54 protein-coding genes (2 of these 54 cut by a window edge) are annotated in these 57671 nt (G+C 50.8%); 24 read left to right on the top strand and 30 right to left on the bottom strand.

Features of this window, described 5'->3' with window-relative positions:
• The 4 genes from H9Q13_RS06745 to H9Q13_RS06760 form a co-directional block, all read right to left on the bottom strand.
• Positions 1-8 carry the start of an MgtC/SapB family protein gene (locus H9Q13_RS06745; RefSeq protein ID WP_191182999.1) on the bottom strand. It extends 1258 nt beyond the left edge of the window, so 8 of the gene's 1266 nt are visible here — the first part of the coding sequence; its start codon is at positions 6-8; the stop codon falls past the left edge of the window.
• A gap of 114 nt (positions 9-122) precedes the next feature.
• Complete coding sequence (locus H9Q13_RS06750; protein WP_191183000.1) at positions 123-1469, bottom strand: TolC family protein; 1347 nt, start codon at positions 1467-1469, stop codon at positions 123-125.
• A gap of 53 nt (positions 1470-1522) precedes the next feature.
• Positions 1523-4627, bottom strand: a complete 3105-nt coding sequence (locus tag H9Q13_RS06755) for an efflux RND transporter permease subunit (protein WP_191183001.1) — start codon at positions 4625-4627, stop codon at positions 1523-1525.
• Between the two features lie 68 nt (positions 4628-4695).
• The gene (locus H9Q13_RS06760; RefSeq protein WP_191183002.1) at positions 4696-5787 is read right to left on the bottom strand and encodes an efflux RND transporter periplasmic adaptor subunit; all 1092 of its coding nucleotides are present in this window, start codon (positions 5785-5787) and stop codon (positions 4696-4698) included.
• A gap of 217 nt (positions 5788-6004) precedes the next feature.
• On the opposite strand from H9Q13_RS06760, the gene H9Q13_RS06765 reads away from it, so the two are divergent.
• Positions 6005-6340 carry an MGMT family protein gene (locus H9Q13_RS06765; RefSeq protein WP_191183003.1) on the top strand — a complete coding sequence of 112 codons (336 nt, stop codon included), beginning with the start codon at positions 6005-6007 and terminating at the stop codon, positions 6338-6340.
• Between the two features lie 123 nt (positions 6341-6463).
• On the opposite strand, the gene H9Q13_RS06770 is transcribed toward H9Q13_RS06765, so the two are convergent.
• The 3 genes from H9Q13_RS06770 to H9Q13_RS06780 form a co-directional block, all read right to left on the bottom strand.
• Positions 6464-6871, bottom strand: coding sequence for a hypothetical protein (locus H9Q13_RS06770; protein WP_224744127.1), 408 nt, complete (start codon positions 6869-6871; stop codon positions 6464-6466).
• 68 nt (positions 6872-6939) lie between these two features.
• Complete coding sequence (locus H9Q13_RS06775; RefSeq protein ID WP_191183004.1) at positions 6940-7941, bottom strand: S41 family peptidase; 1002 nt, start codon at positions 7939-7941, stop codon at positions 6940-6942.
• A gap of 126 nt (positions 7942-8067) precedes the next feature.
• On the bottom strand, positions 8068-8643 hold the full coding sequence (locus H9Q13_RS06780) for an SUKH-4 family immunity protein (RefSeq protein WP_191183005.1): 576 nt from the start codon (positions 8641-8643) through the stop codon (positions 8068-8070).
• Positions 8644-9365: 722 nt separating this feature from the next.
• On the opposite strand from H9Q13_RS06780, the gene H9Q13_RS06785 reads away from it, so the two are divergent.
• The 3 genes from H9Q13_RS06785 to H9Q13_RS06795 all read left to right on the top strand — a co-directional run bounded on the left by H9Q13_RS06785 (position 9366) and on the right by H9Q13_RS06795 (position 12461).
• Positions 9366-10475, top strand: a complete 1110-nt coding sequence (locus tag H9Q13_RS06785; RefSeq protein ID WP_191183006.1) for a sensor histidine kinase — start codon at positions 9366-9368, stop codon at positions 10473-10475.
• Positions 10476-10519: 44 nt separating this feature from the next.
• Positions 10520-11257, top strand: coding sequence for a LytR/AlgR family response regulator transcription factor (locus tag H9Q13_RS06790; RefSeq protein WP_191183007.1), 738 nt, complete (start codon positions 10520-10522; stop codon positions 11255-11257).
• Between the two features lie 169 nt (positions 11258-11426).
• Positions 11427-12461 (top strand): hypothetical protein, encoded by a 1035-nt coding sequence (locus H9Q13_RS06795; protein ID WP_191183008.1) that lies wholly within the window; start codon positions 11427-11429, stop codon positions 12459-12461.
• 15 nt (positions 12462-12476) lie between these two features.
• On the opposite strand, the gene H9Q13_RS06800 is transcribed toward H9Q13_RS06795, so the two are convergent.
• Positions 12477-12851 (bottom strand): cupin domain-containing protein, encoded by a 375-nt coding sequence (locus tag H9Q13_RS06800; protein WP_191183009.1) that lies wholly within the window; start codon positions 12849-12851, stop codon positions 12477-12479.
• Between the two features lie 106 nt (positions 12852-12957).
• Between H9Q13_RS06800 and H9Q13_RS06805 the strand changes: the two genes are divergently transcribed.
• Both H9Q13_RS06805 and H9Q13_RS06810 read left to right on the top strand, forming a co-directional pair.
• On the top strand, positions 12958-13341 hold the full coding sequence (locus H9Q13_RS06805) for a hypothetical protein (RefSeq protein WP_191183010.1): 384 nt from the start codon (positions 12958-12960) through the stop codon (positions 13339-13341).
• A gap of 184 nt (positions 13342-13525) precedes the next feature.
• A complete protein-coding gene (locus tag H9Q13_RS06810; RefSeq protein ID WP_191183011.1) occupies positions 13526-14062 on the top strand; it encodes a ferritin in 537 nt (178 codons plus the stop codon).
• Between the two features lie 50 nt (positions 14063-14112).
• Here the strand turns inward: H9Q13_RS06810 and H9Q13_RS06815 are convergent, their stop codons facing one another.
• Positions 14113-14397: a (2Fe-2S) ferredoxin domain-containing protein gene (locus H9Q13_RS06815; protein WP_191183012.1), complete on the bottom strand. Its 285-nt coding sequence runs from the start codon at positions 14395-14397 to the stop codon at positions 14113-14115.
• A gap of 78 nt (positions 14398-14475) precedes the next feature.
• A complete protein-coding gene (locus H9Q13_RS06820) occupies positions 14476-14898 on the bottom strand; it encodes a hypothetical protein (protein ID WP_191183013.1) in 423 nt (140 codons plus the stop codon).
• Between the two features lie 193 nt (positions 14899-15091).
• On the opposite strand from H9Q13_RS06820, the gene H9Q13_RS06825 reads away from it, so the two are divergent.
• Entirely contained in the window at positions 15092-17575 is a 2484-nt protein-coding gene (locus H9Q13_RS06825) for a S9 family peptidase (protein WP_191183014.1), read from the top strand.
• A 166-nt stretch (positions 17576-17741) separates the two neighbouring features.
• Here H9Q13_RS06825 and H9Q13_RS06830 read toward each other — a convergent pair whose 3' ends face one another.
• Positions 17742-18509 carry a peptidylprolyl isomerase gene (locus tag H9Q13_RS06830; protein WP_191183015.1) on the bottom strand — a complete coding sequence of 256 codons (768 nt, stop codon included), beginning with the start codon at positions 18507-18509 and terminating at the stop codon, positions 17742-17744.
• 475 nt (positions 18510-18984) lie between these two features.
• Between H9Q13_RS06830 and H9Q13_RS06835 the strand changes: the two genes are divergently transcribed.
• Positions 18985-20148, top strand: a complete 1164-nt coding sequence (locus tag H9Q13_RS06835) for a S8 family serine peptidase (RefSeq protein ID WP_224744128.1) — start codon at positions 18985-18987, stop codon at positions 20146-20148.
• Between the two features lie 51 nt (positions 20149-20199).
• Here H9Q13_RS06835 and H9Q13_RS06840 read toward each other — a convergent pair whose 3' ends face one another.
• The gene (locus H9Q13_RS06840; RefSeq protein ID WP_191183017.1) at positions 20200-20700 is read right to left on the bottom strand and encodes a GNAT family N-acetyltransferase; all 501 of its coding nucleotides are present in this window, start codon (positions 20698-20700) and stop codon (positions 20200-20202) included.
• Between the two features lie 136 nt (positions 20701-20836).
• Here H9Q13_RS06840 and H9Q13_RS06845 point away from each other — a divergent pair, with 136 nt between their 5' ends.
• Positions 20837-21838, top strand: coding sequence for a zinc-binding dehydrogenase (locus tag H9Q13_RS06845; protein ID WP_191183018.1), 1002 nt, complete (start codon positions 20837-20839; stop codon positions 21836-21838).
• Positions 21839-22021: 183 nt separating this feature from the next.
• On the opposite strand, the gene H9Q13_RS06850 is transcribed toward H9Q13_RS06845, so the two are convergent.
• On the bottom strand, positions 22022-24208 hold the full coding sequence (locus H9Q13_RS06850; protein ID WP_191183019.1) for a S9 family peptidase: 2187 nt from the start codon (positions 24206-24208) through the stop codon (positions 22022-22024).
• Between the two features lie 161 nt (positions 24209-24369).
• Here H9Q13_RS06850 and H9Q13_RS06855 point away from each other — a divergent pair, with 161 nt between their 5' ends.
• The 3 genes from H9Q13_RS06855 (at position 24370) to H9Q13_RS06865 (ending at position 29159) form a co-directional block, all read left to right on the top strand.
• Complete coding sequence (locus tag H9Q13_RS06855) at positions 24370-24624, top strand: acyl-CoA-binding protein (protein WP_191183020.1); 255 nt, start codon at positions 24370-24372, stop codon at positions 24622-24624.
• A gap of 232 nt (positions 24625-24856) precedes the next feature.
• Positions 24857-27823, top strand: coding sequence for a SusC/RagA family TonB-linked outer membrane protein (locus H9Q13_RS06860; RefSeq protein WP_191183021.1), 2967 nt, complete (start codon positions 24857-24859; stop codon positions 27821-27823).
• A gap of 19 nt (positions 27824-27842) precedes the next feature.
• The gene (locus tag H9Q13_RS06865; protein ID WP_191183022.1) at positions 27843-29159 is read left to right on the top strand and encodes a RagB/SusD family nutrient uptake outer membrane protein; all 1317 of its coding nucleotides are present in this window, start codon (positions 27843-27845) and stop codon (positions 29157-29159) included.
• Positions 29160-29212: 53 nt separating this feature from the next.
• Here H9Q13_RS06865 and H9Q13_RS06870 read toward each other — a convergent pair whose 3' ends face one another.
• From H9Q13_RS06870 to H9Q13_RS06885, 4 genes are all read right to left on the bottom strand, one after another.
• Positions 29213-29635, bottom strand: coding sequence for a putative signal transducing protein (locus H9Q13_RS06870; RefSeq protein WP_191183023.1), 423 nt, complete (start codon positions 29633-29635; stop codon positions 29213-29215).
• Positions 29636-29665: 30 nt separating this feature from the next.
• Complete coding sequence (locus H9Q13_RS06875; RefSeq protein WP_191183024.1) at positions 29666-29890, bottom strand: CDGSH iron-sulfur domain-containing protein; 225 nt, start codon at positions 29888-29890, stop codon at positions 29666-29668.
• A 143-nt stretch (positions 29891-30033) separates the two neighbouring features.
• Positions 30034-30828, bottom strand: coding sequence for a hypothetical protein (locus tag H9Q13_RS06880; protein ID WP_191183025.1), 795 nt, complete (start codon positions 30826-30828; stop codon positions 30034-30036).
• A gap of 239 nt (positions 30829-31067) precedes the next feature.
• Entirely contained in the window at positions 31068-33506 is a 2439-nt protein-coding gene (locus H9Q13_RS06885; protein ID WP_191183026.1) for a GAF domain-containing protein, read from the bottom strand.
• 237 nt (positions 33507-33743) lie between these two features.
• Between H9Q13_RS06885 and H9Q13_RS06890 the strand changes: the two genes are divergently transcribed.
• Positions 33744-34376, top strand: a complete 633-nt coding sequence (locus tag H9Q13_RS06890) for a hypothetical protein (RefSeq protein ID WP_191183027.1) — start codon at positions 33744-33746, stop codon at positions 34374-34376.
• Positions 34377-34446: 70 nt separating this feature from the next.
• Here H9Q13_RS06890 and H9Q13_RS06895 read toward each other — a convergent pair whose 3' ends face one another.
• On the bottom strand, positions 34447-34953 hold the full coding sequence (locus H9Q13_RS06895) for a hypothetical protein (protein WP_191183028.1): 507 nt from the start codon (positions 34951-34953) through the stop codon (positions 34447-34449).
• Between the two features lie 268 nt (positions 34954-35221).
• On the opposite strand from H9Q13_RS06895, the gene H9Q13_RS06900 reads away from it, so the two are divergent.
• The 7 genes from H9Q13_RS06900 (at position 35222) to H9Q13_RS06930 (ending at position 43293) form a co-directional block, all read left to right on the top strand.
• Positions 35222-35836, top strand: a complete 615-nt coding sequence (locus H9Q13_RS06900; protein ID WP_191183029.1) for a deoxynucleoside kinase — start codon at positions 35222-35224, stop codon at positions 35834-35836.
• Between the two features lie 397 nt (positions 35837-36233).
• Entirely contained in the window at positions 36234-38198 is a 1965-nt protein-coding gene (locus H9Q13_RS06905; protein WP_191183030.1) for a DNA methyltransferase, read from the top strand.
• Positions 38164-38601, top strand: a complete 438-nt coding sequence (locus tag H9Q13_RS06910) for a hypothetical protein (protein ID WP_191183031.1) — start codon at positions 38164-38166, stop codon at positions 38599-38601. Before H9Q13_RS06905 ends, H9Q13_RS06910 begins: the two co-directional genes overlap by 35 nt.
• Positions 38598-40634 carry a DEAD/DEAH box helicase family protein gene (locus H9Q13_RS06915; RefSeq protein ID WP_191183032.1) on the top strand — a complete coding sequence of 679 codons (2037 nt, stop codon included), beginning with the start codon at positions 38598-38600 and terminating at the stop codon, positions 40632-40634. The genes H9Q13_RS06910 and H9Q13_RS06915 overlap by 4 nt, the downstream gene beginning before the upstream one ends.
• Before the next feature lie 59 nt (positions 40635-40693).
• Positions 40694-42361: a dipeptidyl-peptidase 3 family protein gene (locus tag H9Q13_RS06920; RefSeq protein WP_191183033.1), complete on the top strand. Its 1668-nt coding sequence runs from the start codon at positions 40694-40696 to the stop codon at positions 42359-42361.
• A 5-nt stretch (positions 42362-42366) separates the two neighbouring features.
• A complete protein-coding gene (locus tag H9Q13_RS06925; RefSeq protein WP_191183034.1) occupies positions 42367-42879 on the top strand; it encodes a hypothetical protein in 513 nt (170 codons plus the stop codon).
• 192 nt (positions 42880-43071) lie between these two features.
• A complete protein-coding gene (locus H9Q13_RS06930) occupies positions 43072-43293 on the top strand; it encodes a hypothetical protein (protein WP_191183035.1) in 222 nt (73 codons plus the stop codon).
• Positions 43294-43411: 118 nt separating this feature from the next.
• On the opposite strand, the gene H9Q13_RS06935 is transcribed toward H9Q13_RS06930, so the two are convergent.
• The 4 genes from H9Q13_RS06935 to H9Q13_RS06950 are packed head-to-tail and all read right to left on the bottom strand — an operon-like array spanning position 43412 to position 46970.
• The gene (locus H9Q13_RS06935) at positions 43412-44551 is read right to left on the bottom strand and encodes an NAD(P)/FAD-dependent oxidoreductase (RefSeq protein WP_191183036.1); all 1140 of its coding nucleotides are present in this window, start codon (positions 44549-44551) and stop codon (positions 43412-43414) included.
• A gap of 2 nt (positions 44552-44553) precedes the next feature.
• Positions 44554-44808 carry a hypothetical protein gene (locus H9Q13_RS06940; protein WP_191183037.1) on the bottom strand — a complete coding sequence of 85 codons (255 nt, stop codon included), beginning with the start codon at positions 44806-44808 and terminating at the stop codon, positions 44554-44556.
• Positions 44805-45458 carry an alpha/beta hydrolase gene (locus tag H9Q13_RS06945; RefSeq protein WP_191183038.1) on the bottom strand — a complete coding sequence of 218 codons (654 nt, stop codon included), beginning with the start codon at positions 45456-45458 and terminating at the stop codon, positions 44805-44807. The genes H9Q13_RS06940 and H9Q13_RS06945 overlap by 4 nt, the downstream gene beginning before the upstream one ends.
• 24 nt (positions 45459-45482) lie before the next feature.
• Entirely contained in the window at positions 45483-46970 is a 1488-nt protein-coding gene (locus H9Q13_RS06950; protein ID WP_191183039.1) for an APC family permease, read from the bottom strand.
• A gap of 368 nt (positions 46971-47338) precedes the next feature.
• Here H9Q13_RS06950 and H9Q13_RS06955 point away from each other — a divergent pair, with 368 nt between their 5' ends.
• Positions 47339-47536, top strand: coding sequence for a hypothetical protein (locus H9Q13_RS06955; protein WP_191183040.1), 198 nt, complete (start codon positions 47339-47341; stop codon positions 47534-47536).
• A 2-nt stretch (positions 47537-47538) separates the two neighbouring features.
• On the opposite strand, the gene H9Q13_RS06960 is transcribed toward H9Q13_RS06955, so the two are convergent.
• The 4 genes from H9Q13_RS06960 to H9Q13_RS06975 form a co-directional block, all read right to left on the bottom strand.
• Complete coding sequence (locus H9Q13_RS06960) at positions 47539-48003, bottom strand: hypothetical protein (RefSeq protein ID WP_224744129.1); 465 nt, start codon at positions 48001-48003, stop codon at positions 47539-47541.
• Between the two features lie 123 nt (positions 48004-48126).
• The gene (locus H9Q13_RS06965) at positions 48127-48486 is read right to left on the bottom strand and encodes a Rieske (2Fe-2S) protein (RefSeq protein WP_191183041.1); all 360 of its coding nucleotides are present in this window, start codon (positions 48484-48486) and stop codon (positions 48127-48129) included.
• Positions 48487-48491: 5 nt separating this feature from the next.
• A complete protein-coding gene (locus H9Q13_RS06970; protein ID WP_191183042.1) occupies positions 48492-48863 on the bottom strand; it encodes a DUF3221 domain-containing protein in 372 nt (123 codons plus the stop codon).
• Between the two features lie 76 nt (positions 48864-48939).
• Entirely contained in the window at positions 48940-49632 is a 693-nt protein-coding gene (locus tag H9Q13_RS06975; protein ID WP_191183043.1) for a hypothetical protein, read from the bottom strand.
• A gap of 445 nt (positions 49633-50077) precedes the next feature.
• On the opposite strand from H9Q13_RS06975, the gene H9Q13_RS06980 reads away from it, so the two are divergent.
• The 3 genes from H9Q13_RS06980 (at position 50078) to H9Q13_RS06990 (ending at position 54561) form a co-directional block, all read left to right on the top strand.
• Positions 50078-52615, top strand: a complete 2538-nt coding sequence (locus H9Q13_RS06980) for a PIG-L family deacetylase (RefSeq protein ID WP_191183044.1) — start codon at positions 50078-50080, stop codon at positions 52613-52615.
• Between the two features lie 99 nt (positions 52616-52714).
• A complete protein-coding gene (locus tag H9Q13_RS06985) occupies positions 52715-52858 on the top strand; it encodes a hypothetical protein (protein ID WP_191183045.1) in 144 nt (47 codons plus the stop codon).
• A complete protein-coding gene (locus tag H9Q13_RS06990) occupies positions 52855-54561 on the top strand; it encodes a sodium:solute symporter (RefSeq protein WP_191183046.1) in 1707 nt (568 codons plus the stop codon). The genes H9Q13_RS06985 and H9Q13_RS06990 overlap by 4 nt, the downstream gene beginning before the upstream one ends.
• Positions 54562-54573: 12 nt before the next feature.
• Here the strand turns inward: H9Q13_RS06990 and H9Q13_RS06995 are convergent, their stop codons facing one another.
• The 4 genes from H9Q13_RS06995 to H9Q13_RS07010 all read right to left on the bottom strand — a co-directional run.
• Positions 54574-55512 carry a class I SAM-dependent methyltransferase gene (locus H9Q13_RS06995; protein WP_224744130.1) on the bottom strand — a complete coding sequence of 313 codons (939 nt, stop codon included), beginning with the start codon at positions 55510-55512 and terminating at the stop codon, positions 54574-54576.
• 205 nt (positions 55513-55717) lie between these two features.
• The gene (locus H9Q13_RS07000) at positions 55718-56599 is read right to left on the bottom strand and encodes a DUF2911 domain-containing protein (RefSeq protein ID WP_191183047.1); all 882 of its coding nucleotides are present in this window, start codon (positions 56597-56599) and stop codon (positions 55718-55720) included.
• A gap of 101 nt (positions 56600-56700) precedes the next feature.
• Positions 56701-57228 carry a hypothetical protein gene (locus H9Q13_RS07005; RefSeq protein WP_191183048.1) on the bottom strand — a complete coding sequence of 176 codons (528 nt, stop codon included), beginning with the start codon at positions 57226-57228 and terminating at the stop codon, positions 56701-56703.
• A gap of 204 nt (positions 57229-57432) precedes the next feature.
• A protein-coding gene (locus H9Q13_RS07010; RefSeq protein ID WP_191183049.1) for an ABC transporter ATP-binding protein crosses the window boundary here: on the bottom strand, positions 57433-57671 show its 3' end. The gene runs 1564 nt beyond the window's last position; 239 of the gene's 1803 nt are visible here — the last part of the coding sequence; its start codon lies beyond the right edge, outside the window — the gene reads right to left on this strand; it ends in the stop codon at positions 57433-57435.

Raw genomic sequence — 57671 nt, forward strand, 5'->3', positions numbered from 1 at the left:
TGTTCCATAAAGGTGTTTGGAGCATCCTTGTTTGTGTGCTAAGATATTGCCCTAAACGATAAAAGTATAGCCATGGCTATACTTTTATAAAGCAATACAAGTCTGGATCAAGCCAAAGCGTTCTATTCAGCGTTTTCCTGCAGCAGGGTGCTGCTTAGTCGCTTGAGTTCCGTTTCTGCGGCCTTTGCCTCGTATTGTATGTCGATCAGGCGGTTTTCGGCCACCAGCTGGTTGCGCTGTGCCTCACGCAATTCGATGGCTGTCAGCAAGCCCAGGCGGTAGCGCTCCATCGCAATGTCTGCGTTCTGTTTAGCCAGCAAAACATTCGATTCTTCCAGTTCCAGCAGTTGTATGCGGTTGACATAGCGGGCATAGGTGCGCGCCAGTTCCGACTGCAACCTGTTCTGCTCCTGGCTATAGGCCAGCGTAGTCGATTCCAGGGCAATGCGGGAGTTCTGTATCTGGCGGTTGATGTCCATGCCATTGAAGATCGGTAAGGTCAGGGCCACACCATAGTTAAAGCCTATACGCTGGCTTTCGTTGGTACCCACCGTATTGCCGAATATTACCGGGTCTTGCAAAGCACGATTATAACCGTAGCTACCGGTTAGGCCAATAGAAGGCAGACGCAGCGATCGGGCACTGCGCAGGTTATAAAGGGCCAGGTCACGGTTTACCTGTATGCGCTGCAGGTTAGGGTTGCCGGCCATCATGTTGCTGCCCACATTCCCAGGCTCAAGTCCTGTGTTGACCATGATGGTATCTGTTGTAACGAAATCTATGTTTGGGTCGCGGCCGAGCAGTTGGTTCAGGCTGATTTTGGCATTCTGAAGCAACTCCTGCTGGCGCAGCAACTCGGAGCGGTCCGCGTTGAAATCCACCCGTGCTCTTAGTATTTCTACCTTAGCGCTCACGCCCACCTCATACTGTTCCTGTGTAATATCCACGCGCTGCTGTGAGATAGCAATCGCATCTTCGATTGAGCTGATCTTACGGGACTGCCGCACCACTTCAAAGTAAGCGTCCAAAATGTCCGCCAGGGAGTTCTCTATAGTGGCTTTGGTCAATAACTGGCCCGAGCGGTCGAGCGACTTGAGGCGATTGTAGTTGATGAACATGCGCCCGCCATCGAAAAGGGTCCAATTTAGGAGCACGCTAGCGTTGGTTATGTTATTGGTGGAGTTATCAACCACCCTTGGCTCGTTGTTCTCGAATTGGTTTCGGATGTCATTCCTAGAAAAATCCTTGGCGACGCGACCATCAATCGTAGGCAATAGGGCCAGGTTGCGATAGCCCAGGTTGTTTTTCGCAATTTCCTGCTCTGTGGAAGCTATCCGGATATCATAATTGTTTTCCAGACCTATCTTGATGGCTTGCTCTAGAGTTAGTCGCTCTTGCGCCGAGAGTCTGCCGGGCAATAGCAACACCGCTCCCAGGAAGAGCAGCGCCATGGCTTTAAATGGGGACATTACTTTATAATGCAAAGGTTTAAATCTTAGCTTCAAGAATTGAATTTTAACTGTTACTTAATGAAAGCTGGCTCTCTTTCCTGTTTATGTGCTGCTTCGTGCTCCTCGTCCTTATCTGGCATCAGAGCCACGTTGGCCTCTGCCGAGGAGAAGAAGGAATAGACAGCAGGTATAATGTACAGGGTAAGGCCTGTGGCAAATATAAGACCGCCCACCACGGCTATACCCATAGAGGTACGGCTCTCCGATCCGGCTCCCAGGGCCAAAGCAATGGGCAGCGTACCGAGTATGGTAGACAAACTTGTCATCAGGATAGGGCGGAAGCGAGACACCGCGGCTTCTTTGGCAGCCTCCAGTTTGCTTAGCCCCTGTTCTTTTTTCTGGTTGGCAAATTCTACCAGCAGGATACCGTTCTTGGTTACGAGACCCACCAGCATGATCATACCGATCTGGCTAAAAATGTTAAGCGTCTGATCGAAATACCACAAACTTAAAAGAGCGCCTGCCAGCGCAAGCGGCACCGTGAACATGATGATGATCGGGTCGCGGAAACTTTCGAACTGAGCTGCCAGGGCCAGGTATATGAGTCCGAGGGCCAGCAGGAAAGCAAACATCAAGCTACCGGAGCTTTCCTGGAAATCTCGGGACTGGCCGGTCAGGGAAGTCTGGAATGTCTCATCGAGTACATCCTTGGCAATGGCATCCATGGCTTCTATACCGTCTCCGATGGTGTTGCCTTTGGTAAGGGTGGCACTGAAGGTAGCGGCGGCAAATCGGTTGAAGCGGTAGATTTGAGGCGATGAGCTTTCTTCTTTCAGTTCAATCAGGTTGTCGAGCTGTATCAGTTCGCCGCTGTTGTTTTTAACATAAAGACTTCGCAAATCCAAAGGCTCGCTACGGTTTTCACGTGCCACCTGGCCCAGTATCTGATACTGCTTGCCACCTCGCACAAAATAGCCGAAGCGCTGCCCGCTCAACCCCAACTGCATGGTCTGGGCCACGTCACGCACGCTCACACCCATCGAAATGGCTTTTTCACGATCAATCTCAACGCGCAGCTCCGGTTTGTTGAACTTCAGGTTGACGTCCACGAAATTGAAAGTAGGGTCCTGACGGGCTGCCTCCAGAAACGGAGGGATAATTTCACGCAGTTTGGCCATGCTTTGTGCCTGCACTACATACTGCACCGGCTGTCCGGCACCACGACCGCCACCCAGGCCCTTGTCACCTGATGCAAACGCCCTGGCGCCAGGTATCTGGTTCAGCAGACGCGGCATCTCATCCACGATCTCCTGCTGCGACTTGTCGCGTTTGTCTTTCTCGACCAGGCGAAGGCGAATAAAACCGGAGTTGGAGTTTCGGGTCATGGTGGTCATGCTGTTGATGCCACTAACCGAATCGTTGATCACGGCGGAAAGCTCGCTCATGTAGCGGTCCATAAACTCAAAGGACGCACCTTCCGGGCCTGATGTTTGGATACGGAGACCGCCTCTGTCTTCATCCGGGGTCAACTCAGACTGCAACGTGGAGAATTGCCACCAGATAACACCGGCAGAAAAGATCACGAGAATGAACGCCACCCAACGGAAAGCCATAAAGCTTTCCAAACTGCTCCTATACCCTTTTGTAAGCGAGGTGAAGAATGGCTCTGTTTTCCGGTAAAACCAGTTTGGCCTGTCCCGGTGCTTGAGCATGCGCGAGGCCATCATCGGGGTAAGCGTCAGCGACACGAAGGATGAAATGATCACAGCGCCAGCCACCACGATACCGAATTCACGGAAAAGCCGACCGGTGGTGTCTTCCAGGAAAGCAACCGGCATGAATACCGCTGCCAGGGCGATAGTCGTGGAAATAATGGCAAAATAGATTTCGGAAGCTCCTTTCTTGGCAGCTTTCATTGGCTCCTGGCCATCTTCTATGCGGGCGTAAATATTCTCCAGCATTACAATGGCATCATCCACCACCAGGCCAATTGCGAGCACGATACCAAGCAGGGTCAGTACGTTGATCGAGAAATCCATCAGGTACATGATAAAGAAGGCTCCTATGAGCGAAACAGGTATAGCAACCACCGGAATAATAGTGGAACGCCAGTCGCGCAGGAATAGGAAGATGATAACGACCACCAGGCCAAAGGCCACAAAAATGGTTTCCTTCACTTCGGCGATGGAGGCACGAACGTACTGGGAGTTGTCAAAACCGATAGTGAGTTGCAGGTCCTCCGGAATGTCTTTTTTGATGTGCTCCAGGCGGGCGTAAAACTCATCGGCGATCTCCACCTGGTTGGTGCCCGGCTGCGGGATAATCACTACCCCCACCATCGGGATACCATTGTAGCGAAGCACCGTTTTTTCGTTCTCGGGTGCCAGCTGCGCATAACCGATATCGCGGAAGCGGATCAACCTGTTGGCGTCTTCCCTTACCACCAGGTTATTGAACTCTTCGGGAGTGGAAATACGACCCATGGTTCTTACAGAAAGCTCTGTCGTAGCACCCTCAATGCTGCCCGAAGGAAGCTCCACGTTTTGTCTGGCCAGCGCATCACGCACTTCCAGGGGAGTAACCCGCAGGGCAGACAGCCTGTCCGGGTCCATCCAGAGGCGCATGGAGTAACGTTTGTCTCCCCAGATCTGGATTGAGCTGACACCAGGTATCGTCTGCAGCTGCTCCTTGAATACATTGGCCCCGATATCAGAAAGGTCCAGCAGGGAGCGGGTTTCGCTGCGTATACCCAGGAAAATGATGGGGTTTGCGTCCGCGTCCGCTTTCGATACGGTTGGCGGTTCGGCGTCTTCCGGGAGCCTGCGCTGGGCACGGGCCACGCGGTCGCGCACGTCGTTGGCGGCAGCTTCAAGGTCAACGCCCAGGTTAAACTCCACGGTGATGTTACTGTTGCCTTCGCTGCTCGATGAGGTGAGCGTGCGTATACCTGCTATGCCGTTGATGGACTCCTCGAGCGGCTCGGTGATCTCAGATTCGATCGTTTCGGCATTGGCCCCGGAATAACTCGTGGACACGTTTACTATCGGCGGGTCCACGCTCGGGTATTCGCGCACACCCAGGTATGTAATGCCTATAATCCCGAATACGATGATCGTGATGCTCATCACGATGGCAAGCACCGGGCGTTTTATACTGATGTTTGATAAACTAGCCATAATAATCTTCTACTAAAGACGCCGATAGAAGGAAGGATTGATGATACTTCCTCTCTACATGTTTGGCGCTACTGTACCTTTCCTCCAGATGTTGTCACTCTTCTGATACTTAAATCAGAGCCGGGGCGTGCCTGCAAAATGCCTGAGCTGATAATGGTATCGCCAGGTTCTACTCCTTCAATAATCTGAATCATGGTTTCGGAGCGTTGTCCGATCTTCACCATTTTGGGTTGTGCCTTGCCGCTCTTCGCCAGGAAGATCTTATGGCCTGTAGCCTCCGGAATAATGGACTCCGTTGGGATCAGGATGGCCTCATCCGAATTCTCCAGGCTGAGCTCTACTTTTACGAAAGCACCTGGTTTTATCTCCTGGTTCTTGTTCGGGAAGAGGGCTCGAAGTTGAAGCGTACGGGTTGCGGGGTCTATATTCGGTTGAATGGCGTAGATGGCTGCCTCATACCTTTCTGCGGTGCCTTCTGAGGTGAATGTGATCTTGTCTCCTACCTTCACAGACTGGCTGTATCGGCCCGGTATGGTGAAGTCGATCTTGACAGGGGAAATGTCTACAATGCGGGCAACAAGGGTAGTGGGGGTTACATAGCTGCCGACACTTACCTGGCGCAAACCGATAATGCCATTAAAAGGCGCGCGCACATAGGCCTTGTCTAAGGTCGCCCGGAGCGCCTGAATGTCTGCCGTGGCCGTGGCCAGTTGGTTACTCACCTGGTCGTACTCCTGGCGGCTGATGTACTCTTTTTCAAGCAATGTGCGCTGGCGCGCTTCCATGTCGCGGTATAGCTTTTGGTTGGACTGGAGTTTGGCGAGTTGGGCCCGCAGGTCGGCATCGTTCACTGTCAGCAGCAACTGTCCTTTTTTCACCTGGCTGCCCTCCTTGAAATTAAGCGCCGTTACCCGGCCCGAGATCTCACTGCGCAGCTCCACGTCCTCGTTTGGTATAACAGAGCCTGTTGACGTAATCTTGTTCTGGAAAGCAGTAGGAGACACAACAAAGACGTCTACCGCCACTTTCTGGGCCATTGGCCCGCCTGAAGGACCTGCCGCTTTGGTCTCGGCTTCTCCCGTGAAGATTTTATTGTACAACAGGTAGCCGACAGCAGCGGCAACCACCAGGAGGAGGATTGTTTTAACAGTTTTGTTCATTTATGCTTAAACTTCAATAGATGTAATCGGGTCTTTAGGGCGCGAAATGCTAATATTGTCTCTGTCGTCTATACAACAACGTTAAAGGCGTATAAATTTACATGCTTGAACCGGCAAAAGGAAAAGCATGGGTCCTGTACTCTACCAACAGGCACTTCTGTATGACAAACGACAGCTTTATAGGTTTAAAAGCGAACAGAATTTAATTAGTAAAGCAATGAGCGACAGCAAAAAGAACTTCTTTGAAGATGTATATGAAGTGGTGAAACTAATCCCGGAGGGGCGGGTAACCTCCTATGGGGCCATTGCCAGCTACCTGGGTTCCAAAGGCTCGGCCCGCATGGTGGGATGGGCTCTGATTGCCTCGCAACCCTTTGCCGCCATACCGGCGCACCGGGTGGTCAACCGGATAGGTATGCTCACCGGCAAGCAGCACTTCGAAGCGTCCAACGCCATGCAGGAGCGCCTGGAGCAGGAAGGAGTGAAGGTAGCGCATGACCAGGTAGTGGAGTTCGAGAAACTGTTCTGGGACCCGGCGAAGGAGCTTTTGTGAGTTTGTGAGTTTAGGAGTTTGGGAGTTAGAGAGTTTGGGAGTTAGGATTTCGTAGGGACAGGTCGCGACCTGTCCGTGTTGGCGGTTTGTTAATTGCTTTGATTACGCAGCTATACCTATACCTTACCTTCTCAAATTTATCACCCGGATGTCTGCAGGTAAGATCTGGTTGTTTACCGAAATCTGTTCTAATGCAGAGGTGCTCAGGCAGCACTCCGATGAGCTGGTGCGGGAGATGGCCAGCTTGATGGAATCGGTCTGGTCTAGTGCCGTAACATAGTACGCAGTGATTTCCGGGTCCACAGCCACCAATGCATAGTCAGCCTCGAACCGAACAAAAGCAGGTTGCTTTGTTCCGTTTTGCATGTAGTATACCTCTATGTCTTCCGCACCTAGCGATGCATTATCGCCAAACAGCAGGTCTTCCCTGGTTTCACTTGAAGTGATGGTAAATGCAACAGACTCTACTGACAGACAGTCTATACCTTCGCAATTGTTATTGCAGGCGTACAGGAAGGGAAGTAGCAGCAAAAGCAGCAGATAGTTTAGTTATTTCATATGAGGTGAAGATAAATTTAGCGATGCTACCACAGCACGTTTTACTTACCCTTTTCTATATACGCTTTAGCTTTTTCCATATAAACCTTATCCTTTTCAGACTTGTCCTTCGGTAGATTTTCCAGCCTGATGTCTGGCGCAATCCCTTCACCTGGCTTGTCATAGACTTTGCTGTTTCTGTCGATGTAGTTGCCTTCGGTTAAAACCAAGTAAGCCCCGTCTGATAGCTCGTGCTCACTGTTGGAAGATGTTAGACCATTTGTATTAGTGCCAATCAGCACGGTGTTGCGTCTGCCGACAAAAGTGGTGGCTACAATCTCCCCAGAACTGGCAGTCTCATTGGCGATGAGGACCGCTACCGGTTTCCTGTTGCTTTTAATTTTGTATGGTGTTGCATTCATATTAAAGACGAGTTGATCATTTTGAAAAACCTGTCCTTTTTTATAGATCCAGTATGTATCGTTCCCGTCGGCATCTCGCCATCCGACACACTTTTCGCTTTCTACAAAAGGGCCGATTCCAGCCGACATAGGTATGGACATCCCGCCGTCGTTCTGGCGCAGGTCAATAATCCAGCCCTTCGGCTTTTGGCGGTCCAGTTGTCTGATGGCTGCCTGAATGGATGCGGCATATTCCCATTGCTCATCGAGGTTAATTACCGCAAAAGGAGGGATCTGAATGTAAGCATATTTGTTATCCAACATTCTGAAATCGGGGGTGGGAAATTTCATGCCTAGTGCCCTGTAACCCTGCTTATAGGCTTCTATCATTTCCGGCAGATAAAAGCCAGAGTGATGGTCTTTAAGCTGTTCTAATGCGTCAGCGATGATAGGGTACGTGCTTCTGATATTACTTGCAGTGTCTGTCTTTGTCAAAGCACTGGCATACAAGCTTTCCCAGTCAACTTTGCTTTTGTTAACGGAGCGAGCCTTCATAATATCCAGTGCTTCGGTAACGTAAGTTTTAGGTGAGTCTGCCTGAGAATATGCCTGGAAGAATGATGTAGAAATGAGGGTAAAAAGTAATAGTAAAGGTGTTTTCATTGTGTGTTAAGTTTGTTTTTAATTCGTGTATTGTTGCGGCTTTTACAATTTTATTAACGGCTTGTACAGACTGTGAACGAGGCGAAGCCGAGTATAGAGCCTGTGCCTTGTTAGCACCTGTAATTCTTATTTTTGATTCTGGTAGTATTCCCTATTCCCTAATAATTGAGCAAGCTCCTGCACCCAAAAGGTATTAGTTCTAAGCGCTTTATTGTCTGCTGCTTCCATAGCCTTGTTCAATTCTTCGTACTGGCTATCTGTGAAGTCTGCGTCAAGAAAGGCGTCTTCGCCATTTACTCTAATGACTTCTTCAACAAATCTTTTGTATAGAGTTAGAAACTGAAATAACTCTTTAACTGAAGAGTTCATGAATGTTGGCTCGAAGTCTTCTTCATGGTTCAAAGTCACGACTTGGCATTCATTCTGAAGGTCTATGCAAACAGGGTCACCAACACCGTCAGAGCCTATACTTAGATAGTATTTATGACTATCTTCTCCCGTCTCAAAGGTGTCAAAGATGCTACTTAATTCCTTTTCTGAGTCACCAGCAAATGATAAGAATGGTGCAGCAGATGTTGGTAGTCCGACACTTGATAGAAAGTCTGCTGTTTCTTCATTCAACCCTTTGCCAGATAGGTCATGTATACTAAATTTAAATAGCTTTTCAGACTCCCAATCTTTTATCAGCTCTTTATAATCCATTGCTTAGTGGTTAAGGGAAAGCACTACTTCTACGTTGCTACAAACTTTCTATGATAAGGTATATACCCGCCAAAATGAAAATTATGGAGCTTGAAAGGATTTTAATGTTACCTCCAAACCCAGCCCCTTTAGATTGTAAATCTGTAATTGCTTTATATAATACAACAACACCAATCAGGAGCAAGGCTGAACCAATTAGAATTTTTACTGTCCCGTTCATTTATAATATTTGTTGGTGCTAACTACCTGGTAGCAGGAATTCCTACTCCCACTATCTGCACTATATATTGATCGAAAAGTCTTTACAGTTTACCATTCACCAGCTACATCGCTATACCAATATATAGAAAAATTTGTAAATTAAGGTATAGCCAATAAAAAAAGCGCTGCCCTGACCGGCAACGCTTCCCTTTCAAACAAACCATCGGCGGCCGACCCGGAGGTCGGCCCACCAACAGCAGCTATTCTCATAGCTTACAGAATACATAATATGCAGCACTAACAGGGCTCTGTTTCCCCGATAGTGATGCAAGTATAAGACACTGAAATTTTGGGAATGCGGATATTAGACAGGCGGCAGTTTCTTATACCTCAACAGCAGGTATAGCACCCCGCAGGCTATAAGTAGGACTGGCTTTGCCGTTAGGGTGGCAGGTATAGCCGATCGTCTAAAAGCGGCTGCTGGCTAGGGACTTAAAACCCAGAAACAGTACCTTTGTAAAATGGAAGTGAAATTGAATGCGGAGCAGGCATTGGAGGTAAAAGCTTGGAGCCTGCCCGACATCCGGAATATAACCCAGAACCGATTGCTGCTGCACCTGCTCTTCTGGGCGGGCTATGTCTGCTTTTTCGGGCTGCTCTACGGAAGTTACATCGACGATTACTACAACGCCTTCATGATCGAGCTCATTGAGCTGCCTTTCAAGATGACGCTGGTGTATTTCAACATGCATTTCCTGATGCCGCAGTACCTATTGCAGAAGCGCTACCTGGAGTTTGCTGTATACCTGCTTCTGATGATGATGGCCATCGGCACGCTCATGCAGTTTGTGCTCATGCCGCTGCTCATCCACCCGCTCATTTGCCCCACTACCTGCACCGAAGACAACCTGACGCTCTACCGCTTCGTGAAAAACGTGGTCAACCTAGGTTACCTGGTGTCGATCTCGGCGGCTATATACCTGCTCAAAAACTGGTACCGGCATCAGCAGTCGGCCCAAACGCTGGCGCAGGACAAGCTGGAGGCGGAGCTCAAGTTCCTGAAAGGGCAGATCCACCCACATTTTCTTTTCAACACGCTCAACAGCCTGTATTCGCTCACGCTCCGGAAATCGGAGAATGCGCCGGAAGTGGTGCTCAAGCTTTCGGGTCTGATGGACTACATGCTCTACGACGCCGCTGCTGCCAAAGTGCCGCTCGAAAAGGAACTGAACTACATCCAGAACTACATCGCCCTGGAGCGCATTCGCTACGGCAACCGGGTGGATATCAGCTATACCGAGTCTGGAGGTATAGCCGGCAAGCAGATCGCCCCCATGATGATGTTGCCTTTTGTGGAGAATGCCTTTAAGCACGGGGTGAGCACCGAAACCCAAAATGCCTGGATCAGGGTGGATGTGAAGGTGCAGGACGACAAACTGGTGGTGCTGGTAGAGAACTGCAAATGCTGCGAAGCAGCCAGCAGCAGTCACCGTGATTTTGCCTCCGGTATAGGCCTTAAGAATGTGCGCCGCCGCCTGGAGCTGCTTTACGAAAATAGGTATAGCCTGGATGTGGAAGACGAAACGGAAAGCTACGCCGTGCGCCTTGAACTGGAACTAGGGGAGGAGTAAAATACCAAGTGCCGTTTATACCTGATGCCATACCTTAAGAGAACATGAAGCTACGCTGTATAATTGTGGATGATGAGCCCCTGGCGCTGGATGTGCTGGAGACCTTTGTGGAGCGCCTCGACAACCTCGAGTTGGTGTGCCGCTGCAGCAATGCGGTAGAAGCCTACAACTGCCTACAGGCCGAGCATGTCGACCTGATCTTTCTGGATATCCAGATGCCCAAGCTGACAGGTATAGACTTTCTCAAATCCTTATCAAATCCGCCCAAGGTCATCTTCACCACCGCCTACCGCGACTATGCCCTGGATAGTTACGAACTCAACGCCGTGGATTATCTGCTCAAGCCCATCGCTTTCGACCGTTTCCTGAAAGCAGTAGCCAAGGTAACGCCGGCGGAGCCCAAAGGGATGGCGGCTATACCTGCGGCACCGGTACAGGCTGAGCCAGATTACAAAGAGGCTTTCATCTACCTCAAAGCCGACAAGAAAATGGTGAAGGTGATGCTCTCCGATATCCTCTACATCGAAAGCCTGAAAGACTACATCCGGGTGAAGACAGAAACGAAGGAGATCATCTCCTATCAAAAGATCAGTTTCCTGGAAGAGAAGCTGCCAACCGACAAGTTCCTGCGCATACACCGCTCTTTCATCATCGCCCTCGACAAGATCCAGGCTTTTTCCGCCACCGCCGTCGACATCGGCAAAACCGAAATCCCGATCGGCCGCTTCTACAAAAACGACGTGCTGCAAGTGCTCGGCCAGAACAATCTGTTGGAGAGTTGAAAAAGTTAGAAAGTTGGGAAGTTAGAAAGTTAGAAAGTTTAGGGGGCGACTATACCTGTGAGGGTTGAGACTGGTTGTGCCGTGAAGTGCAGCAGTATTTCAAAATTTCCGTATGCAGGGATAATTTCATAACTTCTAAACTTTCTAACTTCCCAACTTCCCAAACTCCTTGAACACTATCTCCAAAAAGAAGCAGTTTTACCCGATTGCTGATTGCCTGCGGGCCTACCTGCATGGGTACGACCGCGAAACCAAGCTGCCGGTGCTCTATGAGGACCTGATCCACTATACCGATGCCTTCCCTTACTACGACAAAAAAGGGCACGATACGCTCTGGGAAACAGTGATGTTTGACCAGCAGGCACAGGAGGAGCTGAACAAAGGCCTGACGCAGATTTACGCCTTGCTCAAAACAGATGGGGATATGTCGGTGATGGAGCACCTGTACGTGTCGCGGGTAGACTACTGCACTTTTGGAAACTCCAACCCCTTCCGGGTGCAGATCATGAACCAGCTCAACGACAACTACGACTACTTTTATGTGAAGCGTGCCGATGCCTCGCGCATTTATGGACTAGAACTGGAGTATGTGCTGTCGCCCAACCGCATTAACTACCTCGTCGATGGTGACACGCTTATCGAGGAGCACATTGCCGGTATTCCGGGCGATATTTTCATCAAAGACTATCTCGAACGGCCCGGCACCAACAAGGTGCGTATAGCCAAAGAATTTGTGAAATTTAATGAGCGCTGCTTTGTGCGTCTGCTCGGCGACATGCGCTCCTATAACTATGTGGTGGATATCACCCCGGATTTTGAGGACGAGCAGTACCGGGTGCGCCCCATCGACTTCGACCAGCAGTCCTATGAGGGCCGGAAGTCGATGTACCTGCCGCAGTATTTCAAAGATAATAATGTGATTGTGGAACTGGTGCTCAAGCTGCTAAAGCCCGAAACCGTGAAGCAGTACCAGAACGAGGAGCGCACCCTGATCTTCCGGCGCCTGCGCACGGCCCGCTACCGCCTCAAAGACCTGATCGACTGCATGCGCAACGATACCATCTCCTCGCCCGAAAAAATAGAACGGCTGAAGCAGGAGCTGGCCAAACACCATCAGTCAGACGATTTCCTGAAATGCAAAGGGATGGGTGACCTCGTGCGCCTGAACCTCAAAACGATCATGAAAAAAGCGAAGATCAAGTAGCGCCTATACCTGCGTTTATAATCGCTCCAGGTGCCGGCGGGTGCGGTCGCTGTCGGTCAGGTTGCCGGTATTTACCGTGGTGGCTGGCTCAAACAGTAGTACTTCCGCCTCTTCGTTTGCTACTGGCCGGTGCTCTACGCCACGCGGCACGATCAAAAACTCCCCTGGGTGCACTGTTACTGTCTTATCCCGGAACTCCATGTCGAATTTGCCCTTCACGACCAGGAAAAGCTCGTCCTCGTGGTCATGGTGGTGCCACTCGAAAGGTCCGCTGAACTTGGCCAGCTTCACCTGCTGTCCGTTTAGCTCGCCCACTATGCGCGGGTTCCAGTGGTCAGGTATCTGGGCGAACTTCTCCGCCAGGTTTACTTTTTCTATGTTGGGTGCCATAAGGTGTAGTTTTAAGGAGTTACAAATATCAGTTAAATTTATTTGGACTGATTCTAAATAGAGCTTACCTTTGTGCTGTCAGAATTACAAACCCATAGCCAGCAGCATGATAGCAGTTACAGCAAAGCCAGGAGATAACACGCCAGCAATCGCAGAATTGGTCGAAATATATGCTAACCAGGCAGGGGTTGTGTACCAGTGCGACCGCAAGCGCCGCCTGCTGGTAAACTTTACCGGTACGCTCTCTGTACTCAAAGTAGACGCTTTTTTACGACTGAAGCAAGCCGTCGACAGCATCGACCTGGAGCAGATGGCCGCTAATCCTTCCCGCTCGTCCGATTACGAAATTGTTTCGGTGTGTGGCTGTGACCGTTGTTTTATCCTGAGCCTGACGGAACTCTATACCTTGCGTGACCTGCTGGCCGGAGCCAAGTTCATGATGGAGCTCAACCGCATGCTGCACGAGTGCCTGACTCCCCTGGAAGCCTAGTTCTGTAACAACCGCTATACCTGTCAGCACAGCCCACCAGCTGTGCTTTTTTATTTAGACTTCTTCCATATTTCTGGCGGCCTGTCCTTTTTCAGAACATTATACCTATCTTGATGGTAAGAATAAAAGACGTGCTTCCTGCAATAGCACCTCATCAGTTTGAACGAAAATAATACCCATACACATGAAGGATCTACTAAGACTAAGAACCTCACTTACCGAAGAAATAGAGAAAGTACTGAACGACCAGATTAAAATGGAGGCCGAGGCGTCGGCTATGTACCTGGCCATGTCGTCGTGGTGCGACCGCAACGGCTTCGATTTCAGCGCCGGCTACTTCAAAAAGCAGTCAGACGAGGAGCGGGAACACATGCTGCGCCTTTTCAAGTTCGTGTCTGATATGGGTGGCCGGGCGGTTTCACCGGACATTTCAGGTATACAGATCGAGTTCGAAACGTTTAAAAGCGTGTTCGAACAGGCGCTTCAACAGGAGATTGCCGTCACGCAGTCTTTCAACCGCATGGCCGACAAGTGCATGAAGGCCAAAGATTTTGTGACGTTTACGTTCCTGCAGTGGTTCCTGAAAGAGCAGATCGAGGAAGAATATGTGGCCCGCCGTGCGCTCGAGCTTTTCGAGATAATCGGGGAAGAAGGTACCGGCCAGTACGAGATCGACAAGCGTGTACCCAAGATCAAGTACGAGGATACGTACGAAGATTAATAAACCCTGTAATAAAGAGAAAGCCTGTGGAATTGCTCCAAAGGCTTTTTTTATACCTGTTTGTCAGACTGTATAATGTGTTCCTGAAAGGTTTTTTGGGCCTGCTGCTCGGTGGTGTGGTGCAGCCATACATTGTTAGGTTGAAAACTCATGACCGGGGCGAAGTCGCAGCGGTCGGTACACTCGGTTTTTACCACTTCCACTTTTCCTTTCAATCCCATTTCCTTGATCATGTTGCGGATAGTTTTGCCGATGTCCTTGCTGCCTTTTTTCTTGCATTTACTGCCGGTGCAGACATAAATAACCTTGTCCGGCACGTTGAATCCTTTGCTCATGTAATCTTATAAAGGTGCTCCTCCTTAAAGTAGAAAAGTAGTGAAATAGTTTCAGAGAAGAGCCGGTATAGTGCCTTATTATTTGTTTTTTGCCTGGCATTCCAGTAGCCATTGTTGAGCACTTTCTATATCCTGGAAAATATGCATGTGAAATCTTCCCTGGACTCTGCTTAGCATGTCTGCTGAGGAAGCTGCCGCAAATGAGTCTTCGTTTACCACATGGGCATAATAGCGAAGCCCAGCAGCGGCGGCGCGGGGTGTCCATACCTGCTCTATCCAATCCACGGAGTGATCCCACCGGCCCACCAGGAGGCGATTGTCGTTCAGGCCATAGGAAACCTGATACTTTTCAATCATCTCCAGCACTGCCAGGCTGCCCTGAACCACATTCTCTGGCGTAACATAGCCTAACCAGTTGTTATAAACCCAATTGTTACGCTCATCAACATGGGTGGTGAGGAATATTTTACCAGTTGCGGATTTGAGTTCCCGTAGTTTCACTAGGAAATATTAAGTTATTTAATTCAAATAAAACTGCTGACTACTAAATTGGTTATTGGCCCACCTTTTAAAGGTGGTATTTGTGCGCTAATTTAAGCATAATTTAACTTAGGCTTTGGGGTATGGCCGCTTAAACCTTGTATATTGTCTACGGTCTAATCCCACAACTAACCCAATCTAAACCTTAAAAGAAATGCACTTGAAATCTGTCTACTCTTCGAAGCGGCTGACCGCTTCGCTGCTGGGACTGTTGCTCTTGGTCGGTTCGCCGGCTCCCGTAGCAATTGCCCAGGCTAATAAAGAGGCCTCAAACGGCTATCAGCGGCCACCTGAAACCATGGCTTCCATTATCGATGCGCCTTCCACACCGGGCGTGAGCATCAACTCCAAAGGCGACTGGATGCTGCTGCTCGAGCGAGCAGGCTACCCCAGCATAGAGGAGCTGGCGCAACCGGAAAGCCGCCTGGCTGGCCTCCGCATAAACCCTGCTACAAACGGGCAAAGCCGCGCCTCCTTCATCAATAATATAAAAGTGAAGCAGGTGAACGGCGGTCAGGAATTCCCGATCAGCGGCCTTCCCCAGAATGCCCAGATCTCGTATGTGACCTGGTCGCCGGATGAGAAGCAGATTGCCTTTACCGTGACCAATGCCCAAGGTATAGAACTGTGGGCGGCAGGTATAGCCGACAGACAAGCGAAGAAACTGACTACAGCCACCCTAAACGATGCCTACAGTGGCCGTCCGTTTTCCTGGATGCCAGATAGTAAAGCTTTAATGGTGAAGTTTGTGGATGAGAAGCGTGGGGATATGCCAAAGGCGAGCCTGGTGCCTGCCGGGCCGAACATCCAGCAGAACATCGGCAAAGCCAACCCGTCGCGCACTTACCAGGATCTGCTCAAAAACCAGAACGATGTGCAGCTGTTCGACTACTTCATGCAGACACAGTTGAAATTGGTTTCACTGGACGGGAAACAGCAGAATATCGGGCAGGCCGGTATCATCAAGAGCGCGGATGTATCGCCGGACGGGCAGTACCTGTTGGTCGAGACCATTCAGAAGCCCTACTCATACCTGGTGCCGCATTACTACTTCCCTTATCACGTAGAGGTGTGGAGCCGCGATGGCAAAGTGGTAAAGCAACTGGCGCAACTGCCGCTGGCCGAGGATATTCCGATCGGTTTTGACAACGTAGCGAAGGGGCCACGCAGTTACGACTGGCGCCCTGACAAACCTGCCACTTTATACTGGGCAGAGGCGCAGGACGGCGGCGATGCCAGCAAAGAGGTGAAGGAGCGCGATGTCGTGTTTATGCTCGAAGCGCCATTCTCCGGAAAACCAGCCAAACTTGCCGGCACCAAATACCGCTACCGTGGGGTGCAATGGGGTAACAATAACCTGGCTCTGGTGAACGAGCGACTCTGGAAAACCCGAACCGAGCGTGTCGTGCTGGTGCATCCTGACAAGCCTGCGCAGACTGGCACCGTGCTGATCGAGCGCTCTTACGAAGATGGCTACAACGACCCGGGCAGCCCCGTGTATACCAAAAACCAGTATGGCCGCAGCGTGCTGATGACCGACAAAAAAGGTGACAACATCTACATGATCAGCGAGGGCGGCTCACCGGAGGGCAACCGTCCTTTCCTGAGCGAGTTCAACCTGAAGTCGAAGAAGGCAAAAATCCTGTTCCGCTCCGAAGCGCCTTACTATGAGCGTCCCGTAGATATCATCGACCTCAGCAACAAACGCATTATTACCAGGAGAGAATCTGAAAAGGATGTACCGAACTATTTTGTGCGCGACCTTGGCAAAAAGAAAATAACGCAGGTAACAAGTTTCCCGCACCCGTACCCGCAATTAGAAGGTGTGCAGAAGGAGTTGCTGCAGTATGAGCGCAACGACGGTGTGAAGTTGACGGCTGTGCTATACCTGCCGAAGGACTACAAGAAAGGCGATGCGGTGCTTCCAATGCTGATGTGGGCTTATCCGCGTGAGTTCAAGAACGCTGCCGCAGCCGGACAGGTGAAGAGCTCACCTTATGAGTTTACACGCATCAGCTCTGGCTCGCCGCTGTTCTGGGTCACGCGGGGCTATGCCGTGCTTGATCGCACCGACTTCCCGATTGTAGGGGAAGGCGAGGCGCAGCCGAACGATACTTACGTAGAGCAACTGGTAGCCAGCGCAGAGGCCGCTATTAACAAAGTGGTGGAGATGGGCGTGGCTGACCGCAACCGAATTGCGGTAGGCGGACACTCCTATGGTGCGTTCATGACCGGCAATCTGCTGGCGCACTCTAACCTGTTTGCTGCAGGTATAGCCCGAAGCGGTGCCTACAACCGCACACTTACCCCATTTGGTTTCCAGCAGGAGGAGCGTACCTACTGGGAGGCGCCTGAGGTATACAACCGTATGTCCCCGTTCTCTGCCGCTCACAAAGTGAAAACGCCGATCCTGCTCATCCATGGTGAGGCCGATAACAACTCCGGAACCTTCCCGATTCAAAGTGAGCGATTCTACAACGCCCTGAAGGGGCACGGTGCCACCACTCGTTTGGTATTCCTGCCACACGAAAGCCATGGCTACGCTGCCCGCGAGTCAATCCTACACATGCTCTGGGAAATGGATAACTGGCTGGAAACCTATGTGAAAAAACGCGAAACAGCGAGCAGTAAACAGTAAGCAGGTAACAGTTATCAGTAAGCAGGTAGCAGGAAATCAGGTATAACCTTTAACCAAACTGCTGCCTTATACACAGAGCGCCCCGTCCAAGATTGGACGGGGCGCTCTGTTTTAATATAGTATTAATTGTTTACTGTTAACTGCTCACTGTTAACTGTAAAAACTGTTAATTGTTTAATGTTTTGATTTTGTGGGGAACGATCGTGATTGGCCATTTCTGCCCGTCCACTGGCTCATCAGAAATTTTATCTACTACATCCATCCCTTCTATGACTTCACCGAACACAGTGTATTCCTGGTCCAGGGCAGGCTCACCGCCGATAGTGGTATAGAGTTCGATTTGGGCGGGAGTGTACTGCATATTGTGTTTGGCTTCATAGGCTCTCAGTTCCTGTAGCGTGCGTGGCTCTCCCTGCACGATATAAAAGTTGTGCGAAGAAGATTCTTTGTCTGGATTGCGCTCATCGCCGTAGCGGGCCATGGCCAGGGCTCCTCGTTTGTGAATATACTTTGGGTTGAACTCCTGCGGTATTTTATATGGCCCCTGCTTCATGGTGCGGTTGTCGGAGTCACCACCCTGCACGGCAAAACCCTTGACCACTCGGTAAAACTCCCCCTGATCGTAAAAGCCTGCCTTCGTCAGACGTACGAAGTTGGCGCGGTGCAAAGGCGTTTCCTTGTAAAGGCGCAGTTTGATGTCGCCGTGACGGGTGCTGATGAGTATGAGACTGTCTGGGTTTTCTTTCTCAAAAGTGGTGAGCACCTCTACGACCGTCTCCGAAGTAAGCGGCTCCAGCGTTGACTTGTTTGCCTCCCCATTCTTTTCAGCGGTGGCTTGTTCCTCTGTCTTTGGCTGGCATGAGGCCATAAACAACAAACAGATGATCAGATGGATAAAAAGATTCGAAGAAAATGCGGACATCATGTTTTTCATAAGTGTGTGAAAGGTTCTTGCAGTTTAATATATGAAAGTGCTGTTTAATATGCTAGTATCAGAAGAGGTTATAATAGGAAGTGATTGATTGTAATTGTAATATTTTTATATAACATAAAATATGGAATACTTATTTTATATGCTCCCGTATAAAACACCCCATACCTTTAGTGCTATTTAGACAATTAGGTTACAATTGAAAAAAGAAGGGTAGATGGTGTTTGAACACTGGTTGTAATCTTTGAATTTTACATGTTGTAACATAGTGCGTATGTCCTTTAAGTAAATGCACATTTGCTTAAAACTTTGAAATTAAATTATATTTTTATTTGCATATATAAAATGGAATCAGTAGCTTGGATTTGATTAACCTTAATAATTACCTTAAATCTTAAACTAACCTAACATCTCACCGAGTATGAAAAACACATTACGCTTAAACAACGTCCTTCGTTCTGTACTGTTTGGAGTAGCTATGTCTACAGTCACATTTGGTTTTACTTCTTGCGACAGCGAATCGGTTGAAGCTTCGAATCCAACTGAAACGCTGCAGGCTTCGGATCAAAATGGTGCAATTATCAAAGGACAGTATATAATTGTATTTAAGAAAGATGGTAACCAGCGTCTTGATGGTACTGCCACTTATGCTGAGCGTGTAGGTATGGTACGTGAAATGGGTCAGGAGTTGCTGGCAGCTAACGGCATCCAAAATGCTACTATCGAGCAAGCCTATGGCAAAGCGATCGTAGGTATGGCTGCTAAGCTGACTGATGAGCAAGTGGAAACCCTTCGTCGTGATAACCGCGTGGCTTACATCGAGCCTGACAGAGTAGTGATGCTGGCCAAGCCAGGCAGCGGCGGCGGCGGTAGTGCTGCACAGGAAGTTCCTTACGGCATCGCCCGTGTAGGGTATGCCAGTGGCTCCGGTAAAACTGCCTGGGTAATCGACTCTGGTATCGACCTGACGCACGAAGACCTGAACGTGGACGTAGCCAGAAGCAGAACGTTCTTTACAAGCGGCAGAGATGCAAGTGATGCCAATGATAATAACGGCCACGGAACGCACGTAGCCGGTACAATTGCCGCTAAAAATAACTCAGTTGGTGTGATAGGTGTAGCCTACGACGCAGCGGTGGTTGCTGTAAAAGTACTCGATGCGCGTGGCAGCGGTTCTTACTCCGGTGTAATCGCCGGTGTGGACTACGTGGCTACTGCCGGTAAAGCGGGTGATGTGGCCAACATGAGCCTTGGCGGTCCTACTTCACAGGCGCTGGATGATGCGGTTGTAGCTGCTGCAAGCAGTGGTATCAAGTTTGCACTTGCTGCAGGCAATGAGTCAGCGCATGCCAACAGCTCGTCGCCAGGTCGCGCCAACCATGCAAACATCTATACTGTGTCTGCCATGAACTCTTCTGACTCATGGGCTAGCTTCTCTAACTATGGCAACCCGCCGGTAGACTACTGTGCACCAGGCGTGAGCATCAAGTCTACCTGGAAAGGTGGTGGCTACAACACAATCAGCGGTACGTCAATGGCATCTCCACACGTTGCTGGTCTGTTGCTGCACGGCACTATCAAAACTGATGGTTTCGTGAAGAACGACCCAGATGGCAACGCAGATCCGATTGCACACTTATAGTATTAATTAAGGTGAATAAGAAGCGGGTGGCTGTGAGGCTGCCCGCTTTTTTTATGCCAATTGCTTTCGCATCACGTAGTCATTCATCCAATAAGGGCCAATGGGAATATCCTCCTGCAAATGCACCTGATAGCCGCAGCGCTCGTAAAACGTTTTCGCTTTGTTAAACCGGTTTACGTTCAGGTCCAGGAAGCCGGCCCCCAGCTTGCTCACTTTTGCTTCAACCGCCTCCAGCAGCAGTTTGCCCAATCCCGTTCCCTGTCGGGTTGGCAGCAGGTATATTTTATTGAGTTTGTATACCTTCTCCAGCTCATCCTTTAAAGAATAAGAAGCAAAACCCACGTATTCATTGTCATCCAGCAGGAGCAGAAACGTCTGTCCCTCCTGCATTTGCTGTTGCAGAGCCGGCAAGGTATAGATCATCTCGAACATGTAGTCGATCTGCTCTTCAGAAAGAATTGGACGGTAAGTAGGACCCCAAATAGCTGTTGCCAGTCGGTTGATGGTGGGTATGTCTGCTGTGGTCGCTTCTCGGATGGTTATGTTGCGCATGCTGCCTACGGATTACGGTGGTTACGAAGATAGTCGCTGCCGCATAAAAAGCCAATGTATAGCAGCCGCAGCTTTTGACTTTCCGCAGAAATTATACCTTTGCAGGTATAGCCTTATACCTTAAACCGAAAACAGAATGAAAGCCATTTACCTTGAAGCAGTCAACAGCCCCTTTGTGCTGATTGAGAAAGACAAACCAACAGCAGGACCCGGCGAGGCCATCGTGCAGGTGAAAGCGGCCGCGCTCAATCACCGGGATGTCTGGATACAGTATGGCCGCTATTTTACCAAGGATTACCCGGCTATTCTGGGTTCGGATGGGGCTGGTGTCGTAACGGAGGTAGGTGAGGGTGTTGATCAGAGCTGGCTGGAGCAGGAAGTGGTAATCGACCCATCTACGGACTGGGGTGACAACCCGCATGCGCACAGCAATGCATATAAAGTGCTGGGGATGCCACAGGATGGCACTTTCGCAGAATACGTGAAAGTGTTGGCCTCCAACCTGCACCGCAAGCCCGCGCACCTTAGTTTTGAGGAAGCCGCCGCATTGCCACTTGCCGGCGTGACAGCCTATCGGACTATGTTTACAAAGTGTGGTTTGAAAGCCGGAGAGCGGGTGCTCATCACGGGTGCAGGCGGCGGCGTGGCGTTGTTTGCGGTTCAGTTTGCCGTGGCCGCCGGGGCTGAGGTATGGGTAACATCCGGCTCTGACGATAAAATCGAAAAGGCGAAAGCCTTGGGAGCTACCGGAGGCATAAATTACAAGCAGGAGAACTGGGGCAAAACGCTGAAAGCACTAGTGGGCGGTTTTGATGTCAGCATTGACGGTGCCGCAGGCGAAGGCTTTGTGCAGCTGGTGAAACTGGCCAAGCCAGGTGGGCGCATCGGTATTTATGGTGGCACAACAGGCATGATCGGGCAGATCAACCCTGCAGAGCTATTCTGGAAACAACTGGCGATACATGGCAGTACCATGGGGACCAATCAGGATTTTGCCGATATGATGGCCTTTGTGGAAAAGACTCAGGTAAAGCCGGTCGTAGATATTGTGTTCCCGCTGGCAGAAATCGAGCAAGCCATGCGCTACATGGAAGCCGGCAAGCAGTTCGGCAAGATTGTAGTGAAAGTAAGCCAATAGCCTATACCTTTCGTCCTGAATATTCTCACCGCAGACTCGGTCTTAGAGAAGAAAAGATTGAAGGTTGCGCCATAGGCTCTAAAGTAAAATGGCTCTAGTGAAATGCACAGAAAGCCAAAAACCCCGCTACTCTTAAATGGTAGCGGGGTTTTTAGATTTTGATTTCAGGGACTTAGATTTACATTACTCCTTTATGCCCGCCAGCTTCAGGAAGAAGGCATATTGCAGCGCAGTTTCCCGGTATGGCTTGAAACGGCCGGAAGCGCCTCCATGGCCTGCCTCCATGTTGGTATCCAGCAAGAGCAGGTTGTCATCCGTTTTCATCTCGCGCAGCTTGGCCACCCACTTGGCGGGCTCAAAGTACTGTACCTGCGAGTCGTGCAGACCCGTGGTGACGAGCATGTTCGGATACTCTTTCGCTTCCACGTTGTCGTAGGGCGAGTAGGAGAGCATATAGTCGTAAGCGGCCTTTTCGGCAGGGTTGCCCCATTCGTCAAACTCGCCGGTTGTTAGCGGTATGCTGGTGTCGAGCATGGTGGTAACCACATCCACAAACGGTACGGCCGCATGCACACCTTTGTACAGGTCCGGGCGCATGTTCACCACGGCTCCCATCAGTAGGCCTCCTGCGCTACCGCCCTGGGCAAATAGCTTTTCCGGATTGGTATACTTCTGCTCAATCAGGTACTCCGATACGTCCACAAAGTCGGTGAAGGTGTTTTTCTTCTTCATCATCTTGCCGTCCTCATACCATTGGCGCCCCATCTCCTGGCCACCGCGTATGTGGGCGATGGCGTATACGAAGCCACGATCAAGCAGGCTGAGGCGAACGGAGCTAAAGCCTGGGTTCATGCTGATGCCATAAGAACCGTAGGCATATTGCAGGGTAGGGTTGTTGCCATCAAGCTTCAGGCCCTTGCGGTACACCAGCGAAACCGGTATTTTGGTGCCGTCCTTAGCCGTTGCGTAGATGCGCTTTGCCTCGTAGTTGTTCTTGTCGAAATCTCCTACCACTTCCTGTTCCTTCAGCAGGGTCTTCTGCTTCGTCGCCATGTTGTAATCGAAGGTGGAGCTTGGGGTGGTCAGGGAACTGTATACATAGCGCAGTACCTTGCTGTCGAAGTCCGGGTTGACGCTGATGCCGGCGGTATAGGCCTCTTCGCCGAAATCCACGTAGTAATCGGTTTTCGGATCGTTCCAATTTTTGATGCGCAGCTGTGTCAGACCATTTTTGCGCTCCTGCAACACCAGGTAATCCTTGAAAATCTCAGTGCCCTCCAGGAAAGTGTCAGCCCGGTGCGGGATCACCTCTTTCCAGTTTTCCTTTGTGGTTTTGCCTACCGGGGTCTTCATCAGTTTAAAGTTAGTAGCCCCGTCCTTGTTGGTGCGGATATAAAAGCTGTCGCCGAAGTGGTCTACGCCATACTCCAGGCCACGCTCACGGGGTTGAATCACCTTGAGGGCGGCAGTTGGGTTGGTGGCGTCAATAAAGCGGTACTCCTGCGAAACGGTGCTGCTGGAGCCGATGATGATGTACTTATCTGACTTGGTTTTGTAAACAAAGGTGCTGAAGGTTTCGTCCGCCTCGTGGTATACCTCTTTGTCCTGCGAGGTAGGGGTGCCCAAGGTATGGCGGAAGATCTTGAAAGAGCGCAGGGACGGGTCTTTCATGGTATAGAATACCGTCTTGTTGTCGTTGGCCCAAACGGCACCACCGGTCGTGTTAGGTATACGGTCGGGCAGTATTTCGCCTGTCTGCAGGTTTTTGAAGCGGATGGTGTACTGGCGGCGGCTCACGGTGTCCTCGCCAAAGGCCAGCAACTGGTTGTTGGGGCTCACGTTCATGCCCGCCGCATTGTAATAGCTCAGGCCTTCGGCACGCTGGTTGGCGTTTACCATAACCTCCTCTTTTGCCTCCAGACTTCCTTTCTTGCGGGCAAAAATAGGGTACTCCTTACCCGCCTCGAAGCGGGTGTAGTAGAAATAGCCATTCTTTTTATAGGGCACTGATTCATCGGTTTGCTTGATGCGACCCACGATCTCGTTGAAGAGTTTTTCCTGCAGTTCTTCTGTGTCGGCCATGACCTGTTTGGTGTACGCATTCTCAGCATTGAGATAGGCAATCACGTCAGGGTTTTCGCGCTCGTTCAGCCAATAGTAGTTGTCGGTGCGGGTATGGCCGTGCGCCACCAGTTCCTTTGGTACCTTCGGAGCCGCAGGGGGCTGTGGTTGCGTGGTAGTAGCCGGTGCTGTTTGCTCCACCGTGGCTGTGGTGGTGGAGTCGATGGTTTTGCTGCTGCTGCACCCGGTGCCCGCAACCAGGCAGGCCGTTAGCAGCAAGGCAGGGGCAGTGGAGTTTAGTTTCGTCATAGTTCTTTTTGCTTGATACATTTATCCCAACAGGTGTAGGCCATGTGGCGAATGTCTAAAAATAAGCAAAAAAAAGCTAAAATAAACTTAAATAAAGTGATGCATGCAGCGTATATTTTTTATACCTTGTTTACATTACCAAACCATCACCTCAAAAAACTATGGCAACACAAGAAGAATTTGAAAGTGCAGTAGCGCGATCCAAAACATTGACTGAGCGCCCGTCTAACGATGTGCTGCTGCAGCTGTACGGTCTTTACAAGCAGGGCTCGGAAGGCGACGTGAACACAGACCGCCCTGGTGGCTTCGATTTTAAAGCCATTGCCAAATGGGACGCCTGGAAAAAGCAGGAAGGGAAGCCCCAGGAAGAGGCAAGGGAAGAATATGTGCAATTAGTAAACAAGCTGGCCAATTAGGGAAATATATTCAATTGGCTTAAATAGCTTTTGTTGGGTCCTGTATCATGAAATTACGTCACATGATAAAGGACCCTTTTTCTTATACCTGACTGAAAGTTATAACATTCTTGTTTTTGCAGTAAAATAAGTTAATATTATACTTTGTGTATAATATTTCGTATAGATGTCTTAATGTATAGCACCATATGGTGGGGTAACATCCTTATCATTAAACCATTAAGTTATTTGTATGAAAAAACTTTACACTATGAAGGTAATCATCCTGTTTCTATGGATGCTGCCTTTCGCCTTGTTTGGGCAAACAACTATCAGCGGGACTGTGACTGACTTCGGATCTGGCATTGCACTACCTGGTGTAAGCGTGGTAGTTGTCGGGACTACGGTTGGCACCACAACCGATGCAAGCGGTAGCTATAAGCTTCAGTTACCCACCACATCAGGCAAAGTGCAGTTCTCCTTTCTGGGCTACGTGGCGCAGACTTTTAATGTAAATGCCTCCACGGAGACGCTGAATGTGCAGCTGCAGGAGAAAACGACCAGTCTGCAGGAAGTGGTGGTGACCGGTTTGGCAACAACGGTAAAAAGAACCAATCTGGCCAATGCCGTCTCCACGATCAGTACCAAAGAAATTACCGGAATCACGTCTCCGCAAACCATGGATGCCGCTATTAGTGGTAAGTTGGTTGGTGCCAACATTGTTTCTAATTCTGGTGCACCGGGCGGAGGTATAGCGATAAAGCTGCGGGGTATCACTTCTGTGTTTGGCAACGCGCAGCCCCTGTATGTGGTGGATGGCGTGATTATAGACAACTCCTCTATTTCAGCCGGCCTCAACGCCGTGACGGCAGCTGCCTCTGGCGGCTCTTCCTCTAACCAGGACAACCCCTCTAACCGTATTGCGGACCTTAACCCCGATGACATTGAAAGCATAGAAGTGCTGAAAGGGGCCTCGGCAGCGGCAATCTATGGTTCGCTGGCCTCTGCAGGTGTTGTGATCATCACAACCAAAAGAGGAGCAATGGGCAAAACGCTGGTGGACTTTTCGCAGGATATAGGCTGGACCGAAGTAACAAAATTGTTGGGTATGCGGGAGTTGAATGAAGAACGCGTACGTGATTCATGGGGAGACGAGGCAGTGCCTTTATTCCTGGAGGCCCGCAACGCCGGACGTTTGATCGACTATGAGGAAGAGTTGTATGGCAACAAAGGCCTGCTGCTTAGTTCCAAACTAAATGTGAGCGGAGGTACGGAGAAGACCAGATTTTTTGTGGGCGGATTGATACAGGATGAGGAGGGGATCGTCAAAACGACGGGCTATGAGAAAAAGTCGATCCGTTTCAACCTGGACCATGTGCTTTCCAAGCGATTTGACTTCAGCCTGAGCACCAACTACATCAATTCCTCTGCGGACCGGGGCCTAACGAACAATGATAATGCGGGCGTTTCATTCGGTGTAGCGCTATCTTCAACGCCAAGCTTTGTAAATCTCTTTCCTGATGCAGAAGGGAACTATCCCGAAAACCCTTTTGCTGCCTCTAATTTCCTGCAGACCCGCGATTTGATGACAAACAATGAGGAAACGAACCGTTTTCTAGGTGGCTTTACGCTAAACACCATGCTTTACGAAACGCTCAGAAGCTCCACCAAGCTGGTGATTCGATCAGGGCTTGATTTCTACAACCTCAAGACAACGGCTATATTCCCGCGCCAACTGCAGTTTCAGTCAGATGGTCGGGGTACAAACGGTGCTTCTATCCAGGGCAACACCAATAACCTGAACACAAACTATGCTGCTTTCCTGGTAAACAATACCAACTTGGGCGAGGATGTGTTCAGTTTCACGACCACACTGGGAGCCACACGCGAGAATTTCAATCAGGACAATATCCTCAACGTAGCAACGCAACTTATCAAAACACAGACTAACCTGGACCAGTCTGGCGCTGTGCAAGTTTCGCAGGACCAGCTGAAGGTTCGAAATAAAGGGCTTTTCTTTCAGGAGGAGGTCAACTTCAGAGACCGCATCATTGCCACTGCCGGCCTACGCCTGGACAAATCTTCCAACAATGCGGACGTAAACAAGTTTCAGGCATTCCCTAAGGCATCGCTGGCCCTCAACGTGGCTAATTTCGACTTCTGGACGATGGAGCGGGTAGCCATGCTGAAGCTGCGGGTAGCCTATGGTGAGTCAGGCGGTTTTCCGCCATTCGGCTCTAAGTATACCTCCTTTGTGGCCTCCAACACAGGTGGTTTGCCTGGTCTGCTCGTGGCGGTGCAGCGCGGTAACGAAAACATTAAGCAGGAGCGACAGAAAGAACTGGAAGCTGGCGTGGACATAGGCTTGCTGGGAGACAAAGTGATCCTGGAAGCAACCGTCTACAACAAAACGGTCTCTGACCTGATCATTAACCAGAACCTGAAACCATCCACAGGTTTTACAAGAGGGTATGTGAACGCAGGAGAACTGCGCAACAGAGGTATAGAACTGGCGCTAAGCGCGACGCCCTTTGAAACAGCCGGCCTCAAATGGGATTCCCGCACCAGTTTTTGGCTCAACCGTTCCAAAATAACGGAACTGACCATCCCTCCCTTTACCATCGGTGGTTTTGGTAACACCCTGGGTACCTTCTTTATCGAGGAAGGAAAGTCCGCTACCCAAATAACAGGTATAAAAGGCAATGAAGGTGTGCAGGTTTTAGGCGACTCGCAGCCTGACTTCCAGATGAATTTCCACAATTTTTTCACCATCAAACAGAATTTCACTTTCTCCTTCCTGTTCCATTGGAAGAATGGCGGTGATAACATTAACCTGACAGAACTTCTGACCGATTTGGGTGGTACCTCCCCTGACTATGATGACGATGATAACGGGGACGGTGTTCCCAATGCAGAGGAACGGGTTAGGGCACTGGGAGTGAGCGCCGAGCCTTTTGTGCAGGATGCATCTTACCTGCGCCTGCGCGAAATAGGCCTGTACTATACCTTGCCAAACACACTGCTGGATGGTGCCTTCGGAGGTTTCGTGCGTACCCTTAAAGTTGGCGCATCCGCCAACAATCTGTTTATAATTACCGATTACAAAAGCTACGATCCGGAAGTGTCGAATTTCGGAGGCAATGGCCTGTCAACAGGGGTAGAGGTAATGCCATTCCCTAACTCCAGGAGAATTTTCTTCCATTTTGCAATCGGGTTTTAACCATTAAATAAGCAAGCTCATGAACAGCTATATAAGCATACCTCGCATTTTAAAAGCAGCAAGCCTGATGTTGCTGACAATTACCCTCACTTCCTGTGAAATAGATGATTTCCCGGACCCTAACAATCCTATCATAGAGCCGAATGCCAGCGTTACAGAGCTGAACTATTTGGTGGTAGGTACAGAGTCGGGCATGCGCAACTTTCTGGGTACCTATTACGACAACGTAGGCGTGATTGGGCGGGAGCATTACCGTTTCTCCGGCGCAGATCCGCGCTTCACCACCGACTTGCTGGGCTTCAGCACTTCCGTGCTCGATGACAACACGTTCTACACCACGAATCCATGGGGTGCCCGCTACAGGGTCGTGAAAAACGCAAACATCCTCATCGAAAGGGCCGAAAACTCGACACTCATCACAGAGGAGCAAAGGCAGGGCTACATAGGTTTTGCCAAAACCATCAAGGCGCACCAGCTTTTGATGAACCTGACGATGACCAACGAAAACGGCATCAGGATAGAGGTAGAGGATGTGGACAATCCGGGTCCTATTGTGAAGGGAGACGATGCCTATGCCGCATTGGCAAACCTGCTTAACGAAGCCGCTACCCATTTGGGTAGTGCCGGTACTACATTTGCTTTCCCGCTTTCAGCAGGGTTTGCCGGATTTGATACACCCGCTACTTTTCTGGAGTTTAACAGAGGTTTGGCTGCCCGTATCGCCGTTTACAGAGGTCGTTATAGTGAAGCGCTTACTTTGCTGGAGGCCTCCTTTCTGGACCTGACCGGCAATTTTGACCGTGGTGTTTACTATACCTTCAGCACAGCGCCAGGCGACCAGCTGAACCCGCTCTTCTTTGCCCCAAATGCGACGGGGGAGGTGCGTATAGCGCATCCGAGCTTTGTAGCGGATGCCACTCCAGGCGATGCCCGGCTTTCCAAGGTTTCTCTGAGAACAGCATCGGCCACCCAGAATTTTCTGACAGGGCAATACGATGTGGCAGTCTACTCCTCCTTGCTTGACCCTGTGCCGATCATCCGGAACGAAGAGTTGATCTTGATCTATGCGGAAGCCAAGATTCAGACAAACCAGCTCGGGGATGCGGTAACAGCCCTGAACAGAATACGGACGGCCAATAATATTGGGGTTTACACAGGGCCACAAACCCAGCAAGCGTTGATTACTGAAATGCTGCGACAACGCCGCTACTCCCTTTACTTCGAGGGGCATCGCTGGGTAGATATGCGCCGCTACAACAGGCTAAGTGAATTGCCAATCGACCGAGCAGGGGATGATGTTTGGGTGAGTTTCCCGATACCTTTTGCGGAAAGCTGATACCTATACCTTAAAAACGGATCAAACTAAAAAAGAGCCTTTCGGGCTCTTTTTTAGTTTTGCTTCCAGGTATAGCCGCAGCCATGGCAATGAAACTTGCGGCTGACAAAGGGTACTGTGATCCCTAATATGCCACCGAAAAACCCTTTTTCTGTAATGCTGGCAGAATCGCAGATAGGGCAGATGATTTCCGGATCATAATCCTGGGCAGATTGATCGAGTTTCATGCCGTCGTCCAGAATATACTCACTGGTACCGCGCATGATACGGCCGATCATTTCGCGTGCTTCTTGTTCATCGCCTTCGGTTACTTGCAGCTTTACGCCGCCCACCGCCACCGAGTAGAGGGGTTGCGCCGCTATTATATGCTCGTCTCCCAGAAAACAAGGGATGCCCTCGGCTTCCAGTCGGCCCTTGAGAATATATGCTTCAGTGGGTTGGCTGAAGGTGGCAACAGTTACTAAGCGCTCTGACATGGCTGTGTTCGTTTTGCTAGGGCTGTCAGGCTACTGTTTTTTAGGAGGCAGGTCGAATGCCTGTGCGTCATGCTCAAAGTGACCTTTGTGAGCACCATCACAGAAAGGCTTGTTTTTGGAAAGTCCGCATCGGCAAATAGATACAAGCTCGCGCCCGCCCAGGCCGTACACGTTTCCTTCTTTGTCTACTATTTCAAAGTCGCCCTCTACTCTTAGCGACCCGTTGCTGTTTACTGTTAATTTAGTCTTTGACACGGTTATCTGTTTAGTTTAAAATCAAATATACTCTTTTTGTGGCATATTTTCTCGGTCTTTAAAGCAGAAAAAACATCCCTGAAACCAAAACAGCCTCCGGACAAACAAATGTCCGGAGGCTGTTCTATGCTTGCTATACCTGCTTACTTGCTGTACATATAAGTGAAAGTCTGTGTCTTGCCGTTTGGCAGTGTCATCGTCTGGCTGATAGGGTAGCCGCTTTCGTCGTACTTGTAGGTATAGGACTTTGTCAGGGTCTTGTTACCGTTGTGGATCACAGTGGAAGAACGCACCAGGTTATTCGGGCTGCTGGCAATGCCAGGCTCTGCAAACACATGGAATGGATTCGGGTTGGAATCGTAGGAGTGTGTGGTCGTGGAGTAAAGCTTGGCCGCTCCGGTTCTGTCTACTACAAACTGCTTTTCCTGGCCATAGTTGCCATTCGGCAATGCCTCATAGGTTGTGAATGACTTTAGGGCGCCCTTTTGCTCCGTACCTTCGTAAGCTGATTTTTTGCTCAGCTTCTTTGCCGCGTCGTAGTCGTAAGTGGTGTACGACTGATACTCTGGCTTTCCTCCTAAAAAGTAAGTGGAAATTGATTTGCTCAACTCGCCCCGGTCGTTGTAGGTATGCGCCTCTTCCGACAGTACCTGCTTGCTGTTGCCGGCAAAGGTGCTTGCTTTTACAAGACGGCCTTTGTTGTCGCGCTCGTACTTTTCAAAGCTCTCGATCTCGCCGGTTTCCTTGTTATAATGGTTAATCTGGATGAGTTGCTTGCCCGCAAAGTTAAAGGAAGTTACCTCTGCTGAGTCCATCAGCACATGCGAAAGCGTACCCTGATCAAAAGATGGCTGGGCGGCTTCCTTTTCGCTTCTTTCGCAGGAAGAAAGTGCTACCACGCCAAAAACGAGCATGGCGGGTAAAAATCTGCTTTTCAATTTCATTTGGCTAAAAGTTGAAAAAGTTAAAAATAAAACTGACCAGAGCATTTCTCCGGCAGTCTCAGTTAGAACGCACCTTTTCAAATAATAATTGCACTGCCGTAAATAAAATCAATTAATTTGTTGTGTCACAGGGAATTTTGCAATAGTCTGTTGTTTGTAAGTTGTTGTTTTTCAGTGTTTTTATGAATGAAAAGGCCTGATAAAAAAGTTGCAAATTTTTGTAAAGTGCAATTTTAGTTAAGTGCGGCCGTCCGGGCAATGTTGAGTAGCTCGTCTCCCGCGTCGATGTCGTGCCGCAGCTGCTCCTGGAAATTGATGGTGATCCGGAGTGCCCGCAGCCCCTGTACCCCCTGCATTTCTTCCAGTTCCAGGTCTTCCACTTCTCTCTCGACGTACCCTTCAGCTTGCAGAAAATCGATGTAGCGCATATACTCCTGTGCCTCACGCGGCTGTGTATACACAATGGCAATTTTACCCGGCTGGGTTAACCGCTCATCGGAGCCACGCAGCACGGCCTTGTCTATACGCTTTTTAATGATCTCATAGCGGATGTTATCGGCACCCTCCACGTCAAATTTCTTCTCGTCCAGTCTGAATCGGATGGAGATCGGGCTGCTGTGCACCAAAATGAGCTGGGTGATTTCTAGCGGCAGTTTAAGATTGGCGCGCAGCTTCTGGATGCGGCGGGCGATCTCGCAGGTGAGCATGAGCTGCCATAGGCGCATGTTCTTGAGGTAAATCTGCTCAAAATGCCCGTTGTTCAGCAAGGAAGCCCCAATGTAAATGTTGTATTCCAGCCCATCGGTCTTATACTTCTCAAAATAGTGCGGGAATATCTGTTGCGCCTTCTCCTCCTCCCGGTCCAGAAAGTTTGAGATGGTGTCGTTGATCAGGTAGAGGCTCTCCTCATAAGCCCGACGCTTGTTATACACCACCCTGTTCGGGTTGTTGATCGCCTTGCGGTAAGCCTCTATAGCCGTTTTGGTGGAAGGATACTTGAGCTCGAAGTGGTTGAAGAGTGGCTCTATCTCGGTGCGTAGAAACTCCAATATAGAGACTTCGTCGCCGGATGCCAGCTCGTGCACAATGCTCTGCGAGTACTTGTCGATCTTGTAAACCAGTTCGTCCAGAATAGAAAGCGGAAGATTGTCCTTGGCCGCCAGGATGACCTCCTTTGCATACACCAGTTGGTCGAGCAGGTCGCCTTGAATGGCCTTGTTGCGCTCGGCAGCCGAACTCCTGATGTCCGACACCCCATAGAGCGGGTAAATGTCACGGAACACAATTGGCTCGATCTCGGAACTGACATTGCGCTCCATTTTGTCGAGCAGGTTGATGGCCGCCTGTGTGAAGCGCCACTCCACAATGGGGTGTATGGCCGTGTACTTCTCCTTAATAATGTTTTGGATGCTGCTTCGCAACTCCTCCAGCATGCGGTTGAGGGCCAGTGCGAACAGCGGCAATATCTCCTTGAGCTTGATGGTGGAGAGTGCATTAAGCTCACCAGGTATAGGCGAGGCCAGCTCAAGCATGCCAATGGTCTGCCCCTCGTAATACAGCGGTGCGATGATCAGGTTGCGCACGCCAGCCTCTATCAGTTGCTTCTCAATTCGGGTCGGTTCCTCTAAAAGTTCCAGGTCATCAACTACGATAGTGTTCCCACGCGACATAACAGGCCCATAGATGGATTCGTTGAAGTCGTCCAGCTTAATGTCGCAGGTATCGGTAAGCACCAGGCCGTTCCAGGTTTTGCGGGCATAATTGGTGTCGAACTCCTGTAGGGCTGGGCAGGAAGCCAGCCCCAACCGCAATCCCGGCAAGCCAAATAACACCCGGAGCTTCTGCTGCAGGCTCTCAAATCCTTCCTGCGAAGTAACAGAGTGCTGGTCGAGCAGGTCGTAACGCAACGAAGAGATCGTCTCCTCATTGGTCACATCTGTGAAATCGTAGATGGCAAAGCCGCTGAATTCAAAGTCCTCGGGTGGCAGCTTCTGCATCCAGAGGTCCAGGTTGTTGTAGCGGTTTATCAGGAAGTTGATTTCCTGCGTCGTCAGTTTTTTGAGTTCACCTTTGGTCTTTACCTTCATAAACTTCAGGTCGATGCTGAGTTTATAGTGCCGGTCCAGGTTGGTGAATTTATCCTTGATGGTGAAGATAAAGGGCTCGTCCACCACGAAGTTGGCGTTGTAGAACTTTTCCAGGATCAGTGTATAAGCAGAGAGTGTAAGCCGGAAAAGCAGCATGTCGAGGTTCAGGTCGAGCTTTTCGGTATAGTTGCCACCTCCAAGCAGGTTGAGCTCCTCGAGGCGCGGCGTCGCATAAAAACTCTCGAAGTGAAAAGGCAGTACCGTGGCACGCAAATCGTTTTCCCAGAGGGCACTCGGAAAGATGTCCTCCATGAGTATGTCCACCGTATCGATGTACTTTTCTATAATAGAAACATCCTCAATGGGTTCCAGCAGCTCAGGGTTTTTCCGCAACAGACCGGCCAGCTCGTTTACGCGGCTGACGTTGCAGTTCGGATCGTTCTGGATCTTATTTTCCCAGTAAGAGATAAGCGGCGACAGGCTCAGCGTCGCCTTGAACGGAAACTGTTCGGTGCTCAGTATAATTTCGTCCCGGTTAGGTATAGAAACAACGGTTTCGTGGAAGTTGCCTCTGTTTTTGCGCATATATTGTTTTGGTTTGGATGTGGGAAAAACGTGTGTGGCACATATCCCAGGTGTGGTTCAGGTAAACTTAGATCACCTTAAAGCTTATAAACGTAAGCCGCAGCAAAAGGATAGGCACGGTATAGGCCCTTTAGTGCGGTTATCGAAAAAATATAGTGACAGAATAATATAGTGGCATAATATTTATAGAAAGGCTATGTTAGAATGTTATTCCGCCACAACACTTACAAACCAACCATGAAGAAAATAATCAAGAACGCGTTTGCACTACTACTGCTTGTACTGGCTTTTGGGGCGCAGGCGCAATCCCAATCGAAGCTGGAGCAGGACTTGCAGGACCTGCGCACCTGGATGAGCCGAAAAGCCAGCCAGGGCGACAGCATAACACGGGCTGAATGGCCAACGATCAAGCAGGAGTTCAGGGCACGCACGCAAAGTCTGGAGCAGGGCACCGGCAAAATGACTGAGCAGTCGAAGCAGGAGTATAGCGAGCTCAAAACCCGTTACCGCCAGTGGGAAACCGACAATGAAGAGCGCTACGGCCAGCCGCTGAACCGGGAAACAGCCTCGGACTGGGAGCGCAAACTGGCGGGCACCCGAAACATTGATAAGCTGAAGTCCAGCCAAATACGAGAAACCTATACCCGGTTTATGGAGAACGTGCGTGGGCTGCGCCATGATTGGAGTTTGCGGGACTGGGACTATGCCGAACATGTATACCTGCTGCTCAACGACCGCAAGCAACAGGTGCTGGACCAAATGAGCAACAGCGACAAAATGAAAGTAGCCGCCTTACAGGTTGAGTTTAATACGTTGCGCAAAAGCCGCGACGCCAAAGACTTGTATAACAGTATGCGGGAGCAGCGTTAATCTATACCTGTGCAAACCAGGGCGGTATCTGTAGCTTATGTGCACAGGTACCGCCGTGGCTTTTTAACTCCTACTGCTTTCTGAAAACCATGGCACCGCCCATTGTTAGCGGCCTTAAGGACAGTGTGTTCGCCGTCAGGCCATTTACCTCATAGCAAGTTCTGTCTTTGGTCTCCATGTTCTCTAGCTGGAGATAACTTGTGTGAGCATCGACAGTTACATCTTGGTCACACTGCGGCGATGTGTTGGATAAGGTATAGGTATCCGTTTCTAATAAGTCATCCTGGTAATACTGATAGCAGATGCCTTCGGCTGTGAAAATCAGTTTCCAGTTGTTGTCTTCTTCCGACCTCCAAGTGCCTGCCACGGTAAGGGCAGGATTGGTGTCCTGGCCAGATAGTGCGGGTCGGGTCGAATTTTTGGCGGCTTGCTGCGTAGTATCGGCCTTTGCCAAATCGGCAGTTATCAATTGGCTTTCTGTTGCTTCTGGCGTAGCAGTGCTGTCGGTGTCTTGTTGACCGTTGCAGGCTATCAGAATCGGGCTTAGGAGTAGTGCCAAAATGTACAAAACCTTCATGGTGCTTCTAAATTAATCACCCCAAGATAGAAGATATTCTGCCACCGGACTTAAAGGACATGAACATTTTAATTGCTCTCGGTTTTTGTTTGAATTGTGAGCTGGTGTTGATAGGTAAGTATTTGACTTGTAGGTATATGTATTTGTATTAGAGGGATTGTGGTAGATTGTGTATAACCTCGTGGGTAAGTTTACATACCGCACGGTCGGCGGGCACGAAAAAAATGCCTTAATTTGCAGCCGGTTTTTCATTCATTATACCATTACCATGCACATTGCAATCGTCGGCAACATTGGCGCCGGCAAAACCACCCTGGCCACCAAACTGTCGCAACATTTTAAGTGGGAGCTATACCTGGAGGCAGTAGAGAACAATCCCTACCTCAAGGATTTTTACGAGGACATGGAGCGCTGGGCCTTTCACCTGCAGGTGTTCTTCCTGAACAGCCGTTTTGGGCAGGTACAGCAGATTCAGTCTAAAGACGGGCATGTGATTCAGGATCGCACAATCTACGAGGATGCCTTCATCTTCGCTAAGAACCTGCACCAGTCCGGGCTGATGACGACCCGCGATTATGAAAACTATTTCGCCCTGTTCCAGTCGATGATCAGCATGGTGAAAGCACCGGATCTGATGATCTACCTGAAGGCCGACCTGCCGAAACTGATCGGCCAGATCGAAAAGCGCAACCGCGACTACGAAAATAACATCAGCATCAACTACCTGCGTAACCTCAACGAGCACTACAACAGCTGGATGAGCACCTACGACCAGGGCAAACTGCTCGTGATCGATGTGAACAACATGGACTTTGTGGCTAACCCGGAGGATTTGGGAAGCATTATAGAGCGCATTAACAGCGAATTGTTCGGCTTGTTCTAAGACACGCTATACCTAAAATAAAAAGCCGTTGCCGTCTGCAGAAGCAGTGGCAGCGGCTTTTTATTTTAGGTGATTAGGTATAATTTAGGAACGTGGCGAGTAGTCAGTATATGGCGCGAGCGTCTACGCTCGCGCCTTGTCCCATATCGTTTTCAGTTTCGGCTCTTTAAGGTCGAATCGTAGTATGATTATTTCCTTGAGGGGATTATAGGGGTGTAAAATTTTGGCAGCACAACTCAGCAGGTATAGACACCCCTGTGGTCCCCTCAAGAGGACAGTTTCAACAAATTAAGGCCTACTCCCTAAAATTATGGGACAGGATAAGGCGTCCACGCTCTGTGCTAGAAAGATGAGATAGTGGAATAGTTCAGCAGGTATAGATATAGATCAGGATAACATGAGTGAGACAACGCAGAAGCAAACCAAAACCCAGAATCTGTTGCAGGAGCTGACAGATGTCTTGCAGCAGGACGAGCGTTTGGTGGCAGCGGGCAGACTGCTGAAGAACAAAGTAGTGGAACTGGCGTTGCAGCTAGACGCTTCGCTGTTGCGCCTGCTTTTATCGCACGCAGGTATACGGCGGCAGTTTTTTCAGGAAGTGGACGGCCTGCTGGTATTCGATAAGATTAAGTTTCAGCAGTTTGTGAATAGCCGCTCTTTCCTGCCGGACAGCTATACCTCCTTTAAAAATAAACTGGGACTTCACGCAAATGGGGAAAACCTGGCATCCTCGCAGGAGGTGGTGCTGGCCTGGCCCTATAAAGACTGCGTGCTGGAAGGCAACCAGACCAAGGAGAACCGCAGCCAGAAAGAAGTGTTCTGGAATGCTACCGTGGCGCCGGACGAAATAGACCGGTTACTGGCCCCAAAAGTGCTGACCAATTTTACCCGGTATACCGCTAAGGGAAAAAAGCCTGTCGGTGAGCTAGCTTCACCGGATAACCTGATCATCAGGGGTAACAACCTGCTGGCGCTGCATAGTTTGCGGCCAGTTTATGCCGGCAAGGTCAAGCTTATTTACATCGACCCCCCCTACAATACCGGAAACGACAGCTTTAAATATAACGACACCTTCAACCACTCCACCTGGCTCACTTTCATGAAAAACCGGCTGGAGGTGGCTAAAGAGCTACTGCGACCGGATGGTTGTATCCTGCTGCAGATCGACAACAACGAGGAGAGTTACCTGAAAGTGCTGTGCGACGAGGTGTTCGGGCGGGAGAACTACCGCAATTCCATCATTGTCAAAAAAGGCACCAAGAGCCTGCAACTGCAGTTCGACCAGATTCAGAAACTCAACGCCGGCTTCGATACCATCCTGCTTTACTCCAAACGGGCAGAGGTGAAACTGCCCAACCTGTTCAAGGAGCTGAAAGGGGCGACGGCCAGTGCCTGGAACAACCATTGGCGCGGCACCGACCGGCCCACCATGCGCTACGAGTTGCTAGGTATAGCACCCGAAACAGGCCAGTGGCGCTGGGAACGCAACCGTTCTGAGCGGGCTGTAGCGAACTTTCAGAAGTTAAGCGACTACATCCGCCTGCTCGAAGGGGAAAAAACTGATATTACCGACGACCTCATCGATACTTACTACCCGCTATACCTGAGCGAACACGACATTAACGATACCGGCGATTTTGAACTTATCCGGCTCAGCAAGACAGGCAAGCCAGAGCATTACATTCCGCCACGCCTGCAGGTACTGCTCTCCGAGAACTGGATGGACCTGAGTGTGGCAGGGCGCATCACCAAGTTTGAGCACGAGAAGAACGAGGAGATCCTGCGCCGGGCAATTGAATGGCTGACAGCAGAGGGCGATCTGGTACTGGATTTTTTCCTGGGAAGCGGCTCTACGGCAGCGGTGGCGCACAAACTAAAGCGACAGTACATCGGTATCGAGCAAATGCACTACGGGCAACTGGACGCCACCAACCGCCTGCAGGACGTGATCAAAGGCGATAAAAAAGGGATATCGCCGGAAGTGGGCTGGAAAGGAGGCGGCAGTTTTGTGTATGCCGAACTGGCCAAACTCAACCAGCAGTGGGTGGAGCGGATTGAAGCAGCGCGGGATACAGCACTGGATAGTTTGCTGGAAGAGCTGAGAAGGAACCCTTTTCTGCATTATTCAGTAGATGCAGAATTGTTAACGTCTCATGCAGAAGAGTTTAGCCAATTGCAGCCGCAAGTGAAGCGGCAGGTGCTGTACTCGCTGCTGGATAGCAACCAGCTGTATATCAATCTCACTGAAATGAATGACGCAGACTTTGGGGTGAAAGAGGAAGACAGGCAGCTGAACGAAACGTTCTATCAACAAAAAACAGCTGCCTATGCCGAACAGCAAACCCCTGGGGCACGACGATGAAAGTGGATTTGCCTTTGTGAAAGAGTTGCTGCAGGGAGAGCCTACCTGCGCCATCAACTTCGACAGGTTGCAGTTGCACCCCGAAAAAGGCTACATCATTTTTGAGTTTCTGCTCTGCGACCAGAAACAAGCCAAAGTAACGCCCCATACCTCACACCCCAGCAAGTACTGGCACAAAAACCGCCAGAAGTTCATCAGTCTGTACCGCGTTGCCAAAGACCTGAAAGCCACGCTATACCTGGTGAACTACAGCAAGCCCGGTACGCCGAACGAGGATAAGATCAAGGTGATCCGGGTGGATGAGTTGTCCTCGAAAGGTATAGCCAAAGAAACAGTTTGGGAAACCAGCCGGGGGGCTTTCGCCTGGTGGTTCCGCAAAATTAACAGAGAGTGTTGTCAATGAAACAACCCTTACACCAGCAATTAGACGAGATAGGAGCAAGGCAGAACGCCGGTTTTTACAAAGACCAGGTACCAGCCACTTTATACCAAAACCTGCGATACAGCGCACGGCCTTACCAACAAGAAGCACTAGGGCGGTTTGCCTGGATTCTGCATGAATTTCCGGAGAAGTCACAGCCTATGCAGCTACTGTTTCACATGGCAACGGGCAGCGGCAAAACGCTGGTGATGGCCGGGCTGCTGCTATACCTGTACGAGCGGGGCTACCGCAACTTCCTGTTCTTTGTGAACAGCTCCAACATCATCGAAAAAACCCGCGAGAATTTCCTGAACCGGGCTTCGTCTAAATACCTTTTTGCCGACAGTATTTCCCTGGCAGGAAAAAGGGTGCGAATCAGGGAGGTAGAGAACTTTCAGGAAGCCAGCCCAGAGGACATCAACATCGTTTTTTCGACCATACAGGGACTGCACAGCCGGTTGAACACCCCACGCGAGAACAGCCTGACCTTCGATGACTTTGAGGAACAAAAGCTGGTACTGCTGTCCGACGAAGCGCACCACATCAACGCTGAGACTAAGAAAGGCAGCGAACTGAATGCGGAGGAAAAAGAGGAGGCGATTTCCTGGGAAGGCACGGTCAATCGTATTTTCCAGGCACACCCCGACAACCTGCTGCTGGAGTTTACGGCAACGGCCGATCTGGCGCACCCCGAGATTGCCCGCAAGTACAGCCAGAAACTGCTTTTTGACTATCCACTCCGGCAATTCCGAAAAGACGGCTACTCCAAAGAAGTAAAAGTGCTGCAGGCTGACCTGCCTGCCTTCGAAAGGGCTTTGCAAGCCGTGGTGCTGAGCCAGTACCGGCGCAAGCTGTTCGAGAGGTATAGGAAGCCCATCAAGCCGGTGCTGCTCTTCAAATCCAAGACCATCAAGGACAGCCATGCCTTCTTCGGTGAGTTTGTGCAAGGTATAAAGTCGCTGAAGAAGGGACGGTTGGAGCAGTTAAAACGAAATGCGGCCCAGCAGGCAGGCGATCAGCAACTGCTGTTCGGAGATGACGGCAGCCATACCCTGTATCAGGCTTTCCGGTACTTCGAGCAGGAAGGAATCCTGCTGGAAAACCTGCTGGCAGAGCTGCAGGACGATTTTTCTGAGGATAAATTAATCTCAGTGAATAGTAAAGAGGAGAGTGAGCAGAAGCAACTGGCCATCAATTCGCTGGAAGACGAACAGAACGCCTACCGGGCCGTCTTCGCGGTGGATAAACTCAATGAAGGCTGGGACGTGCTCAACCTTTTCGATATAGTGCGCCTTTACGACACCCGCGATGCTAAAAATGGCAAGCCGGGGAAAACCACCATGTCGGAGGCGCAACTGATCGGCCGCGGGGCCCGCTACTGTCCGTTCCGCTTGGAAGCGAGTCAGCCGCTGGACAAGCGCAAGTTTGACGAAAAGCCCACGCATGAACTCCGGGTATGTGAGGAGCTTTACTACCACAGCGCCTACAACCCGCGCTATGTGCAGGAGCTGCATGTGGCTTTGGAAGAGATCGGGATGACGCCAGAGGAGGGAGAAAAGCGTAACGTTTCGGGAGCCAGAGGCACAGTAAGCAAAGTGCAACGGCATAGGCGAGAGGATCTGACCGGGCTGCCGAGGACTATATTGGAACATGTATATGAAGTGCGTTTTCATACCGGCTATACCCAGTCCAGCCCAGTTTTTGGCACGTCAGCGGTACCGATTGCAAAAGCGGAATCCAGGCTTTACCTGCTGCCGGAGCTAGGGCAGCACGTGATCCGGAAGGCGATGAGCAGACTGCCTTTCTATCAGTTTGACTCGCTGCAAAAAAAACTGCCATCCCTGCGCTCAGTTTCCGAGTTTATCGCTTCCGAAGCCTACTTGGGCGGTGTGCAGCTAAAGGCGACAGGACGGCCGGAGCAACTGCAGCAATTGACGCAGGAGGAGAAGCTATACCTGGCGCAACAGGTGCTGGAAGGTATAGCCAAGGCAATGGCAAAGGAGCAGCTTAGCTAAGATCTTGGCAAAATTTCTTATCTTCCATTCTGAAAAAATAAAACTAAACCCTTACCAATATGAAATCACGCCACCTGATACTGGCCGCTTCCGTGGCCGCCATGACAGCTGCCTGCACCGGTAGCACCACCAACGAAGCGCAAAACGCCGAGACTGTGCAAACTGACGCTACGGCTATCGACCTGCAGCAAAAGCTGGGGATGTATACTTCTGTCCGCCTGACGGCTGACATGAGCGGCCTGAGCGAAAAAGAGCGCCAGATGATCCCGTTGCTGATCGAGGCGGGTGACATTATGGACAAGTTGTTCTGGTACGAGGCCTACGGTAAAAGAGACTCACTGCTGAACGCCCTGACAGACGATGCCGCCAAGCAGTTCGTGAAAATCAACTATGGCCCCTGGGACCGCCTGAACAACAATGAGCCATTTATACCGGGCGTTGGCCCGAAGCCGGACGCGGCTAACTTCTATCCGCATGACATGACCAAGGAGGAGTTTGAGAAATCATCTCTGAAAGACAAAGCCAGCCAGTATACCTTCCTGCGTCGCGATGCCAATGGCCAGTTGATCACGGTGCCTTACCATGTGCAGTTCAAAGATGAAGTGAAGCGTGCTTCAGACCTGCTGCGCCAAGCAGCTGCTCTGGCCGAAGAGCCGGGCCTGAAGAAATACCTGACCCTGCGTGCCGATGCGCTGCTTACAGACAACTACCAGCCAAGCGACCTGGCCTGGATGGACATGAAGAACAACCGCATCGATGTGGTGATCGGTCCGATCGAAACCTACGAGGACAAACTGTTTGGCTACAAAGCGGCCCACGAAGCCTATGTGCTCATCAAGGACATGGACTGGAGCAAGCGCCTGGAGAAGTATGCGGCCTTCCTGCCGGAGCTGCAGCGCGGCCTTCCGGTGGCGGCTAACTACAAGAAAGAAACCCCGGGCACGGACTCTGACCTCAACGCCTACGACGTGGTATACTACGCGGGTGACTGCAACGCAGGCAGCAAGACCATCGCCATCAACCTTCCAAACGACGAGGAAGTGCAACTGAAGAAAGGAACGCGCCGACTGCAGCTCAAAAACGCCATGCGGGCCAAGTTCGACAAGATCATGCTGCCGATTGCGGATGAACTGATTGCAGACGATCAGAAAAAACACATCACTTTCGACGCCTTCTTCGCCAACACCATGTTCCACGAAGTAGCGCACGGTTTGGGTATAAAAAACACCATCAATGGCAAAGGCACGGTACGGGAAGCCCTGAAAGAACATGGCTCCGCCCTCGAAGAAGGCAAAGCCGATATCCTGGGACTGTACATGATCACGCAGCTGCACAAAAAGGGCGAAGTAAGCGGCAGCCTGGAGGACTACTACACTACCTTCATGGCGGGTATTTTCCGATCGGTGCGTTTCGGCGCGGCCAGTGCGCACGGCAAGGCCAATATGGTGCGCTTCAATTTCTTTAAAGAGAACGGCGCCTTCGAGCGTGATCCTCAAACGGGCAAGTACCGCGTAAACTATGTAAAAATGGGCCAGGCGATGGACAAGCTGTCGGAGCTAATCCTTACGCTACAGGGCAACGGCGACTATGCCGGTGTAGGCAAGTTGCTGAACGAGCAGGGGCAGATCAGCGCCGAACTGCAGGCTGACCTGGACCGCCTGAGCCAGAAGAACATACCAGTGGATGTGGTATTTGAGCAGGGAGTAAACGTACTTGGTCTGAAATAAGCAGCATGGAGACACTAAACTGGAAACAGAACGGGTGGACCGGCCGCAAATACTCGATCAGCGCCCCTAACGGGCCGATTGGCAAGCTGGATTTTAAAGGCTGGTCGAGCTACGATGCCGATTTCAGCTCCGAGCGCATAAACCTTACTTTCCGGAACAAAGGCTGGTTTCAGCAGGAAGTCACGATTCGGTTCAATGGGGAAGAGGTCGGAAACGCGGAAACGTCCGCTTTCGGCAAAACTTACATTAACCTGGTGTCGGGCGAAAGGTATAAGCTGGAATGCAAGACCTTTTCCAGCAGCAGGACCTTAGTGGATGAGCAGGGCAATCCGGTCGTGAGGTTCGATCAGGGTAGTTTCAGTGGAACAAAGGGCACGATTGCCCTCCATAGCGAAGTGCCGGAGCTAACCAAACTGCTGTTGGTAGCCACCGGACTTTACTTCAAGACGCTAGCCGACAGCCAGACAGCGGTTCTGATAGCCGTTTTTATGCCCATTTTTTTGCAGATGATCCGGTAACCGGTTGATAATTAACTTGAAAGGCTCAGCTGTTTGGCTGAGCCTTTTTTTATTTTAAATCTTGTAGCCGAAATTCTTTGATTTAGGACAAAGAGGGGCGATTGTGGAAAATTGCATTTAAATATAGACAACTTATTGGCAGGCCTGGGAGTAAGATAGTTTTCCAACTCACTTTAAATCAAATAATTACTTATGAAAAATCTTGTAAAATCCTTTTACGATTTTAACCGAGACAGTCCCCAGGAACGCCAGGAGCGCAATCAACTGTACCCCGAACTGGCTAAGTTCCACATTGCCCTTCGCGAGGAAATGAGCGAAGAAGAGTACCAGGCATTTTTTAAGGCCGAGAAAGAAGCCTTCAACCCCTTGATCATGACTAAAAATAACTCTACGAAACAATGGATAGGCGTGTAGTTCGTAGGAAGAACAGCAAATGAAAAAGGTAAACCCATATAAGGTTTACCTTTTTTGTTGATCAACTGGATCGATTAAAACTTTAAAATTTATGCCCGCATTTATACCTGACAGGGCATTATAATTTCTGAAGCACCAAATCAGCCCCTTCTTCACCTACCAGCGAACCGATAGCCACACCCATGCCGCCCATGCGCACGGCGCAGCACACATGCTCCGATACGGCTTGTACTAGCGTGGTTTTCTCAGGTCCTACACCCATGATACCGCTCCAACGCTGCGCTACTTCATAAGGGGTGTCCGGTAAAATGACTTCCTTCAGGAGTTCATCCAGCCTGTGCTGCACCAGTTCCGTTAGACCTAACTCGGTCGTTTCCTCTGTTTTGAAATCCAGGTTGCGGCCACCTCCGAACAGTACCCTGTCGCCGATGTTTCGGAAATAGTAATAGCCCTGATCGTAGTGGAAAGTGCCTTTGATGCGAAGACCAGGTATAGGTTTGGTGATAAGCACTTGTGCCCTTGCCGGCATTATCTGCAGTTGCGGGAGCAGTTGCCGGGCAAAGCCGTTAGTGGCTACCAAAGCGGCGCGGGCGGGTATGGCTATACCTTGGTTGGTGAGGGCGGTTATACCTTGGTTTTCCTCCTGCAGGCTTTCTACTTCGAGGCCGTGGAGCAACAGCACACCCATCGCCTGCACTTTTTGTGTCAAAGCCAGAATCATCTTGCCTGTGTCGATCTGGCCTTCGGCGGTGCTTTCGATGAGATGGGGCACATGCCGGAAACCAAAGTTACTTATTTTATGGTCAGCCAACCGGAACACGCTCTGCTCCCCGGTTACCTGTTGCAGCTGGCGATTCAGGTATGGCAACTGTTCCAGGCACTGTGCATAGAGCTCAGAATGGCGTTCCTCAAACAACTCATAGCCTCCCCAGCGGTGGAAGTCGATGGCTTCGTCACCCAGATTCTGGCGCAGGCGCTGCAAGCCTTTCCAGCGGCGCTCTACCAAGGCAAACACATCGGACTCGCTGTGATGGCTCAGGTCGTCAAGAAGCTCAGAAGGGCTCCCGAAGCAGGCGAACCCGGCATTGCGGGTGCTGGCGCCCGTAGGCAACAGGCCTCGTTCCGCCACCATGACTTTCAGGCTTGGCTGCCTGGTCTTCAGGTGCAGGGCCGCATTCAGGCCCACAATGCCGCTGCCCACAATGAGCACATCCACATCGCTGAACCAGGTTTCCTTTTCCCAGAAGCTGAGCTCCATCGCTAGTCGTCCTCGCGGGAATAAACGTGCTGGTAACCGCGGGCCGTGGCCTCGTCGATGATCTCAAAACCGGTCAGCATGATCTCCCGTTCGCCGCTGTTGTAGCCGCGCACAAAAACACCCTCCGGCGATTCGTAGATAGAATAGTTATGCCTTCCGAAAGGGTAGAGGTTGTTGCTCTTCAGGGTGGTGGCGTGCGTCAGGTCAGCCGTTCTGCCGTCTGGGGTCGTGATGATGAATTTCTTTTTATCTGTCATGTGTCGCAATCTTCTAAAATCTGATTCAAGATAGCACTTATCTCCGAAGCGTGGCTCAATACCATGAGGTGCCCCGCTCTTTTTATTTTGATGATACCCGGGTAGGTGCCCATGGGCAGTATGCGGTCAGCGGTGCCATGAATCATGACGGCATGCTCGTAATGGTCAGGTTGATGCCAGTTAAGCAACTGCCCCACGGCCCAGCGGAGGAAATGCGGGTCGGTTTCGAGAATCACCTGCTTGAGCAGGGCTTTCTCTGCTTTGGTTTTTGCGCCAAAAAGCAGCGGACCTACAAAATGAAACCGCTTGAGCAATGGCACAGGTATAATGCGGTGCAGTCGAAGAAAACCCATCAGCCGGTAATACCAGGGCAGGATCTTGCTGCTGGCGATGCTCGAGATCAGGATGGTCTTGCGTGGGTGCAGCAATCTGGCCAACTCAATGGCTACCACACCGCCAAACGACATCCCTACCAGCACCGGATTTGGCTCCGTGATCTGCTCGGCCAACCGCAGCGCATATTCGTGCAAAGGCTCCTCGTCCCTGGGCTGAATCCAGCGCACGTATACCTTGTTTCGGCAATTGATGTGCAGAAACTGAAACATGCGCTCATCTGCGCCCAAACCGCTGATAAAATAAACTGTGCTCATATAGGAGTTAAACTTCCGATGGCTTTACATACCCGACTCTTCCCGGAACTTGCTGCCAAAGAAATAGAAAACCGGTATACCCAGCGCCACGATGATAAGACCTGGCCAGGTATAGGCTGGTTTGTACAGGAGCAGGATGATGCAAATTCCGGAAGCCAATATGACATAAAGCGCTGGCAATATGGGATAGCCAAAGGCTTTATAAGGACGTTTCAGGTCGGGACGTTTCACGCGCAGCACAAACACCCCGATGATCGTGAGGATATAAAAGAGCATGACGGCAAAGATCACGTAGTCCAGCAGGTCGTTGTAAGTGCCCGAGAGACAGAGCAGGCAGGCCCAGGCGCACTGCAGCCAAAGGGCTGCGGCCGGTACACCGTTTTTATTCAGGCTCCCCATCCTTCGGAAAAACAGGCCGTCCTTGGCAATGGCATAATATACCCTGGCCCCCGAAAGAATAGCTCCGTTGTTGCACCCGAAAGTTGAGATCATGATCAGGATGGCGATGCCTATTGTAGCCGGATAGCCGCCAATTACCTCGGCCACTGCGGTCGCCACACGGTCGTTGGAGGCGTACTTTATGCCTTGTGCCATCACATCGGTGGCATTTGGGTCGCCGTGGAGGGGCAGTACCAGCAGGTATACCAGGTTGATGACAAGGTATAGGCCCATCACGATCGCGCTGCCGATCACCATACTAAGTACAATGGTTCGCTTGGGGTTCACGATCTCATCGCCAGAGAAGCCGATGTTGTTCCAGGAGTCAGCCGAGAACAGGGCGCCCACCATGGCAATGCCGATGGCGGTGATCAAGGCCATGCCTACGGGAGGGGCTTCGCTGCCACCAGCGGCGGCGGCTGAGGAACCCCAAAAATCAGAGAAGTTGGCCTGCACGGCGGTATCGTTGATGCCGAAAAGCAGGCCGAAGATAATCAGGCCGAACAGGGCGATGAGTTTGGTGCTGCCAAAGATATTCTGGATCAGCTTGCCGCTCTTCACGCCCCGTGAGTTGATGTAGGTCAGGAACACAATGCTCAGAATAGCCAGCAGCTGCACCGAGGTGAACCGGAAGCTAAAGATGGAAAGCAGGACGTTATCCTCCCCGAACCAAGGTATAAGCACCCCTGTGAATCGGGCAAAAGCTACGGCCACGGCCGCAATCACACCGGTTTGGATAACCAGGAAGAGCGTCCAGCCATACAGGAAGGCCACCATTTTGTTGTAGGCCTCTTTCAGGTATACATACTGCCCGCCCACCTTCGGGAACATAGAGGACAGCTCTCCGTAACTGATGGCCCCTACCATAGTCAGGAAGCCCGAGAGCACCCACACCAGCAACATGTTGCCCGGCGAAACCACAGCCCGCGAGATATCGGCGGTCACAATGAATATACCTGAGCCGATCATGCCGCCCGTTACAATCATGATGGCGTCAAAAAGCGTGATCTCTCGCTTGAATCCGGAGTCAGTCTGCGGCTCGTTCACCTCCCGCACTTCTTCTATTTCCTGCATATTGTTCAACTAAATGAGTACTGGCACTGACCGCTGGCTTGGTTTCAAAAAACGATGGCACTGTTTTAACCAACCCAACCGGCAGCGGAGGGCAAAGTTAAATCTATTTTCTGCTTTAAAGGCAATGTGATACCAATAAGCAGGCTAATCATTCATAGTGGTATGCATACATAACTATACCTGGTTTATATAGGTTTTTTTCGGAAAATAAGGAGGGCCATTCATCCGGTATATGGGGCAGTTCACGGACAAAAGACGGTAGTTGGTATAATAGGATAGTAGTAGTCGAAACAGTACCTTGCAATACAAAGTACTATATAATAACTTTGTCACAGTAATCAATTGTAAAACAACTAATTCTTAAAGCCATGAAAGTATTATTCGTAATCGCCGCCACCGTATCTTGTTTTGGTCTTGCTCTTAAAAACGACACAAAAGCCCCGGTTTCAGAGGTTCCCGCCTCCAATCCCGTAGTCTTGAGTGAGGTAGAAGAGCCCGTAATGCATGTGCTGCTCGACACCGTCGTGATCACTGCCGTTGCCCCCCATGCAGTTGCAGCCAAATAGCGCTAAGCCCTGGCAGCCTGCATGCCGGCAGCGCCGGTATGGTCTTGACTGGCTAACCAGCGCTCGGCTGCTTGACGCTCCTGAAAGTTGCTCATGCAAAACTTAGGGGATATACGCTCCTGCAGCTCCCGTGCGGCAAGCCTGCTGAACATGTTCTGTGAATAAACGTGGGCCATGTAGCGAAGGCCGGCCGCCATAACCTTGGGTAGCCACTCAAACTGGAGCCAGTCGTTGGCTTCGTCCCAATCGCCGGTGATAGCCGACTTGTCGTTGAGTAGTTTGGGGCAGCCAGTTCGACGAACCAATTCCAAATAGGCTAGTGCAGCGCTCACCACGTCGTCGGCCGTAATATGGCCCGACCAGAGGGCTTCGATGTAATCCTCCTTTTGCTGTATCGTGACGTATACATCGCCCATCATGTGCCGAAGCTGAATTGGTTTCTCGATATGGATGGTTTTGGATGCCATACTGCCTGAACACGGTTGGTTGCAAAAGGCAATGTAAGCAATTTGCCCACTTTTTAACAAGCCAAAGGCCTTATTTTAGCCAGCAACCAGTTTTCAAGGGTGAAGAATGGCCAACGCTTCGGATTAAGCCGCTGGCTGCAGGACGCCCACATAAACCCCATCCTCCCTGATTTCCACCTTGTGAAGCACCGCCTTCCGGGTGCGGAACTCGCACTCCCGGCCATCGGTCAGGCTGAACCGGTAACTGTGCCAGGGGCAAATCACCTCATTCAAGAAATTGGTAGTGCCTTTGCTAAGCGAATAGCCGAGATGAGGGCAGGCGTCGTCGAGGGCAAAGAATCCGGCAGCCGTGTGGGCGAAGCAGATGCTGCGGCCCTCCAGGACCAACAGCTTCAGTTTGCGTGGGGGCACCTGTTCTTTGGCGGCGGCGGCGCTCTCAAACACCTTATGCCAGGTATAGCTTTCTCCCTGATCCGCTGCCATACCCCCTAGTTGCTTACCCTGATAGCCGAGGCGTGCGCCTGCACCGGAAAAGTTTCCATCACCGGGGTGTCAAACCAGGCTTCCACCATCTGCCCTTCCCGGAGCTGATCCAGTGGGATGATACTGCCGTCCAGGCTTTCGATGTAGGTTGAGCCGTCAATGCGCAGGCTGGCTCTGGCGTGGTTGGTCTCTACGCCTTCTATCGATTCGACCAGCACCTCCGCTACGCCGGCTTTTTTCTTGGAGTTGGTTTTTTTGAGGCTGGTGATGTAGCCGTGCACGTCAGGCAGTGTATTCGGGATCTGGTGTGTATCCTGCGCCTGGCAGGCAGACAATAGAAGGGCTAAAATTGGCAGTAGGCTAAAATATCTTTTCATGGTGTTGGTTCGTGTAAGAAAACCTGGTTGGTGCAGGCGGTTAGACACGATCTTTTACGCAGGCTGGGCTATGGTGTTAAGCTACCCGCATGAACTGGTCTGTCAGCGTTTTGCGAATAGCTGCCTCAGCGACATAGTATGATAGGAAATCGTCCCGACGGCACTTTACGGCACGAGGCTCCTGGTGCAAAGTAATGCGGGCCCTTTTGCCGATGGTGATCAGGCCAATGCCACGGCGTTCGCAAAGCGCGGATAATTTCTCTGCCAGGGAGTTATGGCGCCAGCTCAGGCTGCTCACCTCAATGCAGAGCCATTGCTCGTCAGCCGGAAAGTCCTTCAACTCATCCACCGACTTCAGCATCTGCCGCTGCAAGCGCCGTTTCTCCAGTGCGGAATGCACCACAAAACCTGCAACAGCCACAAAAAGCGGCATCACCCAAAGTATCAGCCAAAGGTTGAGGTAATAGCCTATGCCTGCCGTAGCGGCCAGCAGCAGCACGGAGGTCACGAAGCGGGAGTGGCCAAGGCCTTTTCTTTTGTAATGACTAAGGAGGGCGGCCAGTTTGCCGGATTGCCTGGTGCTGAGCGAGGCGGCAAAAAAGGTGTTGTCTTCGCTTCTGTAGGCAAAAAGACCATCTACCCATGCTCCTTTGCGGGTTTGCTCGAGCCTATTGATCAACAGACCTGAATTTTTCTTGCGCTTGGCGTAATATGAACCAAGATAATCAAACGCATGATCATCCATCGTGTTTTCCCCTTGGCCTGGCATGTGTGTAAGTGTTTTTGGTGGCACGTAGTACTATAAATCTAAAACAGGTCAGTGTTTCTGTAATCATAGTTGATGGCCGAATAGTAATCACTTATCTGACCAAGGTCGGGTATATTTCAAAAATTTCTAAATCGTTTACAAATATATTAGTTAGGAAATATTATCCTAAGTAATTTGATTATTTTTTTATCCTTTGTGTTTATATCAATATTGAATTGGGCAAGAGCTTGCTTCTCAGATTACAACTGATAAATAGGTATAAGGTATAGCATGTCAGTTTGGCCATGGTTAAGTGCAACTGGCGAAAAAATATAGCTGTTTGTCGATATTAGATAACTTTCTGTCCGAGCCTGTGCTGGACGGCTGTTATCACTCATCCAAATTTCATAGCTTTACAAAATGGAGCGCCATACCTTGGGGCATTTAATATCCGATACCTTACGACATGAAGAACAACCGCTCGCTGATACTAACGTTTCTGTTTATTTTTTGGATTGGGCAGTGCTCCCTTTTGGCGCAGGCTCCTGCCAAGCCAGGTGCCGCAGAGCTGCTGCAGGACCTGAAAAAACTGCAGGTGCTGGGCACGGCACTCTACGTGGCCGCCCATCCCGATGATGAAAACACGCGCTTTATTGCCTACCTGGCCAACGAGAAGCTTTACAATACGGGCTACCTGTCGGTGACGCGGGGCGATGGCGGCCAAAACCTGATCGGTCCGGAGATTCGCGAGGGACTGGGGATTATACGGACGCAGGAGCTACTGCAGGCGCGCCGAATGGATGGCGGCAAGCAGTTTTTTACCCGTGCCAACGACTTCGGCTTTTCCAAAAATCCGGAAGAGACCTTCGCCACCTGGGGCAAGGAGCAGGTCTTGCGCGACGTGGTATGGGCCATCCGCAAGTTTCGTCCCGATGTCATTATCACCCGGTTCTCACCAAAACCTTCCGAAACACACGGTCACCACACGGCCTCCGCCATGCTGGCTAACGAGGCTTTTGAGGCGGCCGCCGATCCGAAGCGTTTCCCGGAGCAACTCAAGTATGTGGAGGTATGGCAGGCAAAAAGGGTGCTGTGGAATACGGGTATATGGTCTTTCCGCAGCCAGAAAGAGTTTGAAGACCATGGCGCTCAATTGCTGAAGGTAGATGTGGGCGGGTATAACCCCCTGCTAGGTAAATCTTACCCGGAGATTGCTGCCCTGAGCCGTAGTATGCACAAAAGCCAGGGCTTCGGCGCCAGTGGTTCACGTGGCACAGCCATTGAGTACCTGGAACACACCAAAGGCGAACGGGCCAAAAAGGAATTATTCGAAGGTATAAATACGACTTGGAGCCGCGTGAAAGGCAGCGAAAAAGTAGCTGGCTTGCTGCAGCAGGCGGTGGCGGAATTCAAACCACAGAACCCGGCGGCCATTGTGCCCACATTGCTGGCCGCCCGCCGCGAACTGGCCAAGCTACCCGATAGCCATTGGAAGAAAATAAAGACAGAGGAAATCGAAAAAGTCGTGAAGCATAGCCTCGGGCTATACCTGGAAGCGGTTGCCTCAGATTTTGCCGTGACACCAGGGGAGCAACTTACCCTGCAGCTAGAGGCGATCAACCGCTCGGCTATACCTGTGCAATTGCAGCGCATTCGCCACAGCTTCGCCAAAAAAGACAGCACCCTTAGCCTGACACTCGCCGAAAACCAGCCGCACCGTATACCTGCCAAACTACAGGTGCCGGCCATAGCGCCGATCTCGCAACCGTACTGGCTGCGAAAGGAAGGCACACTGGGCCTGTTCCAAGTGGCTGATCCGCTGGAAATCGGTTTGCCCGAGAATGAGCCGGCTGCCAGTGTGCAATTCGATTTGCTGATCAGCGGCGAGCCGTTTAGCTATACCATGCCCGTGGTTTATAAGCGCACCGATCCGGTAGAAGGAGAACAGTACAGGCCATTGGCCATCACCCCGCCGGTTTTTGTGAACATCGCCGAAAAAGTCCTCATGTTTGCCTCACAGGAGCCAAAACCGGTGCATGTGCTGGTGAAATCCGGCAAAGCCAACATGAAAGGAAAGGTTAGCCTCGAACTGCCCAAAGGCTGGCGCACGGAGCCGGCACAGGCATCATTTGACCTGAATCAAAACGGAGAGGAGCAACTGCTGCGCTTCCTGGTGCACCCACCACGCGGACAGCAGGAGGTGGAGCTAAAAGCGGTGGCTACGGTAGATGGCCAGGCCTATACCCGCGGACTTAACGTGATCCAGTACAGCCACATCCCGACACAGACCACTTTCCCGGAGGCGGTGGCCAAAGCCGTGCGCCTCGACCTGAAGCGCAATGGTGAGAAAGTCGCTTACCTGATGGGCGCCGGAGACGACATACCCTCTAGTCTGCAGCAGATCGGTTACCAGGTCACGCTGCTGAAAGATGAGGACATCACAGCGCAGAACCTACAGCGTTTCGACGCGATTATTCTGGGAGTAAGGGCTTACAACACAGTGGAGCGTATGCGCTTTTATCAGCCTCACCTGATGGACTATGTGCAAAACGGTGGTACCCTGATCGTGCAATACAATACGGGGCACAGCCTGCAGATCCCCAACATTGCTCCTTATCCATTGAAGATATCGAGCCAGCGTGTGACGGTAGAGGATGCCGAAGTGCGTTTTCTAAAGCCGAACCATCAGGTGTTAAATGCGCCAAACAAGATCACCAAAAAAGACTTTGAAGGCTGGGTACAGGAGCGCGGGCTTTACTTCCCGAATGAATGGGGCAACGAGTTTGAGGCGATCCTTTCCAGCAATGATCCCAATGAGCCGGCCCGTGACGGTGGTTTGCTGATTGCCAGGTATGGCAAAGGGCACTTTGTGTATACTGGCTACTCTTGGTTCAGGCAGCTGCCGGCAGGCGTGCCGGGTGCCTACCGCATTTTTACGAATATGATCTCGCTGGGTAGCAAAACAGGGGCACAGGGCAATAGCGATGAAAGTGCTGTGAAGTAGGTTATCGCATAGCATACAGTCACACACGTGCATGACAAAACAACTCGTGACAGAGGGCAAAAAAAGTTAATAAGTAAGTCCTTCGTCAAAAGCTAAAACATGAAAGAAACCGACGCAAACAAACCCGCAGGAATTGACAAGCCGCCTTTCTTTAAGTCCTGGAAAGGGATGTATTGGCTGGTGCTGGGCAACCTGGCTTTCCTGATCACACTCTTTTACATCATCACCAAAATTTACGCATGAGACTATTAGACTGGGTTGTGTTGCTGGGCACATTGGGCTTCATTGTGAGCTATGGCGTCTGGAAAACCCGCGGCAGCAAAGACATTGAGGGCTACCTAAGAGGCGACAATAGTATGAAATGGTGGACCATCGGCCTATCCATTATGGCGACGCAAGCCAGCGCCATTACCTTTTTGTCCACGCCGGGGCAGGCCTATGAGGACGGTATGCGTTTTGTGCAGTTCTACTTCGGCCTTCCGATCGCCATGGTCATCATTTCGGTCACGGTCATCCCGATCTTCTACCGACTCAAGGTATACACGGCCTATGAATACCTCGAAAGCCGCTTCGACCTTAAAACCCGTTCCCTGGCTGCTTTTCTCTTTTTGGTGCAGCGCGGACTGGCGGCAGGCATCACCATCTATGCCCCGGCCATTATCCTGTCTACCATCCTGGGCTGGAATCTGACGGCAACTAACCTGTTCATCGGGGTACTGGTAATCATCTATACCGTATCGGGGGGGACCAAGGCGGTGAGCGTAACGCAGAAGCAGCAGATGGCCGTGATGATGGGTGGTATGCTGGTGGCGGGTTTTATGGTAGTGCGCTACCTGCCCGATAACGTGTCTTTTGGTGATGCCGTGGCAGTGGCTGGTAAGATGGGTAAAATGAACGTGGTGGACTTTTCCTTCGACTGGAACGACCGGTATAATTTCTGGTCGGGTATGACGGGTGGTTTGTTTCTGGCACTTTCCTACTTCGGTACCGATCAAAGCCAGGTAGCCCGTTACCTGGGTGGGCGTTCGGTAGGCGAGAGCCGCCTGGGGCTGCTTTTCAACGGCCTGCTCAAGATTCCGATGCAGTTTCTCATCCTCTTCATTGGGGTGATGGTATTTGTGTTCTACCAGTTCAACCAGCCACCGCTCTTCTTTAATGAGGCCGCCAAAACCAAGGTATACGCCACTGAGTTTGCCCCCGAAATGGAGGCGCTGGAGTCGCAGCACACGGCGCTTTTCAATCAGAAACAGGAAGCAGTGCAGGGGTTGGTGTCAGCTTTACGAACGGAAGATGAAGCGGCTATTTCGGCGGCACAGTCGAAGGTGCAAGGTATAACCGATGCGTCCAAAGAGCTGAGAACAGAGGTGAAATCCCTCATCGCCAAGGCTACCCCTGACGCCGAGACCAAAGACACAGACTACGTGTTTATCTCTTTCGTGATGAAGTACCTGCCCGCCGGGTTAGTGGGCTTGCTGCTGGCGGTTATCTTTTCGGCGGCCATGTCCTCTACGGCTTCTGAACTCAATGCCCTGGCATCCACTTCGGTGATCGATATTTATCGAAGGTCTGTGAAACCGGATGCTTCGAATATGCATTATGTGAAAGCCTCCAAAACGTTCACGGCGATCTGGGGAGGTATAGCCATCATCTTTGCCACCTATGCCTCCCTGCTCGATAACCTGATCCAGGCTGTAAACATCATCGGCTCCATCTTCTACGGCACTATTTTAGGCATTTTCCTGGTGGCTTTCTATTTCAAGTATATCAAGGGCAATGCCGTTTTCTTTGCGGCGCTTATAGCCGAGGCGATCGTGCTGTACTGCCACTTCTACACCGATATTGCCTTCCTGTGGTTCAACGTGATCGGCTGTGTGGCGGTGATCGTCTTTGGTCTGCTCATTCAATTTGCGCTCAACCAAATGGATAAAGGGAAGCAAGCGGCTTAGGTAAGCACTTGCCTACCCCAGCTCCGAAGGTCTTGGTTTGCGACCGGCCACAATGTAGATGAGGCTGCCGCCAGCGGAGATGTACTCGCCATTGAGCAGGCGCTGCTTCAGGTTGAACTTGTTGTAGAGTAGCTTCTGCCAATAGGCGTCGAATTTATCTTTGTCGCCGCCGCCTGCCATAAAGTAGTTCAGGTTGTCCTGGTACTGGTAACCCATGGCCTCCGACTCGATCCAGTTGATCATCTGCTCCACGCGCAGCAGCGTTTCGTCGGAGTCGTATGGCGGAATAATGGAGAGGGCCTTGTCGGAGATCCATACCTTGGTATCGCGCAGACCGGCCTTCACAAACAGGTCGGGTACCACATCGCCCAGCGAGTTAAAGCCCTCGCCCAGGCGCTTCTTGCCTTTCTCGATGCGCAGCTTCACTTCCAACACCTCCAGCGTGCTTTCTACATCGAAATCGGTCTCGCCATACCGGTCGAACATGAGGTTCGGCACCAGGTTATTCGGCTCCAGTGCCACCACCCAGCCGCCGGGTTTCGTGATCCGGATCATTTCCTGAATCACACGCTGCGGGTCTTTTACGTGTATCAGCAGGGTCTGGCAAAGCGTGATGTCAGCCAAGTTGTCGGGCAAAGGTATATCCGAAGCGTTGCCCACCCTGAAATCGTAGTCGATCGGGTTGTGCAAATAGATGCTCTGCGCCTTCTGCTTGGCTTCATCAATGTATTCGGACTCGAAATCGACGCCGTACACTTTGGCGCCGGCTGGCAGGTATTTGGAGAACTTAAAACCCATCATGCCTTTGCCGCAGCCAATATCAACCAGCGACTGGCAATATTCCAGGTTAAGGCGCTGCGCCAGCAACTCCAGGTAGTCATCGTTCCACCAGTACTCGCGGGCCGGGCCCAGGTGGTCTTCTGAGTGCCGTTTATCTTCGTATTCTTCCAACAGGTATAGGTTTATCGGTTAAGTAAAAGGACATAGGTATTCAGACTTTATACACAAGACTTTGGAACTTAGGCTCCCGGCTTGGTAAGCTTTTGCAAAATTCAAGAGCCAAGGTACAGGTTCAATGAAATTTGTTTGAATACGAATGAAAAAGAAAGCCCCTGGCAGAGCAGAGGCTTTCTGTATTAAAATGAGCAGGTATAGCCTACTTCATTTTCTTCCATTCCGCTATGGCCTTTTCGTTCATACGCACATAGTCGTCATTGTTTTCCTTTTTGGCCATGGCCATTGACTGCTCGGCGGTTTTCACGGCGCCTTTGTAGTCTTTCATCTTGGCCTGGATCTTGGCTTGGGTGTGCAGGTACCAGAACTTAGGTTCGTTGGCGTTGGCTTTTTTGATCCACTCCAATGCCTGCTTCATGTCCTTGTCGTTGTCGTAGTAGTAGGTTGCAGCCGAAGCGTACAAACCGGCCGGCACGTCCTTGCCATTTACGACACGCTCCTGAATCTGGGCCATTACTTTGCTGTCCACATCCGACTCGATAGTGAAGCTGGCAATGGTCTTGTCCCACATGATCTCCAGGTCCGCAGCGTTTGGCTTCAGGTTGGCGAAGTTGATGGTGAAGCTCTCTACCGCTCTTGGGTTGGTCTGTGGCTTTACTGTGAAGCGGGCCTGATCTTCTTCCTGCTTGTACGCCTGTCCGCCATCACCCCAATGCTTGGTGTTTTTGTGAATCACGATCGTCCATTCGTTCTGGTTCGGGATGGTATAGAGCGCATATTCGCCGGCAGGGATCTTGTTGCCTTGTATGGTTACGTCCTCGCTGAATTTGATTTTGGTAGAGGCATTAGCGCCGGTGCGCCAAAGCTTGCCGTGAGGCACGATATCACCGCCGAACACAGAACGACCCTTTACAGAAGGGCGGGAGTACGTTACGGTCACTTCGCCGAGGCCTACTTTCTGGGTGACGGTCGAAATCGGGCTGGCAGCCGGCATGGCAATGCCTTGTTGCTGTGCCTGCACTGTTACCGCTGTTCCGCAAAGCAGGGCGGCCGAAAGCATAAGGCTGAATAATGATTTTCTCATGGTTTTATATTTAATATGATTGATAGATGATGCTATAAAATTACTGAAAAATATACAGTTAGCTTGTTTGATGATTAGTGCGGCCGGCTAATTTCGACAGACTAAAAGCTATGACCCACACTCAACCCAAAACGGGGTATAATCGCCGGACCGGGCGTTTTTTGGTTTATTTCCGTGGACAGGAAAGGCGTGAAGCCCACTCTGACCACAAGTCCACCGCTTGGATCTTGGTACCGGAAACCTATACGGCTAAAGTACATGTTTTGTAACAGATCGGGCTCATTTGTGAAGCGGCGGGTATAGCCCAAGCCGAACTCAAAGTGTTTCTGATAGCGCCCGATCATGCCCAATGCCTCTATCGGTATAACCGGGTATACGCCTGTTTCGTTTTCCAAAAAAAACAGATTGCTGCTAACGCCTACTCGAAATCCAGCCTTAAACATCACTTTCTGATACACCACACGATCATAGTTCAGAGAGTAAACATCTCCGTTGCCGCCGAGCTCTGCATAAAAGGCATTTTTGGCTGTAAAAGAGTCACGATAGTTTTGGGCAAAGGACGCAAATCTCGTGAGTAGAAGCGATACACAAAGGAAAACAGCTCGGGCGAAAGCGCAGGTTGGGTGCATAAAAGGCGTCAGGGCGTGTGTGGCAGGGGTTTCCGGTTTCTGCTATGCAAATTACTAATAAATCAGCATATACGGTTGTCGATTGTGATAGGTATTACCAACTCCGAAGGTCTTATAGGTATAGCCACTACCAGAAAGCCAATATAAACAAAGCCCTGCCAGCAATACTGACAGGGCCTATACCTTAGTTTCCAGTAACGTGGGTTAACTCATCTCAAACTGCAACCGGAGCAGGTTCGCGTAAATTCCGTCTTCGTTCATCGACAGCAGCTCATGTGAACCTTCCTCTATAATTTCACCGCCATCTATCACCAGGATTTTGTCAACCTTCCGGATCGTAGCCAGGCGGTGCGCGATCACAATGGTGGTTCTGTTCTTCATCAGCTCATCCATTGCCTGCTGCACCAAGTGCTCCGACTCGGAGTCCAGGGAGCTGGTCGCTT

This window comes from Pontibacter aquaedesilientis (genome assembly GCF_014773225.1).
In the GTDB taxonomy this organism is placed as follows: Bacteria; Bacteroidota; Bacteroidia; order Cytophagales; family Hymenobacteraceae; genus Pontibacter; species Pontibacter aquaedesilientis.

Excerpts from the sequence above, each read along its gene's own strand:
- H9Q13_RS06750 (WP_191183000.1), bottom strand. The coding sequence starts at position 1,469 with ATGTCCCCATTTAAAGCCATGGCGCTGCTCTTCCTGGGAGCGGTGTTG.
- H9Q13_RS06755 (WP_191183001.1), bottom strand. The coding sequence starts at position 4,627 with ATGGCTAGTTTATCAAACATCAGTATAAAACGCCCGGTGCTTGCCATC.
- H9Q13_RS06760 (WP_191183002.1), bottom strand. The coding sequence starts at position 5,787 with ATGAACAAAACTGTTAAAACAATCCTCCTCCTGGTGGTTGCCGCTGCT.
- H9Q13_RS06765 (WP_191183003.1), top strand. The coding sequence starts at position 6,005 with ATGAGCGACAGCAAAAAGAACTTCTTTGAAGATGTATATGAAGTGGTG.
- H9Q13_RS06775 (WP_191183004.1), bottom strand. The coding sequence starts at position 7,941 with ATGAAAACACCTTTACTATTACTTTTTACCCTCATTTCTACATCATTC.
- H9Q13_RS06780 (WP_191183005.1), bottom strand. The coding sequence starts at position 8,643 with ATGGATTATAAAGAGCTGATAAAAGATTGGGAGTCTGAAAAGCTATTT.
- H9Q13_RS06785 (WP_191183006.1), top strand. The coding sequence starts at position 9,366 with ATGGAAGTGAAATTGAATGCGGAGCAGGCATTGGAGGTAAAAGCTTGG.
- H9Q13_RS06790 (WP_191183007.1), top strand. The coding sequence starts at position 10,520 with ATGAAGCTACGCTGTATAATTGTGGATGATGAGCCCCTGGCGCTGGAT.
- H9Q13_RS06800 (WP_191183009.1), bottom strand. The coding sequence starts at position 12,851 with ATGGCACCCAACATAGAAAAAGTAAACCTGGCGGAGAAGTTCGCCCAG.
- H9Q13_RS06805 (WP_191183010.1), top strand. The coding sequence starts at position 12,958 with ATGATAGCAGTTACAGCAAAGCCAGGAGATAACACGCCAGCAATCGCA.
- H9Q13_RS06810 (WP_191183011.1), top strand. The coding sequence starts at position 13,526 with ATGAAGGATCTACTAAGACTAAGAACCTCACTTACCGAAGAAATAGAG.
- H9Q13_RS06815 (WP_191183012.1), bottom strand. The coding sequence starts at position 14,397 with ATGAGCAAAGGATTCAACGTGCCGGACAAGGTTATTTATGTCTGCACC.
- H9Q13_RS06825 (WP_191183014.1), top strand. The coding sequence starts at position 15,092 with ATGCACTTGAAATCTGTCTACTCTTCGAAGCGGCTGACCGCTTCGCTG.
- H9Q13_RS06830 (WP_191183015.1), bottom strand. The coding sequence starts at position 18,509 with ATGAAAAACATGATGTCCGCATTTTCTTCGAATCTTTTTATCCATCTG.
- H9Q13_RS06835 (WP_224744128.1), top strand. The coding sequence starts at position 18,985 with ATGTCTACAGTCACATTTGGTTTTACTTCTTGCGACAGCGAATCGGTT.
- H9Q13_RS06840 (WP_191183017.1), bottom strand. The coding sequence starts at position 20,700 with ATGCGCAACATAACCATCCGAGAAGCGACCACAGCAGACATACCCACC.
- H9Q13_RS06845 (WP_191183018.1), top strand. The coding sequence starts at position 20,837 with ATGAAAGCCATTTACCTTGAAGCAGTCAACAGCCCCTTTGTGCTGATT.
- H9Q13_RS06850 (WP_191183019.1), bottom strand. The coding sequence starts at position 24,208 with ATGACGAAACTAAACTCCACTGCCCCTGCCTTGCTGCTAACGGCCTGC.
- H9Q13_RS06855 (WP_191183020.1), top strand. The coding sequence starts at position 24,370 with ATGGCAACACAAGAAGAATTTGAAAGTGCAGTAGCGCGATCCAAAACA.
- H9Q13_RS06860 (WP_191183021.1), top strand. The coding sequence starts at position 24,857 with ATGAAAAAACTTTACACTATGAAGGTAATCATCCTGTTTCTATGGATG.
- H9Q13_RS06865 (WP_191183022.1), top strand. The coding sequence starts at position 27,843 with ATGAACAGCTATATAAGCATACCTCGCATTTTAAAAGCAGCAAGCCTG.
- H9Q13_RS06870 (WP_191183023.1), bottom strand. The coding sequence starts at position 29,635 with ATGTCAGAGCGCTTAGTAACTGTTGCCACCTTCAGCCAACCCACTGAA.
- H9Q13_RS06885 (WP_191183026.1), bottom strand. The coding sequence starts at position 33,506 with ATGCGCAAAAACAGAGGCAACTTCCACGAAACCGTTGTTTCTATACCT.
- H9Q13_RS06890 (WP_191183027.1), top strand. The coding sequence starts at position 33,744 with ATGAAGAAAATAATCAAGAACGCGTTTGCACTACTACTGCTTGTACTG.
- H9Q13_RS06895 (WP_191183028.1), bottom strand. The coding sequence starts at position 34,953 with ATGAAGGTTTTGTACATTTTGGCACTACTCCTAAGCCCGATTCTGATA.
- H9Q13_RS06900 (WP_191183029.1), top strand. The coding sequence starts at position 35,222 with ATGCACATTGCAATCGTCGGCAACATTGGCGCCGGCAAAACCACCCTG.
- H9Q13_RS06905 (WP_191183030.1), top strand. The coding sequence starts at position 36,234 with ATGAGTGAGACAACGCAGAAGCAAACCAAAACCCAGAATCTGTTGCAG.
- H9Q13_RS06910 (WP_191183031.1), top strand. The coding sequence starts at position 38,164 with ATGCCGAACAGCAAACCCCTGGGGCACGACGATGAAAGTGGATTTGCC.
- H9Q13_RS06915 (WP_191183032.1), top strand. The coding sequence starts at position 38,598 with ATGAAACAACCCTTACACCAGCAATTAGACGAGATAGGAGCAAGGCAG.
- H9Q13_RS06920 (WP_191183033.1), top strand. The coding sequence starts at position 40,694 with ATGAAATCACGCCACCTGATACTGGCCGCTTCCGTGGCCGCCATGACA.
- H9Q13_RS06925 (WP_191183034.1), top strand. The coding sequence starts at position 42,367 with ATGGAGACACTAAACTGGAAACAGAACGGGTGGACCGGCCGCAAATAC.
- H9Q13_RS06930 (WP_191183035.1), top strand. The coding sequence starts at position 43,072 with ATGAAAAATCTTGTAAAATCCTTTTACGATTTTAACCGAGACAGTCCC.
- H9Q13_RS06935 (WP_191183036.1), bottom strand. The coding sequence starts at position 44,551 with ATGGAGCTCAGCTTCTGGGAAAAGGAAACCTGGTTCAGCGATGTGGAT.
- H9Q13_RS06940 (WP_191183037.1), bottom strand. The coding sequence starts at position 44,808 with ATGACAGATAAAAAGAAATTCATCATCACGACCCCAGACGGCAGAACG.
- H9Q13_RS06945 (WP_191183038.1), bottom strand. The coding sequence starts at position 45,458 with ATGAGCACAGTTTATTTTATCAGCGGTTTGGGCGCAGATGAGCGCATG.
- H9Q13_RS06950 (WP_191183039.1), bottom strand. The coding sequence starts at position 46,970 with ATGCAGGAAATAGAAGAAGTGCGGGAGGTGAACGAGCCGCAGACTGAC.
- H9Q13_RS06955 (WP_191183040.1), top strand. The coding sequence starts at position 47,339 with ATGAAAGTATTATTCGTAATCGCCGCCACCGTATCTTGTTTTGGTCTT.
- H9Q13_RS06960 (WP_224744129.1), bottom strand. The coding sequence starts at position 48,003 with ATGGCATCCAAAACCATCCATATCGAGAAACCAATTCAGCTTCGGCAC.
- H9Q13_RS06965 (WP_191183041.1), bottom strand. The coding sequence starts at position 48,486 with ATGGCAGCGGATCAGGGAGAAAGCTATACCTGGCATAAGGTGTTTGAG.
- H9Q13_RS06970 (WP_191183042.1), bottom strand. The coding sequence starts at position 48,863 with ATGAAAAGATATTTTAGCCTACTGCCAATTTTAGCCCTTCTATTGTCT.
- H9Q13_RS06975 (WP_191183043.1), bottom strand. The coding sequence starts at position 49,632 with ATGCCAGGCCAAGGGGAAAACACGATGGATGATCATGCGTTTGATTAT.
- H9Q13_RS06980 (WP_191183044.1), top strand. The coding sequence starts at position 50,078 with ATGAAGAACAACCGCTCGCTGATACTAACGTTTCTGTTTATTTTTTGG.
- H9Q13_RS06985 (WP_191183045.1), top strand. The coding sequence starts at position 52,715 with ATGAAAGAAACCGACGCAAACAAACCCGCAGGAATTGACAAGCCGCCT.
- H9Q13_RS06990 (WP_191183046.1), top strand. The coding sequence starts at position 52,855 with ATGAGACTATTAGACTGGGTTGTGTTGCTGGGCACATTGGGCTTCATT.
- H9Q13_RS07000 (WP_191183047.1), bottom strand. The coding sequence starts at position 56,599 with ATGAGAAAATCATTATTCAGCCTTATGCTTTCGGCCGCCCTGCTTTGC.
- H9Q13_RS07005 (WP_191183048.1), bottom strand. The coding sequence starts at position 57,228 with ATGCACCCAACCTGCGCTTTCGCCCGAGCTGTTTTCCTTTGTGTATCG.